52 protein-coding genes and 1 pseudogene (1 of these 53 only partly in view) are annotated in these 56,568 nt (G+C 72.8%); 23 read left to right on the top strand and 30 right to left on the bottom strand.

The annotated features are described in order from the left end of the window. Positions 1–453: the start of a type I glutamate--ammonia ligase gene (glnA, locus tag IE273_RS36235; protein ID WP_189819369.1), read on the bottom strand. 957 nt of this gene lie to the left of the window's left edge; the window shows 453 of its 1,410 coding nt (coding positions 1–453); it begins with the start codon at positions 451–453; the stop codon falls past the left edge of the window. Between the two features lie 210 nt (positions 454–663). Between glnA and IE273_RS36230 the strand changes: the two genes are divergently transcribed. Beyond that, positions 664–1,134, top strand: coding sequence for an RDD family protein (locus IE273_RS36230; RefSeq protein ID WP_058080281.1), 471 nt, complete (start codon positions 664–666; stop codon positions 1,132–1,134). 45 nt (positions 1,135–1,179) lie between these two features. On the opposite strand, the gene IE273_RS36225 is transcribed toward IE273_RS36230, so the two are convergent. Next, complete coding sequence (locus tag IE273_RS36225; RefSeq protein WP_189819368.1) at positions 1,180–2,838, bottom strand: FAD-dependent oxidoreductase; 1,659 nt, start codon at positions 2,836–2,838, stop codon at positions 1,180–1,182. A gap of 199 nt (positions 2,839–3,037) precedes the next feature. On the opposite strand from IE273_RS36225, the gene IE273_RS36220 reads away from it, so the two are divergent. The 7 genes from IE273_RS36220 to IE273_RS36190 are packed head-to-tail and all read left to right on the top strand — an operon-like array spanning position 3,038 to position 8,206. Beyond that, on the top strand, positions 3,038–4,120 hold the full coding sequence (locus IE273_RS36220) for a SchA/CurD-like domain-containing protein (protein WP_189819367.1): 1,083 nt from the start codon (positions 3,038–3,040) through the stop codon (positions 4,118–4,120). A gap of 34 nt (positions 4,121–4,154) precedes the next feature. Next, a complete protein-coding gene (locus tag IE273_RS36215; RefSeq protein WP_229887885.1) occupies positions 4,155–4,592 on the top strand; it encodes a cupin domain-containing protein in 438 nt (145 codons plus the stop codon). Continuing rightward, entirely contained in the window at positions 4,589–5,848 is a 1,260-nt protein-coding gene (locus IE273_RS36210) for a beta-ketoacyl-[acyl-carrier-protein] synthase family protein (protein WP_189819366.1), read from the top strand. The genes IE273_RS36215 and IE273_RS36210 overlap by 4 nt, the downstream gene beginning before the upstream one ends. Before the next feature lie 7 nt (positions 5,849–5,855). Next, positions 5,856–7,100 carry a beta-ketoacyl synthase N-terminal-like domain-containing protein gene (locus IE273_RS36205; RefSeq protein WP_189819365.1) on the top strand — a complete coding sequence of 415 codons (1,245 nt, stop codon included), beginning with the start codon at positions 5,856–5,858 and terminating at the stop codon, positions 7,098–7,100. A gap of 22 nt (positions 7,101–7,122) precedes the next feature. After that, the gene (locus tag IE273_RS36200; protein WP_014672284.1) at positions 7,123–7,377 is read left to right on the top strand and encodes an acyl carrier protein; all 255 of its coding nucleotides are present in this window, start codon (positions 7,123–7,125) and stop codon (positions 7,375–7,377) included. Between the two features lies 1 nt (position 7,378). Continuing rightward, on the top strand, positions 7,379–7,858 hold the full coding sequence (locus IE273_RS36195) for an SRPBCC family protein (RefSeq protein WP_014672283.1): 480 nt from the start codon (positions 7,379–7,381) through the stop codon (positions 7,856–7,858). An 18-nt stretch (positions 7,859–7,876) separates the two neighbouring features. Further along, positions 7,877–8,206: a TcmI family type II polyketide cyclase gene (locus IE273_RS36190; protein WP_189819364.1), complete on the top strand. Its 330-nt coding sequence runs from the start codon at positions 7,877–7,879 to the stop codon at positions 8,204–8,206. 62 nt (positions 8,207–8,268) lie between these two features. On the opposite strand, the gene IE273_RS36185 is transcribed toward IE273_RS36190, so the two are convergent. The 6 genes from IE273_RS36185 to lipB all read right to left on the bottom strand — a co-directional run bounded on the left by IE273_RS36185 (position 8,269) and on the right by lipB (position 13,628). Continuing rightward, positions 8,269–9,333, bottom strand: coding sequence for a methyltransferase (locus tag IE273_RS36185; protein WP_229887884.1), 1,065 nt, complete (start codon positions 9,331–9,333; stop codon positions 8,269–8,271). 43 nt (positions 9,334–9,376) lie between these two features. Beyond that, positions 9,377–10,465, bottom strand: a complete 1,089-nt coding sequence (locus tag IE273_RS36180) for a right-handed parallel beta-helix repeat-containing protein (protein ID WP_189819363.1) — start codon at positions 10,463–10,465, stop codon at positions 9,377–9,379. 77 nt (positions 10,466–10,542) lie between these two features. After that, positions 10,543–11,244 carry a DUF4191 domain-containing protein gene (locus IE273_RS36175; protein WP_103817970.1) on the bottom strand — a complete coding sequence of 234 codons (702 nt, stop codon included), beginning with the start codon at positions 11,242–11,244 and terminating at the stop codon, positions 10,543–10,545. A gap of 78 nt (positions 11,245–11,322) precedes the next feature. Next, entirely contained in the window at positions 11,323–11,520 is a 198-nt protein-coding gene (locus IE273_RS36170; protein ID WP_014672278.1) for an SCO2195 family GlnR-regulated protein, read from the bottom strand. Positions 11,521–11,749: 229 nt separating this feature from the next. Then, complete coding sequence (lipA, locus tag IE273_RS36165) at positions 11,750–12,715, bottom strand: lipoyl synthase (RefSeq protein ID WP_189819362.1); 966 nt, start codon at positions 12,713–12,715, stop codon at positions 11,750–11,752. A 115-nt stretch (positions 12,716–12,830) separates the two neighbouring features. Then, positions 12,831–13,628 (bottom strand): lipoyl(octanoyl) transferase LipB, encoded by a 798-nt coding sequence (gene lipB / locus IE273_RS36160; RefSeq protein ID WP_189819360.1) that lies wholly within the window; start codon positions 13,626–13,628, stop codon positions 12,831–12,833. A gap of 240 nt (positions 13,629–13,868) precedes the next feature. Between lipB and IE273_RS36155 the strand changes: the two genes are divergently transcribed. Continuing rightward, positions 13,869–15,335 (top strand): NsdA family TPR-like regulatory protein, encoded by a 1,467-nt coding sequence (locus tag IE273_RS36155; RefSeq protein WP_189819359.1) that lies wholly within the window; start codon positions 13,869–13,871, stop codon positions 15,333–15,335. Between the two features lie 82 nt (positions 15,336–15,417). Here the strand turns inward: IE273_RS36155 and IE273_RS36150 are convergent, their stop codons facing one another. Further along, on the bottom strand, positions 15,418–16,782 hold the full coding sequence (locus IE273_RS36150) for an NAD(P)/FAD-dependent oxidoreductase (RefSeq protein ID WP_189819358.1): 1,365 nt from the start codon (positions 16,780–16,782) through the stop codon (positions 15,418–15,420). Between the two features lie 220 nt (positions 16,783–17,002). Beyond that, positions 17,003–17,899: a TIGR01777 family oxidoreductase gene (locus tag IE273_RS36145; RefSeq protein WP_189819357.1), complete on the bottom strand. Its 897-nt coding sequence runs from the start codon at positions 17,897–17,899 to the stop codon at positions 17,003–17,005. Positions 17,900–17,972: 73 nt separating this feature from the next. Here IE273_RS36145 and IE273_RS36140 point away from each other — a divergent pair, with 73 nt between their 5' ends. After that, on the top strand, positions 17,973–18,461 hold the full coding sequence (locus IE273_RS36140; RefSeq protein ID WP_189819356.1) for a GNAT family N-acetyltransferase: 489 nt from the start codon (positions 17,973–17,975) through the stop codon (positions 18,459–18,461). 12 nt (positions 18,462–18,473) lie between these two features. On the opposite strand, the gene IE273_RS36135 is transcribed toward IE273_RS36140, so the two are convergent. Then, entirely contained in the window at positions 18,474–19,658 is a 1,185-nt protein-coding gene (locus IE273_RS36135) for a MarP family serine protease (protein ID WP_189819355.1), read from the bottom strand. A 304-nt stretch (positions 19,659–19,962) separates the two neighbouring features. Here IE273_RS36135 and IE273_RS44110 point away from each other — a divergent pair, with 304 nt between their 5' ends. Beyond that, positions 19,963–20,193: a hypothetical protein gene (locus IE273_RS44110; RefSeq protein ID WP_229887882.1), complete on the top strand. Its 231-nt coding sequence runs from the start codon at positions 19,963–19,965 to the stop codon at positions 20,191–20,193. A 21-nt stretch (positions 20,194–20,214) separates the two neighbouring features. On the opposite strand, the gene IE273_RS36125 is transcribed toward IE273_RS44110, so the two are convergent. The 8 genes from IE273_RS36125 to IE273_RS36090 form a co-directional block, all read right to left on the bottom strand. After that, positions 20,215–20,733 (bottom strand): DUF4240 domain-containing protein, encoded by a 519-nt coding sequence (locus tag IE273_RS36125; RefSeq protein WP_189819398.1) that lies wholly within the window; start codon positions 20,731–20,733, stop codon positions 20,215–20,217. Between the two features lie 79 nt (positions 20,734–20,812). Beyond that, on the bottom strand, positions 20,813–21,796 hold the full coding sequence (locus IE273_RS36120; protein WP_189819353.1) for a helix-turn-helix transcriptional regulator: 984 nt from the start codon (positions 21,794–21,796) through the stop codon (positions 20,813–20,815). Positions 21,797–21,857: 61 nt separating this feature from the next. After that, a complete protein-coding gene (aceE, locus tag IE273_RS36115) occupies positions 21,858–24,560 on the bottom strand; it encodes a pyruvate dehydrogenase (acetyl-transferring), homodimeric type (RefSeq protein WP_189819352.1) in 2,703 nt (900 codons plus the stop codon). A gap of 285 nt (positions 24,561–24,845) precedes the next feature. Then, positions 24,846–25,469, bottom strand: a complete 624-nt coding sequence (locus IE273_RS36110) for a GntR family transcriptional regulator (RefSeq protein WP_189819351.1) — start codon at positions 25,467–25,469, stop codon at positions 24,846–24,848. Positions 25,470–25,642: 173 nt separating this feature from the next. Then, on the bottom strand, positions 25,643–27,454 hold the full coding sequence (gene sucB / locus IE273_RS36105) for a 2-oxoglutarate dehydrogenase, E2 component, dihydrolipoamide succinyltransferase (protein ID WP_189819350.1): 1,812 nt from the start codon (positions 27,452–27,454) through the stop codon (positions 25,643–25,645). 61 nt (positions 27,455–27,515) lie between these two features. Further along, complete coding sequence (gene lpdA / locus IE273_RS36100; protein WP_189819349.1) at positions 27,516–28,904, bottom strand: dihydrolipoyl dehydrogenase; 1,389 nt, start codon at positions 28,902–28,904, stop codon at positions 27,516–27,518. 330 nt (positions 28,905–29,234) lie between these two features. Next, positions 29,235–30,797: a leucyl aminopeptidase gene (locus IE273_RS36095; RefSeq protein ID WP_189819348.1), complete on the bottom strand. Its 1,563-nt coding sequence runs from the start codon at positions 30,795–30,797 to the stop codon at positions 29,235–29,237. A 273-nt stretch (positions 30,798–31,070) separates the two neighbouring features. Next, complete coding sequence (locus tag IE273_RS36090) at positions 31,071–31,892, bottom strand: adenosylcobinamide-GDP ribazoletransferase (RefSeq protein ID WP_189819347.1); 822 nt, start codon at positions 31,890–31,892, stop codon at positions 31,071–31,073. A 501-nt stretch (positions 31,893–32,393) separates the two neighbouring features. Between IE273_RS36090 and IE273_RS36085 the strand changes: the two genes are divergently transcribed. Continuing rightward, positions 32,394–33,158 carry a hypothetical protein gene (locus IE273_RS36085; RefSeq protein WP_189819346.1) on the top strand — a complete coding sequence of 255 codons (765 nt, stop codon included), beginning with the start codon at positions 32,394–32,396 and terminating at the stop codon, positions 33,156–33,158. Here the strand turns inward: IE273_RS36085 and IE273_RS36080 are convergent. The 3 genes from IE273_RS36080 to cobT form a co-directional block, all read right to left on the bottom strand. Beyond that, positions 33,098–33,832 carry a hypothetical protein gene (locus tag IE273_RS36080; protein WP_189819397.1) on the bottom strand — a complete coding sequence of 245 codons (735 nt, stop codon included), beginning with the start codon at positions 33,830–33,832 and terminating at the stop codon, positions 33,098–33,100. The two genes, IE273_RS36085 and IE273_RS36080, sit on opposite strands and share 61 nt — an antisense overlap. 70 nt (positions 33,833–33,902) lie before the next feature. Continuing rightward, on the bottom strand, positions 33,903–35,699 hold the full coding sequence (locus IE273_RS36075) for a phosphatidylglycerol lysyltransferase domain-containing protein (protein WP_229887880.1): 1,797 nt from the start codon (positions 35,697–35,699) through the stop codon (positions 33,903–33,905). 65 nt (positions 35,700–35,764) lie between these two features. Then, positions 35,765–36,847 carry a nicotinate-nucleotide--dimethylbenzimidazole phosphoribosyltransferase gene (cobT, locus tag IE273_RS36070; protein WP_189819345.1) on the bottom strand — a complete coding sequence of 361 codons (1,083 nt, stop codon included), beginning with the start codon at positions 36,845–36,847 and terminating at the stop codon, positions 35,765–35,767. A gap of 134 nt (positions 36,848–36,981) precedes the next feature. Between cobT and IE273_RS36065 the strand changes: the two genes are divergently transcribed. Then, entirely contained in the window at positions 36,982–37,965 is a 984-nt protein-coding gene (locus IE273_RS36065; RefSeq protein WP_189819344.1) for a class I SAM-dependent methyltransferase, read from the top strand. Between the two features lie 44 nt (positions 37,966–38,009). Here the strand turns inward: IE273_RS36065 and IE273_RS36060 are convergent, their stop codons facing one another. Then, a complete protein-coding gene (locus tag IE273_RS36060) occupies positions 38,010–39,212 on the bottom strand; it encodes a bifunctional adenosylcobinamide kinase/adenosylcobinamide-phosphate guanylyltransferase (RefSeq protein WP_189819343.1) in 1,203 nt (400 codons plus the stop codon). A gap of 127 nt (positions 39,213–39,339) precedes the next feature. On the opposite strand from IE273_RS36060, the gene IE273_RS36055 reads away from it, so the two are divergent. Beyond that, positions 39,340–39,549 (top strand): hypothetical protein, encoded by a 210-nt coding sequence (locus tag IE273_RS36055; RefSeq protein ID WP_030658323.1) that lies wholly within the window; start codon positions 39,340–39,342, stop codon positions 39,547–39,549. A gap of 36 nt (positions 39,550–39,585) precedes the next feature. Here IE273_RS36055 and IE273_RS36050 read toward each other — a convergent pair whose 3' ends face one another. The 3 genes from IE273_RS36050 to IE273_RS36040 all read right to left on the bottom strand — a co-directional run bounded on the left by IE273_RS36050 (position 39,586) and on the right by IE273_RS36040 (position 42,169). After that, a complete protein-coding gene (locus IE273_RS36050; protein WP_189819342.1) occupies positions 39,586–40,662 on the bottom strand; it encodes a S1C family serine protease in 1,077 nt (358 codons plus the stop codon). Positions 40,663–40,718: 56 nt separating this feature from the next. Next, positions 40,719–41,456 (bottom strand): class I SAM-dependent methyltransferase, encoded by a 738-nt coding sequence (locus IE273_RS36045; RefSeq protein WP_189819341.1) that lies wholly within the window; start codon positions 41,454–41,456, stop codon positions 40,719–40,721. Positions 41,457–41,539: 83 nt separating this feature from the next. Next, entirely contained in the window at positions 41,540–42,169 is a 630-nt protein-coding gene (locus IE273_RS36040) for a DUF3043 domain-containing protein (RefSeq protein WP_189819340.1), read from the bottom strand. A 265-nt stretch (positions 42,170–42,434) separates the two neighbouring features. Here IE273_RS36040 and IE273_RS36035 point away from each other — a divergent pair, with 265 nt between their 5' ends. The 5 genes from IE273_RS36035 (at position 42,435) to IE273_RS36015 (ending at position 48,794) form a co-directional block, all read left to right on the top strand. Further along, on the top strand, positions 42,435–43,214 hold the full coding sequence (locus IE273_RS36035; RefSeq protein ID WP_078611732.1) for a PspA/IM30 family protein: 780 nt from the start codon (positions 42,435–42,437) through the stop codon (positions 43,212–43,214). A 33-nt stretch (positions 43,215–43,247) separates the two neighbouring features. Then, positions 43,248–43,526 carry a PspA-associated protein PspAA gene (gene pspAA, locus IE273_RS36030; RefSeq protein WP_189819339.1) on the top strand — a complete coding sequence of 93 codons (279 nt, stop codon included), beginning with the start codon at positions 43,248–43,250 and terminating at the stop codon, positions 43,524–43,526. A gap of 121 nt (positions 43,527–43,647) precedes the next feature. Then, positions 43,648–44,883: a sensor histidine kinase gene (locus IE273_RS36025; protein ID WP_189819338.1), complete on the top strand. Its 1,236-nt coding sequence runs from the start codon at positions 43,648–43,650 to the stop codon at positions 44,881–44,883. Beyond that, positions 44,880–45,560, top strand: a complete 681-nt coding sequence (locus IE273_RS36020) for a response regulator (protein WP_189819337.1) — start codon at positions 44,880–44,882, stop codon at positions 45,558–45,560. The genes IE273_RS36025 and IE273_RS36020 overlap by 4 nt, the downstream gene beginning before the upstream one ends. Before the next feature lie 132 nt (positions 45,561–45,692). Continuing rightward, complete coding sequence (locus IE273_RS36015; protein ID WP_189819336.1) at positions 45,693–48,794, top strand: efflux RND transporter permease subunit; 3,102 nt, start codon at positions 45,693–45,695, stop codon at positions 48,792–48,794. A 68-nt stretch (positions 48,795–48,862) separates the two neighbouring features. On the opposite strand, the gene nadA is transcribed toward IE273_RS36015, so the two are convergent. Further along, positions 48,863–50,062, bottom strand: coding sequence for a quinolinate synthase NadA (nadA, locus tag IE273_RS36010; protein ID WP_189819335.1), 1,200 nt, complete (start codon positions 50,060–50,062; stop codon positions 48,863–48,865). A gap of 264 nt (positions 50,063–50,326) precedes the next feature. Here nadA and IE273_RS36005 point away from each other — a divergent pair, with 264 nt between their 5' ends. Next, a complete protein-coding gene (locus tag IE273_RS36005) occupies positions 50,327–50,683 on the top strand; it encodes an iron-sulfur cluster assembly accessory protein (RefSeq protein ID WP_030340884.1) in 357 nt (118 codons plus the stop codon). An 89-nt stretch (positions 50,684–50,772) separates the two neighbouring features. On the opposite strand, the gene IE273_RS36000 is transcribed toward IE273_RS36005, so the two are convergent. Both IE273_RS36000 and IE273_RS35995 read right to left on the bottom strand, forming a co-directional pair. Next, positions 50,773–52,302, bottom strand: a complete 1,530-nt coding sequence (locus tag IE273_RS36000) for a hypothetical protein (protein ID WP_189819334.1) — start codon at positions 52,300–52,302, stop codon at positions 50,773–50,775. Between the two features lie 101 nt (positions 52,303–52,403). Further along, a complete protein-coding gene (locus IE273_RS35995; protein ID WP_189819333.1) occupies positions 52,404–52,613 on the bottom strand; it encodes a hypothetical protein in 210 nt (69 codons plus the stop codon). A gap of 129 nt (positions 52,614–52,742) precedes the next feature. Here IE273_RS35995 and IE273_RS35990 point away from each other — a divergent pair, with 129 nt between their 5' ends. Continuing rightward, positions 52,743–53,717, top strand: a complete 975-nt coding sequence (locus tag IE273_RS35990) for a carbohydrate kinase family protein (protein WP_189819332.1) — start codon at positions 52,743–52,745, stop codon at positions 53,715–53,717. A gap of 27 nt (positions 53,718–53,744) precedes the next feature. On the opposite strand, the gene IE273_RS35985 is transcribed toward IE273_RS35990, so the two are convergent. Further along, a complete protein-coding gene (locus IE273_RS35985; protein ID WP_189819331.1) occupies positions 53,745–55,121 on the bottom strand; it encodes a cysteine desulfurase/sulfurtransferase TusA family protein in 1,377 nt (458 codons plus the stop codon). 279 nt (positions 55,122–55,400) lie between these two features. Here IE273_RS35985 and ctaC point away from each other — a divergent pair, with 279 nt between their 5' ends. Both ctaC and IE273_RS35975 read left to right on the top strand, forming a co-directional pair. Continuing rightward, positions 55,401–56,360, top strand: coding sequence for an aa3-type cytochrome oxidase subunit II (gene ctaC / locus IE273_RS35980; RefSeq protein ID WP_189819330.1), 960 nt, complete (start codon positions 55,401–55,403; stop codon positions 56,358–56,360). Continuing rightward, a pseudogene (locus IE273_RS35975) lies at positions 56,357–56,568 on the top strand (aa3-type cytochrome oxidase subunit I); the annotation flags it as partial. The gene ctaC and the pseudogene IE273_RS35975, both read left to right, overlap by 4 nt.

Raw genomic sequence — 56,568 nt, 5'->3', positions numbered from 1 at the left:
GATGTGGTAGAAGGACTCGTTCGCGGAGGTGGCGAAACGGACGCTGTCGAAGACGTAGAACTCGGCCTCGGGACCGAAGTACGCGGTGTCCGCGATCCCGGTCGACGCCAGGTACGCCTCCGCCTTCTTCGCCACGTTGCGCGGGTCACGGGAGTACTGCTCGCCCGTGATCGGGTCGTGGATGAAGAAGTTGATGTTGAGGGTCTTGTCGCGGCGGAACGGGTCCACACGGGCCGTGGACAGGTCGGCACGCAGAGCCATGTCGGACTCGTGGATGGCCTGGAAACCACGGATCGACGATCCGTCGAAGGCCAGCTCCTCGTCCGGGTCGAACGCCTCAACGGGCACCGTGAAGTGCTGCATGACGCCCGGCAGGTCGCAGAAGCGGACGTCGACGAACTTGACGTCCTCGTCCGCGATGAACTTCTTGGCCTCGTCGGCGTTCTGGAACATCCAGCTCCTCCTACTCCCGACCGTCCTCGCCGGGGTGGTAGATCGTTCGTGCGGCCAGTGCGGTGGCACACGCTGGTCTCGACCCTAGGGACGGGTGATTTCTCGGGCGTGACCCGTTTGTTTCGCAGAAGTTAACCGGCCACGTGTCCACCGTAGCCCCGACACACCCCTGTGCGTAGTGCCCGAAACCGGGCACAGTACCGTGGAGGCGTGGACAACAGGCAGGCAATCGGATCGTGGCTCTCCGGACCGCGCGCGGCCATGGAAGAGGCGGGCGCCGACTTCGGGTACCGGGGCGAACAGCTCGGCCTCCCGGAGCACGGGCCGAACTCGATCGCACGGCCCGGACGGCGCCTCGGCGCACTCGCCGTGGACTGGGCGCTGTGCGTCCTGATCGCATACGGCCTGATCACGGACGGCTACCGGGCCCCCGCGACGAGCAACTGGGCGCTCGGTGTCTTCTTCGTCCTGAGCGTCCTGACCGTCGGCACGGTGGGCTTCACCCCCGGCAAGCGCCTCTTCGGCATCCGGGTCGTGGCCCTGCGGACGGGCACGGTCAACCCGGGGCGCGCCCTGCTGCGTACCGTCCTGCTCTGCCTCGCGATCCCCGCCCTGATCTGGGACCGCGACGGCCGCGGCCTGCACGACCGGCTCGCGAAGACGGTCGAGGTTCGGATCTGACCGAGCGATCCCGGTGACCGCCGGCCACCGGGATCACCCACCGGCTCACCCCCTCCGCAGCACCGCCCTCAGTACCGCCCGCAGCTCCCCCTCCGGGTCGGTCGCGGCGGATGTCGCGCGCCAGGCCACGAAGCCGTCCGGCCGCACCAGCACCGCCCCGTCCGCCGTCGTGCCGTGGAGCGCCGCCCAGTCGGTGCCGGCTGCGGGGCCGCCCCCGTCGTAGGCGAGGTCGGCGTTCGCGCCCGTACCGATCCGGTACGCCTCCAGCCGTACGCCGTCCGTGCGGGCGATCCGCCGGGCGGCGGAGTGCCAGGCCCCGCCCGCGGCCGACCCGGCGTCGCAGAGCAGCACCAGTGACCGCTCGTAGAGGTCGACCGTGGAGAGCCGGTCGCCCGCGCGGCGCAGCCACAGGTGCGGCGCCCGGCTGCCCGGGTCCGCGGTCAGCCGTACCTCGTCGGGTACGACCGGCTGGGCGGGGTCGGCGCCGATGACGGCCCCCTCCAGGTAGCGGTAGGCGAGGACGACGGGGAGGATGCCGCTGCGCGGGCCGCCGCCGACGCCGGGCGTGGGCGCGAAGCCCGGGTGGCTGTGCTCCACCGAGCGGGCGGAGGCGCGGGCGCTGGTCGCCAGCGCGACGGGCCGGCGCTCGGTGTCGTACGTCTCCAGCAGGTCGGGCCCGGCCCAGCCGTCGAGGACGGCGGACAGTTTCCAGGCCAGGTTGTGGGCGTCCTGGATGCCGGTGTTGGAGCCGAAGGCGCCGGTCGGGGACATCTCGTGGGCGGAGTCGCCGGCCAGCAGCACCCGGCCCGCCGTGTACCGCTCGGCGACGCGTTCGGCGGCGCGCCAGGACGCCTTGCCGGTGATCTCGACGTCCAGGTCGGGGACGCCGACGGCCAGCCGGATGTGCCGCTGGAGCCGCTCCTCGGTGAACTCCTCCAGCGTCTCGCCCTGCTCCGGGTGCCAGGGCGCGTGGAAGACCCAGTGCTCCTTGTTGTCGACCGGCAGCAGGGCGCCGTCGGCCTCCGGGTTGGTGAGGTAGCAGCAGATGAAGTGCCGGTCGCCGACCGTCTCGGCGAGCAGCTTGGACCGGAAGGTGACGCTCACGTTCGCGAAGAGGTCGCCGGGGCCGCTCTGCCCGATGCCGAGCCGGCGCCGGACGGGGCTGCGCGGGCCGTCGCACGCGACCAGGTAGTCCGCGCGGACCGTGTACAGCTCGTCGCTGTCCCGGTCCCGGACGAACGCCGTCACTCCTTCGGGGTCCTGTTCGAAGCCCTCCAACTCGTGGAAGTACCGCAGGTCCCCGCCGAGCGCGCGGGCCCCCTTCAGCAGCACAGGCTCCAGGTCGTTCTGGCTGCACAGGCACCAGGCCGTGGGGCTGAACCTCGCCAGTCCGCCGCCCGGGTCGATGTGCTTGAACAGCCATTCGCCGGCGTCGCCGACCAGGGTCGGGGTCTGGAGGATGCCGTGGTTGGCCGCGAGCAGCGAGGCCGCCGCCTTGATGTCCGGCTCGATGCCGGCCACCCGGTACAGCTCCATCGTCCGCAGGTTGTTGCCGCGGCCACGCGGGTGGATCGAGGTCCCGGAGTGCCGCTCGACGAGCATGTGGGGTACGCCGAGACGGCCCAGGAACAGGGAGAGGGACAGGCCCACCAGTGAACCGCCCACGACGAGGACGGGCACCTGGTGAGCGGCTTTGTGCTGCATCAAGGCTCCAGAGGCAGGGTCGGGATGTGAGGCGCGTTGCTGTTTCTGTGCCCTGTGGGACGGCTTTCGCGTGCTCAATCACCCACGTGGTTCACGCGAGTCGCGCGTTGTGCGGGAAGCGGCACAGGATCAAGAAGCGCTGATGTCGCGTCATCGGCGGCCGGCGTTCGCCTCTGCCCCCGTGAAGGAGATGCGCAGCATGACCACCTTGTCGGAAAAGATGTCGGACCAGTCGACGCGCCAGGTGTCGAAGAGGGTCTCCCAGTCCGTGTTCGACGGCTCCCGTCTCCGGGTCGTCCTGCTCGTGGACGTCAACGACGGCGCCCAGCAGCAGTTCCTGGAGGCCTACGAGCAGCTGTGCAACCAGGTGGCGCAGGTGCCCGGCCACGTCAGCGACCAGCTGTGCCAGTCGATCGAGAACCCCTCCCAATGGCTCATCACCAGCGAGTGGGAGAGTGCTCCGCCATTCCTCACCTGGGTGAACAGCGAGGAGCACGTGCACATGGTGGAACCGCTGCACAACTGCGTCCGGGACACCCGGTCGCTGCGGTTCCACATCGTCCGCGAGACCGGCGGCGAGCCGGCCGGGGCCGCGTCACGGCGCCGGCTCCAGGCGTCCCCGCGGATCGGGGACGGCGTGATCCGGCACGCGCTGACCTTCACGGTCAAGCCGGGCAGCGAGGAGAAGGTCGCGAGGATCCTCGCGGACTACGCCTCGCCCCAGGCGCGCGTCGACGAGACGACCCGGCTGTGCCGCACCTCCCTGTTCATGCACGGCAACCGGGTCGTGCGGGCCATCGAGGTGCGCGGCGACCTGCTCGCGGCGCTGCGGCACGTCGCCCGGCAGCCCCAGGTGCGGGCCGTCGAGGAGGCCATCAACCCCTACCTGGAGCAGGAGCGGGACCTGGGCGACCAGGAGTCCGCGCGGGTGTTCTTCACCCGGGCGGCGCTGCCGGCCGTGCACCACGTCACCGCGGACGAACTCGGCGAGGGCGAGCGGCAGGCGCTGTACTACCCGGCCCGGCCGGACTGCGGGATGCGGCTGGCGGAGCTGCTCGCCCAGCAGGACGAGGCGGCTGCGGGGGACCCGGACAGCCCGGTGCTGCGCAGCACGATCTTCCAGCGCGACGACGTCGTCGTCCGGCTGGTCGACGTACGTCCCGGCGCGGGCGCCCGCGCTCCGCTGCCGGAGCCCGGTCGTCAGGCCGCGCTGAGCACCCTGCTGGACGGCGAGCCCGTCGGCATGGACCTCGTCACCGACCGCCGCTCGCCGGACGCCTGAGCCCGGCAGGCCAGCACACCAACGGAGGAACGTCGTGATCAAATCCCTTCCGAAGATCGTGGACCTCAGCGAGATCGAGCCCAACACCCGGCGCGGCGGCGATCTGCGCGCCATGCTCACCCCGGCCACGGTGGGCTCCACCAGCGGCTTCATGGGCGTGGCCATCGTGCAGCCCGGCGACCGCATCGGTGAGCACTACCACCCCTACTCCGAAGAGTTCGTGTACGTCCTGTGCGGACAGCTGGAGGTGGACCTGGACGGTGAGCCGCACCCGCTGAAGCCCGAGCAGGGGCTGATGATCCCCATGAACATGCGGCACCGCTTCCGCAACGTCGGCAACGTGGAGGCGCGGATCGTCTTCCACCTGGGCCCGCTGGCCCCCCGGCCGGCCCTCGGCCACGTCGACACCGAGGAGACGGAGGCCGTCGCCGTCGCCGCCGATCCGGCCGACCGGGCACGGGTCCGCTCATGAACCGGCGCGTGGCGGTCACCGGCATAGGCGTCGTCGCCCCGGGAGGGATCGGCGCACCGGCGTTCTGGGATCTGCTCGCCGACGGCCGTACCGCGACGCGGGGCATCACGTTCTTCGACCCGACCGGGCTCAGGTCCCGGATCGCCGCCGAGTGCGACTTCGACCCCGCCGCGTACGGCCTGGACGCCGAGCAGGTCGAACGGGCGGACCGGTACATACAGTTCGCCCTGGTCGCCGGCGAGGAGGCGGTCCGGGACTCCGGTCTCGACCTCGGGCTTGAGAACCCCTGGCGGGTCGGCGTCTCCGTGGGCACCGCCGTCGGCGGCACCACCCGGCTGGAGCACGACTACGTCCTGGTCAGCCATCGCGGGCAGCGCTGGGAGGTCGACCACACCGAGGCGGAGCCGCAGCTGCACCGGGCGTTCTCGCCGAGCACCGCGGCCTCCGCGGTGGCGGAACGTTTCGGCGCCCAGGGTCCCGTGCAGACCGTGTCCACCGGCTGCACCTCGGGACTCGACGCGGTCGGGTACGCCTTCCACACCGTCCAGGAAGGCCGCGCCGACATATGCATCGCGGGAGCCTCGGACTCTCCGATCTCCCCGATCACCATGGCCTGCTTCGACGCGATCAAGGCCACCTCACCGAACAACGACGACCCCGCGCACGCCTCCCGGCCCTTCGACAACAACCGTGACGGCTTCGTCATGGGCGAGGGCGGCGCGGTGCTCGTCCTGGAGGAACTGGAGCACGCCCGGGCCCGCGGTGCCCACGTGTACTGCGAGTTCGGCGGCTACGCCACCTTCGGCAACGCCTACCACATGACCGGCCTGACCAAGGAGGGCCTGGAGATGGCGCGGGCCATTGACAAAGCCCTCGACCAGGCGCGTCTCGACCCCACGGCGATCGACTACGTCAACGCGCACGGTTCCGGCACCCGGCAGAACGACCGCCACGAGACGGCGGCCGTGAAGCGGGCGCTCGGCCACCACGCCTACGACACCCCGATGAGCTCCATCAAATCCATGGTGGGGCACTCCCTCGGGGCGATCGGCGCCATCGAACTCGTCGCCTGCGTCCTAGCCCTCGCCAAGCAGGTCGTCCCGCCGACCGCGAACTACGAGATCCCCGACCCCGAGTGCGACCTGGACTACGTCCCGCGCGTCGCCCGCGAACGGAAGCTGACCAGCGTGCTGTCCGTGGGCAGCGGGTTCGGCGGCTTCCAGTCCGCGGTGATCCTGACCCGGCCGAGGGAGTGAGGACACGATGAGCGAACCGCAGGACCGGCACGCGGCCATCACCGGCATCGGGGTGGTCGCGCCCAACGGCACCACCACCGGCACCTTCTGGAAGGCCACCCAGGAGGGCCTCAGCGTCCTCGACCGGGTCACCCGCGAGGGCTGTGAGCACCTTCCCCTCAAGGTGGCCGGTGAGGTCCGCGCCTTCGAACCGGCCGCCACGATCGAGGAGCGCTTCCTCGTCCAGACCGACCGGTTCACGCACTACGCCATGGCCGCGGCCGACTTCGCACTGGACGACGCCCGGCTCGCGCTGGCCGACATCCCCGACGCGCCGTACTCCATCGGCGTGGTGACCGCCGCCGGGTCCGGCGGCGGCGAGTTCGGCCAGCGTGAACTCCAGCGACTGTGGGGCAAGGGGAGCCGGTTCGTCGGGCCGTACCAGTCCATCGCCTGGTTCTACGCCGCGAGCACCGGCCAGGTGTCCATCCGCCGCGGCTTCAAGGGACCCTGCTCGGTCGTCGCCTCCGACGAGGCCGGCGGCCTGGACGCCCTCGCCCACGCGGCACGGGCCGTGCGGCGCGGCACCGACGTGATCGTGGCCGGCTCCACCGAGGCGCCGCTCGCGCCGTACTCGATGGTCTGCCAGCTCGGCTACGAGGAACTGAGCAGGGAGACGGACCCGTCCCGGGCCTACCGCCCGTTCACGGACGGGGCCTGCGGGTTCGTGCCCGCCGAGGGCGGCGGGATGCTCGTGGTCGAGGCGGCCGGAGCCGCCCGGGCCCGCGGCGCCGACATCAAGGCCGTCGTGGCCGGCCACGGGGCCACCTTCACCGGCGCCTCCCGTTGGGACCGGACCCGGGAGGGGCTCGCCCAGGCCGTCCGGCAGGCCCTGGCGGAGGCCGAGTGCGCCCCCGAGGAGGTCGACGTCGTCTTCGCCGACGCCCTCGGGGTACCGGAGGCCGACCGGGCCGAGGCGCTGGCGCTCGCCGACGCCCTCGGCGAGCACGGCACCCGGGTACCGGTCACCGCACCCAAGACCGGGATCGGCCGGGGGTACGGCGCGGCCCCCGTCCTGGACACCGCGGCGGCCGTGCTCGCGATGGAGCACGGCCTGATCCCGCCGACGCCGAACGTCTTCGACGTCTGCCACGACCTCGACCTCGTGACCGGCAGCGCCCGCGCCGCCGAACTGCGGACGGCGCTGATCCTCAGCCGCGGACTCATGGGGTCGAACTCGGCGCTGGTGCTGCGACGCGGCACCGCGCAGTGAGTACAGAGAAGGAGGAGAGCACATGCCCCAGATCACCGTGGAAGAACTCGCCGCACTGATGAAGAAGGCCGCCGGTGTGACCGTCAGCCCGCAGCAGCTCAAGGAGAAGCCGGACACCGGCTTCGACGTCCTCGGTGTCGACTCGCTCGGCCTGCTCGGCATCGTCGGCGAGCTGGAGAACACGCACGGCACCCCGATGCCGGTCGACGCCGAGCGCTGCAAGACACCCCAGCAGTTCCTCAACCTCGTCAACAGCACCCTGATGGCAGGAGCCTGACATGGCAGGACACACCCAGAACGAGATCACCATCGCCGCCCCGCTGGACCTGGTCTGGGACATGACCAACGACCTGGAGCGCTGGCCCCAGCTGTTCAGCGAGTACGCGTCGGTGGAGGTCCTCAAGAAGGAGGGCGACAAGACGACGTTCCGGCTCACCATGCACCCGGACGAGAACGGCACCGTCTGGAGCTGGGTCTCCGAGCGCGAGCCGGACCGTGCCACCCGCACCGTCAGGGCCCGCCGGGTGGAGACCGGGCCCTTCGCCCACATGGACATCCACTGGCGGTACGAGGAGGTCCCCGCCGGCACCCGGATGGTCTGGACCCAGGACTTCGCGATGAAGCCGGACGCGCCGGTCGACGACGACTGGATGACCGACAACATCAACAAGAACTCGAAGATCCAGCTGGACCTGATCCGGCAGAAGATCGAGAAGGCGGCGGCCGGCGAGCGGCCCGCCCCGGCCCTGGCCGACTGAGCCGGACAGGAGACGACCGTGCACCAGGCCCTGATCGTCGCCCGCATGGCCCCGGGCTCCGCCACCGACATCGCCAAGGTGTTCGCGGAGTCCGACCGGGGAGAGCTGCCGCACCTCGTCGGAGTCGTCCGGCGCAGCCTCTTCCAGTTCGGCGACGTGTACATGCACCTGATCGAGTCCGAGCGGGAGCCGGGACCGGCCATCGCCAAGGTCACCTCCCACCCCGATTTCAAGGAGGTCAGCGAGCGGCTGTCGGCGTACGTCAGCGCGTACGACCCGCAGACCTGGCGGTCCCCGAAGGACGCCATGGCAGAGCGCTTCTACCTCTGGGAGCGCGACGCCGGCTGAGCGCTCCGCCGGAACAGCGGTGAGGGCAGTTCCCCGCGCCCCTTCGGGGCGCGGGGAGCCGGTCATGCGGGGACGATGCAGTCGAACGCGTGCAGGTACGGGTTGACCGGCCGGATGTCGCGGACCGCCAGGCCCGCCGCCTCCAGCCGTCCGACCATGCTGTCGGTGGTGTGCTTGGCCCCGCCGACGTTCAGGAGCAGCAGCAGGTCCATGGCCGTGCTGAACCGCATCGACGGGCTGTCGTCGACGAGGTTCTCGATCACCACCACCCGGGTGCCGGGACCGCCCGCCTCGACCACGTTGCCCAGCAGCCGGGCCGTGGACTCGTCGTCCCACTCCAGGATGTTCTTGATGATGTAGACGTCGGCCTCGACCGGGACCGCCTCCCGGACGTCGCCGGGCACGATCCGCGCGCGGTCGGCGAGGTCGCCGCCCTCGCGCAGCCGCGGCAGGGCGTTCTCCACCACTCGGGGCAGGTCGAGCAGGCTGCCGCGCATCGCCGGGTACTTGTCCAGCAGGCACGCCACCACATGGCCCTGGCCGCCGCCGATGTCCGCGACCGAGCTGCTGCCGGACAGGTCCAGCAGGGCCGCCACCTCACGCGCCGACTGCTCGCTGGAGCGGGTCATCGCGCGGTTGAAGACGTCCGCGGACTCGGGGGCGTCCTCGTTGAGGTAGCTGAAGAACTCCTTGTCGTAGAGGTCCTCCACGACGTTCCGGCCGGTGCGCACGGCCCGGTCCAGCAGCGGCCAGGCGTCCCAGGTCCACGGCTCGGTGCACCACATGGCGATGGCCCGCAGGCTGTTCGGGTCGTCCTCGCGCAGCAGCCGGGACATCTCGGTGTGGGCGAACGTCCCGTCCGGCCGCTCGGTGAAGACGCCGTAGCAGGACAGGGCGCGCAGCAGCCGGCGCAGCGGCTTCGGCTCGGCGCGCACCTCGGCCGCCAGGGTCTCCACGGTCATGGGGGCGTCCCCGAGCGCGTCGGCGACGCCCAGCCGGGCGGCGGCGCGGACCGCGGCGGCGCAGGCCGCCCCGAACACGAGCTCGCGCAGCCGCATCGGCGGGGGAGGGGAGGGGGGTGCCCCCGGCTCGGGGGGAGCAGAGGGCGCGCGGGATGGTGCGGTCATGTGCCGCCTTCCTTCCTTGCGTGGATCGGGTACGGCCGTCCGGTCAGCACAGGCCCGCGGGCTTGGAGACCCGGCAGGAGTTGCCGGTGAAGGCGTTGCGGGTCTTCGCGGCTTCCTGGTTGACGAGGTCCGCCGGGGAGTTGTTCGCCAGCAGGTTGGCGGTGATCCGGTTCTGCTCGCTCGTGGCGCCCACGAAGCTCTTGAACAGGACGATGCCGCCCGACAGCGGGGACTTGCCCGTGTGACCGGTGACCCTGTTCCGCGTCACCAGGGCCTTCTCGGTGCCGGTCAGCACGATGCCCGAGCCCTTCAGATAGGGCAGCCGGGCGGTCTTCGGGCAGAACTTGTTGTTCCGGTCGACCAGGTTGTCGCTGACGGTGAGGGCGCCGGCCCGCGGCTTGTTCTCGTCGCCGACGACGAACACGCCCGCGCAGTTGCCGAGGACGTAGTTGCGGGTGACGGCGAGGTTGCGCAGCCGGCGGACGGTGATGCCGATCCGGTTGGCCTCCAGCCGGTTGTGGTCGATCACCGCGCCCTTGCTGTCCTTGGCCCCCTGCTCGGCCTTGACGTTGTTGGCGAGGAAGATCCCCGCGTCCCCGTTGCTCCGGGCGGTGTTGTTGCGGAACACACCGCGGGTGGAGTGCTCCTGGGCGATGCCCCACTGGCCGTTGTGCTCGGCGATCACACGCTTCACGGTCAGATGGTCGGTGCCCATGGTGAACACGCCGGACTTGGCGAAGCCGGTCACCTTGAGATCGGAGACGGTGACGTCCTTGACGGGCTTGTTCTTGCCCCCGACCACACAGATGCCGTTGCCGTCCGAGAGGCAGGTGACGGCGGCCTTCTTGCCGTGCGGCGCGGGCTTCGTCTTCTTCTTGGGGGGCTGGATCACGGTGCCGGGGCCCGCGCCCCGCAGGGTGAGGCCCGCCGTCTTCACCGTGACGCTCTCACGGTAGGTGCCGGCGAGCACGAACACGGTGTCGCCGGCCTTGGCGGAGTTGACCGCCTTCTGGATCGACTGACCCGGATGCACCACGAGGGTCTTGTGGGCAGCGGACGCCGGAGCGGCGCCGATGACCGTGCCGACGAGGGTCGTGGCGCATGCCAGGTACGCAATGTGTCGTTTTGTCACATTCCGAAGGCTAGGAGCGTATGAGCCGATTACCGGCCGGATACTCCGTTCGGCGGCGTGTCCACGGCGGGGGCGGGTCAGCGTCCCCGGGGTCCGCCCTTGGGCAGCTTCATGCCCTTCGGCATGGGCCCCTTCGGCAGCGGCATGTTGCTCATCAGGTCGCCCAGCGCCCGCAGCCGGTCGTTGGTGGCCGTCACCTGGGGACCGGTCAGCACGCGCGGGAGCTTCAGCATCGTCGTGCGGAGCTTCTTCAGCTCGACCTGGCCCTCGCCGTTGCCGACGATCAGATCGTGCACCGGCACGTCGGCGACGATGCGGTTCATCTTCTTCTTCTCGGCGGCCAGCAGGCTCTTCACCCGGTTCGGGTTGCCCTCGGCGACCAGCACGATGCCGGCCTTGCCGACGGCCCGGTGCACCACGTCCTGGCTGCGGTTCATCGCCACCGCCGGCGTCGTCGTCCAGCCCCGGCCGATGTTGTCCAGCACGGCCGCGGCGGCGCCCGGCTGGCCCTCCATCTGACCGAACGCGGCCCGCTCGGCGCGGCGGCCGAACACGATCGCGGTCGCCAGCAGGGCGATCAGCAGGCCGAAGATGCCCAGGTAGACCGGGTGCCCGATCAGGAAGCCGATCGCGAGGAAGACACCGAGGGTGCCGATGCCGACGGCCGCGAGTACAAGACCGATCTTCTTGTCGGCCTTGCGGGTCATCTTGTACGTGAGGGCGATCTGCTTCAGTCGCCCTGCGTTCGCGGCGTCCGCCGCGGTTTCCTTCCTCGCCATGCCACGAAGTCTACGTGCCCCCGGGAGCGCGGACGACGGCAGTGCCCGACGGGCGGCACGGGGCCGCCGGGGGCGGCGTCAGGACTGGCCGGCGGCCTGGTCCAGGAACCGCTGGGCCTCGACCCGGTCCTTGGCGCGGCGGCGGTCCTCCAGGACGGAGGTCCAGGCGTTGCGGCGGGCGGTGCGCTGACCGCCGCTCAGGAGCAGCGACTCCACGGCGCGCAGGGCGCCGGTGAAGGACGGGATGGCGGTGGCGCGTACGGGTGCGGCCTGCATGATCGAGGTCCCCCCTCTGAGCGATGGAGATGCGGGGCGTGATATGAGAGTCACTGATTGGTGTTACCAGGACGTGACCGACCGGTCAAACACGCATGAAGCCTTGGCGCGAGGGGCTGGAACGCCGACGCGGCCCCGACGGCGCCCTCATCAGCGAGGACGGTCGAGACCGCGTCGTCTCGGCCATTACTGACCGGTAGGAGCTTGTGCGCGAATTCACACGCGCGGCTCACACCGCCTGGGCGGCGACGTACGTGCCACGCTTCTCCACGGCCATCTGGTACAGCCGCCCGGCGCGGTAGGAGGAGCGCACCAGCGGGCCGGACATCACACCGGAGAAGCCGATCTGCTCGGCCTCCTCCTTCAGCTCGACGAACTCCTGCGGCTTCACCCAGCGCTCCACCGGGTGGTGGCGCACCGACGGGCGCAGGTACTGGGTGATGGTGACCAGCTCGCAGCCCGCGTCGTGCAGCTGCTTCAGCGCCTCGCTGACCTCCTCGCGGGTCTCGCCCATGCCGAGGATCAGGTTCGACTTGGTCACCAGGCCGTGGTCGCGGGCCTCGGTGATGACCTTCAGGGAGCGCTCGTAGCGGAAGCCGGGGCGGATCCGCTTGAAGATCCTCGGGACCGTCTCGACGTTGTGCGCGAAGACCTCGGGGCGGGAGGCGAACACCTCGGCGAGCTGCTCGGGGACCGCGTTGAAGTCCGGGGCCAGCAGCTCCACCTTCGTCCGGCCGCCCTCGCGGTCCGCCGTCTGCCGGTGGATCTGGCGCACGGTCTCCGCGTACAGCCAGGCGCCGCCGTCCTCCAGGTCGTCGCGGGCGACGCCGGTGATGGTGGCGTAGTTCAGGTCCATGGTGACCACGGACTCGCCCACGCGGCGCGGCTCGTCACGGTCCAGCGCCTCGGGCTTGCCCGTGTCGATCTGGCAGAAGTCACAGCGCCGGGTGCACTGGTCGCCGCCGATGAGGAAGGTCGCCTCGCGGTCCTCCCAGCACTCGTAGATGTTCGGACAGCCGGCTTCCTGGCACACCGTGTGCAGCCCCTCGCTCTTCACGAGGTTCTGCATCTTCGTGTATTCGGGGCCCATTTTCGCCCGGGTCTTGATCCACTCGGGCTTGCGCTCGATGGGGGTCTGGCTGTTGCGGACCTCCAGGCGCAGCAACTTGCGTCCGTCGGGTGCGACTGCGGACACGACCGGCTCCCTGTGACTTCGATTCTTCGGCGTACCCCAGGGTACGCCCGTACTGTGTGCGCCCTGCCGCTCGGGCCAACCCCGCTGTCGCAGGGCGCATTCCCCCGGCGGACGGTCAGGCGGACGCCTTCTCGATCACCCGCGGCTTCGGTTCCGCGTTCTCCAGGACGTCCCGCAGGTGCTTCTCGACCACCGGCAGGACCTCGTCGATGCCGATGTCCCGGCCCAGCTCGGCCGCGAGGGAGGCCACCCCCGCGTCCCGGATCCCGCACGGGATGATCCGGTCGAACGCCTTCATGTCCGGGTTCACGTTGAACGAGAAGCCGTGCATGGTGACGCCCTTGGCCACCCGGATGCCGATCTGCGCGATCTTGCGGTCCTCGCGCCGCTGGCCCGCGTTGGACGGGGCGTACTCGGGGCCGTTGAGCCGCGGGTCGAACTCCTCGTCGGTGAGCCGCGGGTCGAAGTCCAGGGACAGTCCGCCGAGCGCCGGCCGCTGCTCGACCGGGTCGCCGAGCACCCAGACGCCGCTGCGGCCCTCCACCCGGGTGGTCTCCAGGCCGAACTCGGCGCAGGCGCGGATGATCGCCTCCTCCAGCCGCCGCACGTGCGCGACCACGTCCACCGGGCGGGGCAGCTTCTGGATCGGGTAACCCACCAGCTGGCCCGGGCCGTGCCAGGTGATCTTGCCGCCGCGGTCCACGTCGATGACCGGGGTGCCGTCCAGCGGGCGCTCGCTGTCCTCCGTGCGCCGGCCGGCCGTGTACACCGGGGGGTGTTCCAGGAGGAGCACGGTGTCCGGGATCTCGTCGGCGAACCGGGCCGCGTGCACCCGGCGCTGCTCGTCCCAGGCCTCCTGGTAATCGACGGCATCCGCACCGAACCCCATGCGGACGAACCGCAACTCACTCACGGCAAGCGCCTCCCTCAGCGACCGGTGTGTCAGGCGCGTAACGCGCCCTCGCCACTGTACGTCCGACCGGAGTACGTCAGCTCTGAGGGCGTTCCTCACACGATCGGATGAATGCGCGGCGAAGTGTGCGATCGTCTGCTCACTCTCCGCTACATTCGCGCCGTTCGTGAGGCCATAAGGGCTGCTCAAAGGCAATCCGGGCACATCGACCGGCCCGGAAGGCAGGAGACCGCACCGCAGATGACGGACCGACCCGCGCAGCGCACCCCCAACCGCCAGCTCGCCGCGCTCATCGCAGAAGCGGGGTTCTCCAACGCGGGTCTGGCCCGTCGCGTCGACCAGCTCGGCCTGGAACACGGGCTGGACCTCAGATACGACAAGACCTCGGTCACCCGTTGGCTGCGCGGCCAGCAGCCACGCGGTACGACCCCCGCCCTGATCGCCGAGGTCTTCACGCGCCGGCTCGGGCGCCGGCTCACCGCCCAGGATCTCGGCCTGGACGCGTGTGCGCCGGTGTACGCCGGGCTGGAGTTCGCGGCCACCCCCGAGGAGGCCGTCGACATCGTCAGCGGGCTGTGGCGCAAGGACTCCGGCAGCCACGCCGAACTGCGCAAGATCGCCTTCACCCCGGCGGGGCTCGTGGTGCCCAGCCGGGACTGGCTGATCGGCAAGGCCGACGACCGGGTGGCCCGCGAGCCGGTACCCCGGGTGCCGCCGCAGGGCCGGCCCGGCGCGGCCAGGGCGCCGCAGCCGGGGCCGCTGGTCCCGCCGCGGCTGCGGACGCACGCCGAGCGCGCCCCCGGCCACAGGGTCACCGGCGGTGACATCGCCGCGCTGCACTCGGTGGGCGAGCTGTTCCGCACCCTCGACGACCGGTTCGGCGGCGGCCACGCCCGGCAGGCGCTGGTGCGCTACCTGGAGCACGAGTGCGAGCCGATGCTGCGCGGCAGCTACGACGAGCAGACCGGCCGCCGCCTGTTCGCCGCCGCCGCCGATCTGACCCGGCTCGCGGGCTGGACGTCGTACGACATCGCCGCGCACGGCCTCGCCCAGCGGTACTTCGTGCAGGCCCTGCGGCTCGCCCAGGCGGCCGGCGACCGGGCCTACGGCTCCTACGTCCTGGTCACCATGAGCCGCCAGGCCGTCTACCTCGGCCACGGCAGGGAGGCCGTGCAACTGGCCCGGGTCGCCCAGCAGGGGGTCGGCACGGGCGCCCCGCCGGTCGTCCAGGCGCTGCTGCACGCCTCCGAGGCGCGGGCGCACGGCGTACTGGGGGAGGTGCGGGCGTGCACCGCCGCGCTCGTGCGGGCCGAACGCGCCCTGGAGGCGGCCCGGCCCGGGGACGAGGTGCCGTACTGGGCCGCGTTCTTCGACGAGGCGCAGCTCGCCGACGAGTTCGGCCACTGCCACCGGGACCTCCAGCAGTTCCGGGCCGCCGCGCAGCACGCCGAGCGGTCCCTCCAGCTCCGGGCGCCCACCTATGCCCGCAGCCGCCTGTTCTGTCGGATCGTCCTCGCCACCGCCCGCCTCGGCCTCGGCGAACTGGACCAGGCGTGCGCGATCGCCGCGGAGGCGGCGGGGCAGGCCGCGGAGATGCGGTCGGCTCGCGCCGTGGAGTACGTGAAGGAGTTCGAGCGGCGGCTGGAGCCCTACCGGGACGCGGCGCCCGTGCGCGTGTACCGGGAGAAGGTGGCGGCGTTGGGGTAGCGCCGTCGCGGGTGGCGGTCGGCTGCCGGGTGCCGTGCCGTCGTGGTCGTTCGCGCAGTTCCCCGTGCCCCTTCCGGGGCGCCTACGCCGCCCTCGGCAGGGTGGGGACCGGGTCCGCGCTGTGCATCGGACCCGTGGCGCCCAGGTCCGCCAGGACGGCTGCCGCGGCGCGGTGGGCCGAGTGCAGGGCGCCCTGGACCGTGCTGGTGTCCCGGTGGTCGCCGCAGACGTAGAGGCCCGCGAGGAGGCGTACCGGGCGGCGCAGGTCGTGGGGTGGGCGCATCGCGGGGACCGCCTCCGGGGTGTGGTGCACGGCCAGCGTCTCCCAGCGGCGCGTGGAGGTGCCGTAGAGGCGGGAGAGGTGGATGCGGACGGCGGTGTCCACCCCTTCCGGTGGCGTGCCCAGCACCGTCGAGGAGATCAGGACGCGGCCGGCCGGTGCCCGGCTCGGGTCCACGTTGCTGAGGACCGCCGTGTGCGCCACCGGCCCGCCCCGGTCGGCGTCCAGCAGCAGCGAGGTGCCCGTCGCGAACGCCGCCGACGGCTCGTCCGTGGTGTGGTGGACGACCGTCACCGGGTGGAAGTCCGGCACCCTGAGCCCCGGCAGCAGTCCGGCCGCGGCGCGCGCGTCCGTGGCCAGCAGCACCGCCCGGCAGCGGATCTCCCCGTGCTCGGCGGTCGCCACCGAGGTGGTGGACACCGAGGTGACCCGCACCCCGGTGTGCACGGTGCCCGGCGGGAGCCCCCCGGCCAGCAGTTCCGGCAGCACCTCGGCGCCGCCCTCCGGCACGCACAGCCGTCCGCTCGCGAAGGCGCGCAGCGCCAGGTCGGCGCACCGGCTGGAGGTGGTCAGCTCCGGGTCGCACAGCAGCGTGGCGAGCAGCGGGCGCAGGAAGCCGTCGATGGTGCGCGCCGGGACCCCGCGCTGGGCCAGGGCGAGGGCGGCCGGCATCTCGGGGCGGGCCAGGACGCGGTCGACGGGGGTCGTGGCGATCCGGCCGAGCGCCGCGCCCAGCCGGGCCTGGTCCACCGCGCCGCCCACCGGCGCGCCGGGCGTGGCCGCCGTACCCCGGGGGGCGTTGGCGAGGGCACGCACCACATGGAGTGCGCCCCGTGCGCCCCGCGCGCTCCCGCCGCCCGCCGGCGCGCCCGCGCGATGGGTGCGGCCGTCCCGGTGCAGCAGCACGCCCGGGGCGAAACAGCGCAGAGTCAGGGCGTCCAGGCCCGGACTCAGGCGGAGTTCGGGGTAGGACGTGGACAGCAGCTGTCCGATGCGGTCGAGCCGGAAGCCGTCGACCTTCTCGGTCGACATGCGACCGCCGACGTACGGGGCGGCCTCCAGGACCGCGGTCGTGATTCCTGCGCTGGTCAGCCGATGAGCCGCCGAGAGACCGGCGATTCCGGCTCCCACGATGACGACGTCCACCTGGTACGCGGGCTCAAGCACGAGGCCCCTCCTGTGGTTGCGCGACCGGTGGAGACGTCATGCCCCCAACAGGCGCAAGGGATACCCGAGTTCGGGTCGAGGGTAGGGGTGTGATCGGTCAGAGACAGTCGCGCATCAACAGGGCACGGTCGCATAGAGGTCGCATATGGTCACTTTCGTTCGCCGGTGTTGCCAGCCGGCTCATCCCGCCGCGACCGTCCCACCCGCTCACGCCCTCCGCTCACCCCGCCGCGCGGATCGCCTCGTCGATGCCCGGGAACGCGAACCGGAACCCCGACTCCAGCAACCGCCTCGGCACCACCCGCTGACTGCCCAGCACATCCCCGGCCATCTCCCCGAGCGCCGCCCGCAGCACCGGGGCGGGCACCGCGAACACCGCCGGCCGGTGCAGCACGCGCGCCATCGCCTCCGTGATCTCACCGTTCGTCAGCGGCTGGGGCGCCGTCAGGTTGAACGGCCCGGACAGGCCGTCGCCGTCGATGAGATGCCGGATCGCGGCGACCTCGTCGTGCAGCGCGATGTACGACCAGTACTGCCGCCCGTCTCCCAGCCGCCCCCCGAGCCCCGCGCGGAACAGCGGGAACAGCCGCCCCCAGGCCCCGCCGCCCCGGGCCACCACGAGACCCGTGCGCAGGAACACCGTCCGCACCCCCGCCTCCGTCACGGGCGCCGCCGCCTCCTCCCACTCCACGCACAGCGCGGACAGGAAACCGTCGCCCGGCGGCGCGTCCTCGTCCACCACCCGGTCGCCGGTGTCGCCGTAGAAGCCGATCGCGCTGCCGTTCACGAACACCCGCGGCGGTCGCGGCAGCGAGGCCGCCGCCTCCGCCAGCGCGGCCGTGCCCCGCACCCTGCTGTCCCGCAGCAGCCGCTTGTACTCCGGTGTCCAGCGCCGCTCGCCCACCCCGGCCCCCGCCAGGTTGACCACCACGTCACACCCGGTCAGCCCGGCCGCGTCGACGTGACTCCGCTCGGGGTCCCAGCGGACCTCGTCCGCGCCCCGGGGCTCCCGGCGCACCAGCCGGACCACCTCATGCCCGTCCGCGGCCAGGGACCGCACCAGAGCGCTGCCGATGAGACCGGACGCGCCGGCCACCGCGATACGTGAACGTTCCATGGTCCCAGCATGACCGCCCCGCGGGCCGGAAACCCGTTGGGGCCGCCCGGACGCCCGCCGTAGGGTGATCAGCATGCCCGAGCCGTACATACGCAACGCCCGTGCCGCCGACGAGGAGCCGCTGGCCGTCCTCGACCGGGCCACCTGGTCCCCGCTGCACGCGGTGATGCCCCCGCCGCAGCCGCCGTACCCGCCCTTCTTCGACGAGCGGCACCCGCCGCAGGAGTACCTCGTCGCCGAGGCCGACGGGCGCGTCCTGGGCTACATCCGGCTCACCCACCCGACCCCGCTCGCCTCCAACGCGCACGTCCTGGCCATCCAGGGCTTCGCCGTCGCCGAGGAGGCACGCGGGCGGGGCGTCGGACGCGCGCTGGTCCGGGCCGCCGTCGAGGAGGCGCGGCGGCGCGGCGCACGGCGCCTCACCCTGCGCGTGCTCGGGCACAACACCCCGGCCCGGGCGCTGTACGAGTCCGAGGGCTTCGCCGTCGAGGGCGTGCTGCCCGGGGAGTTCCTCATCGACGGCGCGTACGTCGACGACGTCTGCATGGGCCTGGCGCTGTGAGCCCCGCGGTGCCTACGAACTGACCAGCTCGCCCGTGCCCACCGGCGCCGTCGCCGTGGCCGCGCGCCGGGCGTCGCCCGCCACCTCGGCCGCCGTCAGCGCGTACCCCGTCTCGGCGTCCGAGGTGGAACGGGCGAAGACCACCCCGAACACCCGGCCGTCCGTGGTCAGCAGCGGGCCGCCGGAGTTGCCCGGCCGGACCGTGGAGCGGATCGCGTAGATCTCCCGGGTGACCGTGCGGTCGTTGTAGATGTTCTGGCCGGTCGCCCGCACCCGGTTCCCGACCGTCGCCGCCTGGAGGTTCAGGCTCCCGTCCTGCGGATAGCCCGCCACCACCGCCGAGTCCCCGCGCACGGCACCCCCGTCGAACGGCAGCACCGGGGCGCGCAGATCCGGCACGTACAGCACCGCCACGTCCCGGTCCGGGTCGAACAGCACCACCCGGGCCGCGTACGACGGCCCGACCCCGCCGACCCGCACGCTCGGCCGGTCGATGCCGGCCACCACGTGCGCGTTGGTCATCACACGCCGGGGCGCGTACACGAACCCGCTGCCCTCGCGGCCCTCGGCGCCCGCGAGGCCCTCGATCTTCACCGTGCTCAGCCTGGCGGCGCTCGTCGCGGCAGGCGTGACGCTGTCACCGGTCGGCCGGGCCACCCGGGCCGTCGACTCGTTCTCGAACGGGTTGAACACCTGCGGGAAGCCCGCCTCGGTCAGCGCGGACGTGGCCCGCGAGAACCAGGCGGGTGTGGTCTGCGGCATCGCCTCCTGCACCGCGCCCAGCACCGTCGAGTTCCGTATCGCCGTCGTCAGGGTCTGCGACGGGGCCGCGCTCAGCACGCTCGCCGCCACCCAGGCCACGATCAGCACCGCGACCGAGTTCGCCGCCGCGCCCCCTATGCCGTCCGCCACCCGCAGCGGCCCCCGGTCCAGCTCCCCGCGCAGCCGCAGCGCCAGCCGGCCCGCCAGCTCGTGCCCCACCACCGCCGGTACCAGCACCGTCGGCACCGCGAGCACCGTCGCCGTCGCCGTGCCCCGCTCCACCTGGCCCGTCACCCACGGCAGCACCCAGACACCGACGGCCGCGCCGCCCACGAACCCGGCCAGCGAGACACATCCGGCCACCAGTCCGCGGCGATATCCGGACACCGCGTAGACGACGATCACCAGTACGAGCACCAGGTCGAGCAGGTCCACCGAGCCGCCTCTCTCTCAACCTCTCACCACGGATGGGACCGGTCCGCCGATCAGCCCCGCGCGCGCGAGACCGCCACCGGGCGGCGGAACCGGCCACGTACGCCTCTACCACCGGAAACGCCCCGGACCTGGACGATGGTTCCACCAGGTGGCACAGGGCACATCGCGGGCACGCCCAGCGGTCCGGGAGCGTCGCCTCCCCGGGGCACAGGGAGTCCACAGGCGGCACGCGGCCCGCACCGAGCCGCCCGCCCTACGGTCGTGCACGACGGAATCCGATCGCAGGCGGGAACAGGTGAGGTCCATGAGCGGCGTCCGTACCGACGGCCGTGGCGAGTGCGCGCGAGAACGGGCCGGACGGGCCCGGACCGCCCGCGGGCCCTGGGCGGTGGTCTGCGCGGTCGTGACCGTCGTCCTCGGCCCGGCCGCCGTCACCGCGTCCGCCCTCGACCAGGCCGACGCGGCCCCGCCGCACCACGCGGCCGAGGCCGGCCGGCCACGGGCCCTCGGGTCCGCGGGACGGACGGGAGGGTGACGACGGACCCCGGCACCGCCCTCACCCCCTGAACCGCTGCCACAGGCGGGGAAACCGCTGCGCGAGCACCCGGTCGTCCTCCAGGTCCAGGGGCGTGCCCTCCGGCTCGGCCGGCGCCTGGGCGATGCCCAGGTCCGGCGCGACGGTGCCGGTCAGCTGCTCGTACGCCTCGTCCGCCGCGTACCCCAGCTCCTCGCCGTCGCCGTCGATCTCCTCGTCGAAGTCGCCCAGCAACTCGGCCAGCGCGTCCGGCTCGTGCACGGCGCCCTCGAAGACCTCCCGGCCCTGGCCGATCAACCAGCACCGGAAGAAGTCGAACGCGTCGTCGCTGCACCCGTCCAGCAGCAGCCAGGCGGCGCCCCACAGGTCCCAGCGGTAGGCGCGGTTGTACCGGGCCTCGAAGTGACGGGCGAAGTCCAGGACGAGATCGGGCTCCAGCCGGAGCAGCCGCTCCACGAGCGCGTCGGCCTGCTCCTCGGGGTCGCCCCCGGCGGCCTCGCGGGTGGCGTCGATCAGCTCCCAGAACTCCGTCTCGTCCATCACGCCACCAGCATCGGGCCTCGGCCGGTGGGGCGCACGCGGAGCACGGCGGGTCGTCGTCAGCCGTCGTCAGCCGCCGTCAGCCGTCGTCACGGCGGTACAGCGCGGCGAGCCGGGCCGCGTCCGCCGCGCAGCGCTCCCGCAGGCTCCCCGGCGCCAGCACCTCCGCCTCCGGCCCCAGCGCGGTCAGCTGGCCGTGCGCGACCTCCTCCGACTCCACCGGCAGCGTCACCGTCACCCAGCCCTCGGCGTCCGGGGCGCCCGCGCCCGCCAGCGCCTCCCGCGCGCCCAGCGGATCGACGGCGTGCGGCAGCCGGCGCACGCCCTCCGGGGACAGCCGCACGACCACCTCCGCGCGCAGGATCGACCGGGCGAACCGCTCGGCCTGCTCCGCCCAGAAGCCGGGCAGGTCGAACCCGGGGTCGCGGTCGAACCGCTCGTCGAGCGCGGCCACCGCGGCGAACCGGTCGATCCGGTACGTCCGGAAGGCGCCGGCACCGGCCACCCGCGCGCACAGGTACCAGACGCCCGCCTTCAGCACGAGCCCGTACGGCTCCAGCCGCCGCTCGACGGTCCCGTCCCCGCGCCGGTAGCCGGCGTCGATCCGCCGGTCCTCCCACACCGCCTCCGCGATCGACGGCAGCCACGCGGGTGCCTCGGGCTCGCGGAACCAGGCCGGGGCGTCCAGGTGGAACCGCTGCGCGGCGGTGTCCGGCGCGTCCCGCAGCGAGGGGAGCAGCGCCGCCGACACCTTCAGCCGGGCCGCCGAGGCCGCGTCCTGAAGCCCCATCTCGCGCAGCGCCCCCGGCACCCCGCTCAGGAACAGCGCCTCCGCCTCGCTGCGGGCCAGCCCGGTCAGCCGCGTCCGGTACCCGCCGACCAGCCGGTACCCGCCGGCCCGGCCCCGGTCGGCGTACACCGGCACCCCCGCCTCCGACAGCGCCTGCGCGTCCCGTGTCACGGTCCGCTCCGACACCTCCAGCTCGCGCGCGAGCTCGGCGGCGGTCATGGCGGGCCGGGACTGGAGGAGGAGGACCATCTTGATCAGACGTGCGGCGCGCATGCCCACATCATGCAGGAGGCCCCCGCCGAAGCGGGGGCCTCCTCACCTGGTGCGCGGTCCCTTACAGCCCGTACTTCTCCCGGGCCTCCTTGACCGCCGTGGCCTTCACCTCGCCGCGCCGGGCGAGCTGGGCCAGCGCCGCGACGACGATCGACTGGGCGTCGACGCCGAAGTGGCGGCGGGCGGCCTCACGGGTGTCCGACAGACCGAAGCCGTCGGCGCCCAGCGAGGACCAGTCCTGCTCGACCCACTGCGCGATCTGGTCCGGGACCTGGCGCATGTAGTCGGAGACCGCCAGCACCGGACCCTCGGCGCCCTGGAGCGCCTGGCGGACGTACGGCACCCGCTCCTCGCCCCGCAGCAGCGCCGCGTCGGCCTCCATGGCGTCCCGGCGCAGCTCCGACCAGGAGGTCGCCGACCACACGTCCGCGGCCACCCCCCACTCCTCGGCCAGCAGCTTCTGCGCCTGGAGGGCCCAGTGGATCGCCGTACCCGAGCCCAGCAGCTGGATGCGCGGGGCGTTGGCGGGCACGGACACGCCCGCGGACTCGGCCGTGTTGAAGCGGTACAGGCCCTTGACGACGCCCTCGTCGATGCCGAGACCCTGCGGCTTGGCCGGCTGCGGCAGCGGCTCGTTGTAGACCGTCAGGTAGTAGAAGACGTTCTGGTCCTCGCCCGGCTTGGCCTCGCCGTACATCCGGCGCAGACCCTCACGGACGATCACCGCGATCTCGTAGGCGAACGCGGGGTCGTACGTCAGCGCGGCCGGATTGGTCGCGGCGATCACCGGGGAGTGGCCGTCGGCGTGCTGGAGGCCCTCACCGGTGAGGGTCGTACGGCCGGCCGTCGCGCCGACGAGGAAGCCGCGGCCGAGCTGGTCGCCGAGCTGCCACATCTGGTCGGCGGTGCGCTGCCAGCCGAACATCGAGTAGAAGATGTAGAACGGGATCATCGCCTCGCCGTGCGTCGCGTACGCGGTGGACGCGGCGATGAAGTCGGCCATCGAACCGGCCTCGGTGATCCCCTCGTTGAGGATCTGGCCGTTCTTGGCCTCCTTGTAGTACATCAGCTGGTCGCGGTCGACCGGCTCGTACGTCTGGCCCTTGGGGGAGTAGATGCCCAGGGACGGGAACAGGCTCTCCATGCCGAAGGTGCGCGCCTCGTCGGGGACGATCGGCACCCAGCGCTTGCCCGTCTCCTTGTCGCGGACCAGGTCCTTGACCAGGCGGACGAAGGCCATGGTGGTGGCCACGTTCTGGGAGCCGGAGCCCTTGTCGAAGGAGGCGAACGCCTTCTCGGCGGGGGCCGGCAGCGGGGCCAGCGCGTGCGTGCGGCGGGCCGGGGCCGGGCCGCCGAGGGCCGCGCGGCGCTCCTGGAGGTAGCGGACCTCGGGGGAGTCGGCGCCCGGGTGGCCGTAGGGCACCACGCCGTCGGTGAAGTCGCTGTCCTTGATCGGCAGGCCGAGCAGGTCGCGCATCGCCTTGAACTCGTCCACCGTCAGCTTCTTCATCTGGTGGTTGGCGTTCTTCGACGCGAAGCCCTCGCCGAGGGTGTGGCCCTTGACCGTCTGGGCCAGGATCACGGTCGGCGCGCCCTTGTGCTCGACGGCGGCCTTGTACGCGGCGTAGACCTTGCGCGGCTCGTGACCGCCGCGGGAGAAGTGGAAGCAGTCGAGGATCTTGTCGTCGCTCAGCAGCTTCGCCATCTCGGCGAGCGCCGGGTCCTTGCCGAAGAAGTCCTCGCGGATGTAGGCGGCGCCGCGGGTCTGGTACGTCTGGACCTGCGCGTCCGGTACCTCGCGCAGCCGGCGTACCAGCGCGCCCGTGGTGTCGAGCTGGAACAGCTCGTCCCAGGCCGAGCCCCACAGCGTCTTGACGACGTTCCAGCCGGCGCCGCGGAACTGGGCTTCCAGCTCCTGCACGATCTTGAAGTTGGCGCGGACCGGGCCGTCCAGGCGCTGGAGGTTGCAGTTGATGACGAAGGTGAGGTTGTCCAGCTGCTCACGCGCGGCCAGCGCGAGGGCCGCCGTCGACTCGGGCTCGTCCATCTCGCCGTCGCCGAGGAAGGCCCAGACGTGGGAGGCGGAGACGTCCTTGATGCCGCGGTTGGTGAGGTAGCGGTTGAAGCGCGCCTGGTAGATGGCGGAGAGCGGGCCGAGGCCCATCGACACCGTCGGGAACTCCCACAGCCAGGGCAGCCGGCGCGGGTGCGGGTACGACGGCAGGCCGTTGCCGCCGGCCTCCTGGCGGAAGTTGTCCAGGTGGTGCTCGCTGAGCCGGCCGTCGAGGAAGGCGCGGGCGTAGATGCCGGGGGAGGCGTGGCCCTGGATGTAGAGCTGGTCGCCGGAGCCGTCACCCTCCTTGCCCTTGAAGAAGTGGTTGAAGCCGGTCTCGTACAGCCAGGCCGCGGAGGCGAAGGTGGCGATGTGGCCGCCGACGCCGTGCTTCGCGCCGCGGGTCACCATGGCGGCCGCGTTCCAGCGGTTCCACGCGGTGATCCGGGCCTCCATCTCCGGGTCGCCGGGCAGCGCCGGTTCCGCGGAGGTGGGGATGGTGTTGACGTAGTCCGTTTCGAGGAGCTTCGGCAGCGCGATGCCGCCCGCCTCGGCGCGCTCCAGCGTGCGGCGCATCAGGTACGCGGCGCGGTGCGGTCCGGCCTCCCTGGCGACGGCGTCGAGGGAGGCCTGCCACTCGGCGGTCTCCTCCGGGTCGCGGTCCGGGAGCTGGTCGAGCGCGCTCGGCTGGATGGCGTTGGGGTCGGTCATGTCGCCGCCTTCCTCAGTCGAAGGGGGTTCCCTCACAGGTAAGGGTTCGGGGGTGCCCTTGGTCTTTGGCAGGACAGGGCGGGCGGACCTCGGTGGCGGTGTCGTTGTGCGACTCCGTCGCGCGTCCGTCGGTGACTGTAACTCCCTGATCGATGATCGATCAAAGGGTTGAGGGCCAAAACCTCTTGATTTGGAGAAAGTCGGCACGCGGTGCCTTGAGCGATGGCACCCGGTGACGTGGAAATGTCGAGTTTTCGCAGGTGAGCGTGGGGGTGCTCGACTGGGTCAGGCGCGCGGGGCGCAGCCCAGTACGTGGGCCTTCACCAGCTCGGGAATCCGGGGGTCCCGGCGCTTGAACGCCTGGACCAGCTCCTCGTGCTCCTCCGCGTACGACTGCTGCACGGTGCCCAGCCAGCGGATGGACAGCGCCGTGAACACCTCGATGCCGAGGCCCTCCCAGGTGTGCAGCAGCACCGAGTTGCGGGCCGCGCGGACCAGCTCCCGGTGGAAGCCGACCGTGTGCCGTACCTGTGCCGTGCCGTCCGCCTCCCGGTCGGCCTCGTACAGCGCCAGGACGTGCGGCTCCAGCGCCGAACAGTCCTCCGCGAGGCGGTCGGCCGCCAGCTCGGCCGCGATGGCCTCCAGACCGGCCCGGACCGGATAGCTCTCCTCCAGGTCCGCCGCCGTCAGGTTCCGTACCCGGACGCCCTTGTTGGGGGCCGACTCGATCAGGCGCAGGGACTCCAGCTCGCGCAGGGCCTCGCGGACCGGGGTCTGGCTGACCTCCAGCTCGGTGGCGATCCGGCGCTCCACGATGCGCTCGCCCGGCTGCCAGCGCCCGCTGACGATCCCCTCCACGATGTGCTCGCGGATCTGCTCGCGCAGCGAGTGGACGACGGGCGCGGTCATGAGGGCTCCTTAGGGAGGGCTGACGTTTAGACAATACGGCCGGTTCGCTCCGCGGGTAGGCGCGTCGGGGTGCTGTGGTGCAGGTGAGACGAGGCTTACACGCTGCGTATGCCGACAAACACGAACACCCCGCCCGGAGAAGTTCCGGACGGGGCGTTCGGGCAGGACAAGCCTTACAGGCCGAGCTCGACCTCGAACTCGCCCGCCTCCAGGATCGCCTTGACCGCCGTCAGGTAACGGGCCGCGTCGGCGCCGTCGACCAGGCGGTGGTCGTAGGAGAGGGTCAGGTAGGTCATGTCGCGGACGCCGATGACCGTGCCCTCCTCGGTCTCGATGACGGCCGGACGCTTGACCGTGGCACCGATGCCGAGGATCGCGACCTGGCCCGGCGGCACGATGATCGTGTCGAACAGCGCGCCGCGCGAACCGGTGTTGGAGATGGTGAAGGTCGCGCCGGACAGCTCGTCCGGGGTGATCTTGCTGGCCCGGACCTTGCCCGCCAGCTCGGCCGTGGCCTTGGCGATGCCCGCGATGTTGAGGTCGCCGGCGTGCTTGATGACCGGGGTCATCAGGCCCTTCTCGGAGTCCACCGCGATACCGATGTTCTCGGTGTCGAAGTAGGTGATGGTCCCCTCGGCCTCGTTGATCTTGGCGTTGATGACCGGGTGGGCCTTCAGCGCCTGCGCGGCGGCCTTGACGAAGAACGGCATCGGGGAGAGCTTGACGCCCTCGCGGGCCGCGAAGGAGTCCTTCGCCTTGGCGCGCAGCTTCATCAGGCGGGTGACGTCGACCTCGACGACCGACGACAGCTGGGCCTGCTCGTGCAGCGCCTTGACCATGTTGTCGCCGATGACCTTGCGGATGCGCGGCATCTTGACGGTCTGGCCGCGCAGCGGGGAGACCTCCAGCGCCGGGGCCTTCCTCGCGGCGGCCGGGGCGGCGGCAGCGGCCGGAGCCGGGGCAGCGGCGGCGGCCTTCGCGGCCTCGGCGGCGGCGATGACGTCCTGCTTGCGGATACGGCCGCCGACGCCGGTGCCCTTGACGGTGGCCAGGTCGACGCCGTTCTCGGCGGCGAGCTTGCGCACCAGCGGGGTGACGTACGCGCCCTCGTCCGTCGCCTGGGTGGCGGTCGGGGAGGTCGGCGCGGTGGCCGGGGTGACCGGAGCCGGGGCGGGCGCCGGTGCGGGGGCCGGGGCAGCGGCGACGGGCGCCGGGGCCGGGGCGGGCGCCGGGGCCGCAGCGGCGGGGGCCGGAGCCGGAGCCGGGGCGGGCGCGGGCGCCGGGGCGGCGGCGGCGGGGGCCGGAGCCGGGGCGGCGGCGGGGGCCGGGGCGGCAGGCGCCGGAGCGGCGGCCGGGGCTGCGCCCGGGGCGCCGATGACGGCGAGCTTGGCGCCGACCTCGGCGGTCTCGTCCTCGCCGACCACGATCTCCAGCAGCACGCCGGAGGTGGGCGCCGGGATCTCGGTGTCGACCTTGTCCGTGGAGACTTCGAGCAGCGGCTCGTCGGCCTCGACGCTGTCGCCGACCGACTTCAGCCAGCGGGTGACGGTGCCCTCGGTGACGGACTCACCGAGCGCGGGCAGGACCACGTCCGTGCCCTCGGCGCCACCGGCGGGGGCGGCCTCGGCGGCGGGGGCGGGAGCCGGGGCGGCCGGGGCCTCGGCGACCGGGGCCGGGGTCGGCTCGGCGGCCGGAGCCGGGGCGGGGGCCTCGGCGGCGGGGGCCGGGGCGGCGGCCGGGGCACCCGTGCCGTCGTCGATCAGGGCCAGCTCGGCGCCGACCTCGACCGTCTCGTCCTCGGCGACCTTGATGGAGGCCAGCACGCCGGAGGCGGGGGCCGGGATCTCGGTGTCGACCTTGTCGGTCGAGACTTCGAGCAGCGGCTCGTCGGCCTCGACGCGTTCGCCCTCGGCCTTCAGCCAGCGGGTGACAGTGCCCTCGGTGACGCTCTCACCGAGCGCCGGAAGGGTTACGGAAACCGCCATGGTTTCGGTTGCTCCTAACGAATTGCGGAAGTCTGTGTCGTCGCGCCCGTTGACCGAAGGCTCAGTCGTGGGAGTGCAGCGGCTTGCCGGCCAGGGCCAGGTGGGCCTCGCCGAGCGCCTCGTTCTGCGTCGGGTGGGCGTGGATGAGCTGGGCGACCTCGGCCGGCAGCGCCTCCCAGTTGTAGATCAGCTGGGCCTCGCCGACCTGCTCGCCCATGCGGTCGCCGACCATGTGGACGCCGACGACGGCACCGTCCTTGACCTGGACGAGCTTGATCTCGCCCGCGGTCTTCAGGATCTTGCTCTTTCCGTTGCCCGCCAGGTTGTACTTCAGAGCGACGACCTTGTCCGCGCCGTAGATCTCCTTGGCCTTGGCCTCGGTGATACCGACGGAGGCGACCTCCGGCTGGCAGTACGTCACGCGGGGAACACCGTCGTAGTCGACCGGGACGACCTTCAGACCGGCCAGGCGCTCCGCCACCAGGATGCCCTCGGCGAAGCCGACGTGCGCGAGCTGGAGCGTCGGGACGAGGTCACCGACGGCGGAGATGGTCGGGACGTTGGTGCGCATGTACTCGTCGACCAGGACGTAGCCGCGGTCCATGGCGACCCCGGCCTCCTCGTAGCCCAGGCCCTGCGAGACCGGGCCGCGGCCGACGGCCACCAGCAGGACCTCGGCCTCGAACTCCTTGCCGTCGGCCAGGGTGACCTTCACACCGTCCTGGGTGTACTCGGCCTTCTGGAAGAAGGTGCCCAGGTTGAACTTGATGCCGCGCTTGCGGAACGCGCGCTCAAGAAGCTTCGAGCTGTTCTCGTCCTCGACCGGGACGAGGTGCTTCAGGCCCTCGATGATCGTGACGTCGGCACCGAAGGACTTCCACGCCGAGGCGAACTCGACGCCGATGACACCGCCGCCCAGGATGATCGCGGACTTCGGCACGCGGTCCAGGACGAGGGCGTGGTCGGAGGAGATGACGCGGTTGCCGTCGATCTCCAGGCCCGGCAGCGACTTCGGCACGGAGCCGGTCGCCAGCAGGACGTGACGGCCCTGGATGCGCTGGCCGTTGACATCGACGGAGGTCGGGGAGGACAGGTAGCCCTCACCCTCGATGTAGGTCACCTTGCGGGAGGCGATGAGCCCCTGAAGACCCTTGTACAGACCCGAGACGACGTCGTCCTTGTACTTGTGGACGGCCGGGACGTCGATGCCCTCGAAGGTGGCCTTCACACCGAACTGCTCGCTCTCGCGGGCCTGGTCGGCGACCTCGCCCGCGTGCAGCAGGGCCTTGGTGGGGATGCAACCCCGGTGCAGGCAGGTGCCGCCGACCTTGTCCTTCTCGATCAGGGCGACGTCCAGGCCCAGCTGCGCCCCGCGCAGGGCCGCGGCGTAACCACCGCTACCACCGCCGAGGATCACTAGGTCGAAAACGGTGCTGGCGTCGTTCGCCACGTCACGTCCTCCATGCATGTGCGCCGTACGCCGGTCTCCGATGACCGGCTGGCGGCTGGTGTCCGGCCGCTTGATGCTTCGGCCCTTCGGTGGGGGCCCTGTCCTGCCGGGCTCCATCTTCGCACTTGTCGGAGGCGATCGAGACGCCGGGCCGGTGTGTGAGACGTCCCACGTTCGCCGGGGAACGTGGGTGCGCCGGGGCAGGGGGCCCGTGGCGACCGGCCCGAGGGGCGCGGGGCTGGGTCGACGTGCGGCTCCGCCGCGGGCGCGACCAGCACCCACGCCCCGCACCCGCCGTACTGCGGACGGGACCGGGCCGGTGGGCGACCGCTAGCCCAGGTCACCCGCGGCGGTCAGCTCCGCGAGACGGACCAGCGTGCGCACCGCCGACCCCGTGCCGCCCTTCGGCGTGTACCCGAAGGGGCCGCCCTCGTTGAACGCCGGACCGGCGATGTCGAGGTGCGCCCACGTGATCCCCTCGCCGACGAACTCGCGCAGGAAGAGCCCGGCGACGAGGCCGCCGCCCATCCGCTCGCCCATGTTCGCGATGTCGGCCACGGACGACTCCATGCCCTTGCGCAGGTGCTCCGGCAGCGGCATCGGCCAGGCCGGCTCGCCGACCTCCTCCGCCGCCTCGTGCACCGCGGAGCGGAAGGCGTCGTCGTTGGCCATCACACCGAACGTCCGGCTGCCCAGCGCCAGCATCATCGCGCCGGTCAGCGTGGCCACGTCCACGATCGCGTCCGGGTTCTCCTGCGAGGCCGCCCACAGCGCGTCGCCGAGCACCAGCCGGCCCTCGGCGTCGGTGTTGAGCACCTCGACCGTCTTGCCGCTGTACATGCGCAGCACGTCACCCGGGCGCACGGCGGAGCCGGACGGCATGTTCTCGGCCAGCGCCAGCCAGCCGGTGACATTGACCTGGAGGCCGAGGCGCGCGGCGGCGACGACCGCGGCGAACACGGCGGCGGCACCGCTCATGTCGCACTTCATCGTCTCGTTGTGCCCGGCCGGCTTCAGCGAGATGCCGCCCGAGTCGTAGGTGATGCCCTTGCCGACGAAGGCCAGGTGCTTCTCCGCCTTCGGGTGCGTGTACGACAGCTTCACCAGGCGGGGGGTGGCCGCGGAGCCGCCGCCGACGCCGAGGATGCCGCCGTAGCCGCCCTTGACGAGGGCCTTGTCGTCGAGCACCTGCACCTTGATGCCGTGCTCCTTGGCCGCGGCCTGCGCGATGCCGGCGAAGGAGGCGGGGGTGAGGTCGTTCGGCGGGGTGTTGATCAGGTCGCGGGCGCGGTTCAGCTCCTCGCAGACCGCGACCGCGCGGGCGACCGCGCCCTTGTGGGCGGCGTCGCGCGGCTTGCCGCCGAGCAGCGCGGCCTCGGCCAGCGGCGCCTTGCCGTTCCTGGCCTTGCCGTTGCCGGCGTTCTGGGCGTCGCCCTTGTACGTGTCGAAGGAGTAGGCGCCGAGCAGGATGCCCTCGCCGATCGCGCCGATCGCGCCGGGGCTGTCGACGGGCAGCGCGAACGCGGCCTTCTTCGATCCGGCGAGCGCGCGGGCGGCCACGCCGGCGGCCTTGCGCAGCGCCTCGGCGTCGTAGCCGGGGCCGCCGTCCTCGCCGTCCTCGCCGTCCTTGTCGGCGGGCTGCGCGCCGAGGCCCACCGCCACCACGAGCGGGGCCTTGAAGCCGGCCGGCGCGGGCAGCTTCGTCAGCTCGCCCTCGGCACCCGAGGCGCCGAGGGTCTCCAGGACGCCGGCCAGCTTGCCGTCGTACGCCTTGTCCACGGCCTCGGCGCCCGGCGCGACGACGGGCCCCTGGGCGCCCTTGGCGACACCGATCACGATCGCGTCGGCCCGCAGGCCGGGCGCCGCGGCGGTGCTGAGAGTCAGAGCAGTCACGGTGGTGAAATCTCGCTTCCGATGTGAAGTTCGCTGTGGCCGAAATGGGGTGGGTCGACCGGGCCCGGGAGCCGACCCTAGGCCCAGGGCTGGGCACTGGTGACAACCGGGGCCTTCACCCTGTCGGCGAACACCCGTGACGAGACTACGCCCGTTGCCGACGCGCCCCGAAGGGGCGCGAGGCCGTGGTCGGTGCGGGGCACCGCCGCGGGCACGGCCGGCCACGACGGACCGGAGGCCGCCGCGGGACGTACGGCCCCGGGCCCGAAGGCGCTAACGGCCGAGGGCCAGCACCACGAGCGCCGTGACCGCGGCCGTCTCCGCGACCGCGCCGAACACATCGCCGGTGACCCCGCCGAACCTGCGGACGCACCTGCGCAGCAGCAGGTCGGCGACGGCGACGGCGGCGGCCACGGCGAGGGCGGTGCGCACGCCGTCGTACCCGCCGAGGCCGGCGCCCGCCGCCCCGGCCGCCGCCACGACGGCGAACGCCACGGCCAGCGCCGTGCCTTTCGGGACCACCCCGGCCACCGCCGCCCCCAGCCCCTCCGGGCGGGCCGCCGGCACCCCGGCGCGGGCGGCCAGGGTGAGCGCCAGCCGGGCCGCGACCGCCGACACCACGGACGCCACGGCACCCCGGGCCCAGGAGTCGCCGTAGAGCTGTGCCAGTACGGCGACCTGGGCGAGCAGCACCAGGACGAGGGTGAGCACCCCGAACGGTCCGATGTCCGACTGCTTCATGATCCGCAGCGCGTCCTCGGCGGGCTTGCCGCTGCCCAGCCCGTCGGCGGTGTCGGCGAGCCCGTCGAGATGCAGCCCGCGGGTCAGTGCGGCCGGTACGGCGGCCGAGGCGACGGCGGCGAGCAGCGGGCCGGCGCCGAGGAGGAGCAGCAGCAGGCCGAGCCCGGCCGCGCACCCGCCGACGACCAGCCCGGCCACCGGCGCGCACACCATGCCCCCGCGCGCGGCCCCCCGGTCCCAGCGGTGCACGCGGACGGGCAGCACGGTGAGCGTGCCGAAGGCGAACCGGAGGCCGTCCCGGAGGGAGGACGGAGAGGACGCGGGGGACGGCGAGGAGGGCGAGGACGTGAACACCGGCGCAGGCTATCCGTCGCCTGCCCCGCTCCCCACCACGCGCCCGCCCACCCGGCGCCCGGCCCCCCGGGTCACGCCCGGCGCCCGGCCCCCCGGGTCACGCCCGGCGCCCGGCCCCCCGGGTCACGCCCGACGCCCGGCCCTGGCAGGCTCGCCCGGCGCCCGGACCTCCCCCGGCTGCCAACCGCTTCCCGGGGCCCTACCCCGGCCGCCCCGGGTTGTGTCCGGCGGCCGTCCCCCGGGGCCCCGTCCGGCGCCCGGCCCTCGCAGGCTCGTCCGGCGCCCGGCCCTGCCAGGCTCGTCCGGCGTCCGGCCCTGCCAGGCTCGCCCGGCGCCCGGCCCTGCCAGGCTCGCCCGGCGTCCGCCCTGGCAGGCTCGTCCGGTGGCCGGACCTCCCGGGCCTCACCCCGGCCACCAGCGGCCTCCCGAGCTCCACCCGGCCGTCGGCCCCCGGCCCCGCGCGCGTCCCTTCCCCGGGCCCCGGAGGGATAAAGTGCGCACATGGGGCACTGGTGGGTGCGGAACATCGTCGAGCCGGGCAAGCTCCCGCTGTTGCTGGCCCTCACCTCCTTCGTACTGACCTTCGTCGTGACCCGGGTCATCACGCGGCTGATCCGGGCGGGCAGGGGCCCGTTCGGCAACGTCAAGGCGGGCGGGCTGCACATCCACCACGTCGTCCCCGGGGTCGTCCTCACCGTCGTCGGCGGCTTCGGCGCGGTGGCCAGCGACCGCCACGGCGCCGGCGGGGTCGTCTCGGCCGTGCTGTTCGGCATGGGCGCGGGCCTGGTCCTGGACGAGTTCGCGCTGATCCTGCACCTGGACGACGTCTACTGGACCGAGGAGGGCCGCAAAAGCGTCGAGGTCGTCGTGCTCACCGCCGCCCTGGTCGGCCTGCTGCTCGCCGGATTCGTCCCGTTCGGCGTCAACGACCTCTCCCGGCAGGAACTGGCCGACCGCGGCACGGTCATCTCCAACATCGTCGCGAACTTCCTCCTCTCCCTCGTCGCCCTGCACAAGGGCAAGGCCCGCACCGCGCTCTTCGGGGTGATCGTGCCGCTGGTCGCGCTCGTCGGCGCGGTCCGGCTCGCCCGCCCCGGCTCCCCGTGGGCCCGCCGCTTCTACGGCCGCCGCCCCCGCGCCCGTGCCAGGGCCGCCCTGCGCGCCTACCGGCACGACCGCCGCTGGGTGCGGCCGAGCCGTGCCGTTCAGGACTGGATCGGCGGCAAGCCCGACCCCCGCCCGGCGCGCCTGCCCGGCCACCGCTGACCGCGGGCGCGACCGGCCAGGGGTGTCCCGCGGTGCCGCGCCGCCGCCAGCAGACACAGCAGCCCCACGGCCATCAGCGCGGCCAGGTGCTCCTTGCCCGCCAGGTTCTCCTTGAGCAGCACCTCGACGACCATCGCCAGCGTCACCGCGCCCGCCGTCGCGTAGGCGCCGTACCGCCAGCTCACGAACACCGCGAGCCCCACCACGGCCGCCGAGGGGCCGGTGTCCACCACCTGCCCGTCGGTCCACGGCAGCCCGAACGGGGCGTGCGCGCCCAGGGTGATGCCGACGCGCGCGTACAGGGTTCCGGCGAGCGTGGCGACGTAGGCGATGGTCAGCGTCCGCCACCAGCCCAGGCACAGCTCGGCGATCCCGAACACCAGCAGGACCTGTGCCAGCGCCCCCCACACCGGCAGGTCCAGCGCGGGCACGAACAGCGACAGGGGGGTGCGCAGCAGGGCGAGCCACAGCGGGTCGTCGGCCCGTACGGCACCCAGGTCCTGCACCAGCCGGTACCCCCACGGCTGGTTCTGCACGTACTGGAGGAACGCCGTCAGGCCCACCGCCGCGACCGTCAACGGGGCCGCCGCCGGGCCCCGCCGCCGCAGGGGCCCGCGCACGGCGGCGTACAGCGGCCCCCACTCGGCACGGGCCCAGCGGGCCGGCGTCCTCACCGGACGCCCCTCCTCGAACGTTCCCCCGCCGAGCGTCGTGGCCATCGAGCGTTCCCCCGTCGTGCGTGTCTCATCGATGCGTGTCCAGGTGCCTGCGATGCAGCCACTTGGGCAGCCCCGGTGCCTCCAGGAACCCCTCCGCCCGCGCCGACGCGAGGCCGATGCGCGGCAGGTCCGCGCTCTTCTCGAAGAGCAGGAACCGCGGCTCCCAGATGGGCCGGTACTTGGCGTTGGCGCGGTACAGCGACTCGATCTGCCACCAGCGCGAGAAGAAGCTGAGCAGCGACCGCCACAGCCTCAGCACCGGTCCGGCACCGAGGCGCGCGCCACGTTCGAAGACCGATCTGAACATCGCGAAGTTGAGTGACACCTGCGTGATCCCGGTCTCGTCGGCCCGCCGCAGCAACTCGATGACCATGAACTCCATCAGCCCGTTGTCGGAGTCCCGGTCCCGCCGCATCAGGTCCAGGGACAGCCCGTGCGGCCCCCACGGCACGAAGGACAGCAGCGCCCGCAGCCGCCCGTCGGCGTCCGTGCACTCCAGCATCACGCACCGGCCGTCCCCGGGGTCACCGAGCCGGCCGAGCGCCATGCTGAAGCCGCGCTCGGTGGCGCCGTCCCGCCAGTCGTCGGCACGCTCCACGAGCTGCGCCATCTCGTGGGCCGGGACGTCCTCGTGCCGGCGGATGCGCACCCGGTACCCGGCCCGCTTCACCCGGTTGTGGGCCTGCCGGACGGTGCGCATCGCCCGGCCCTCCAGCGTGAACTCGGCGACCTCCACGACCGCCTCGTCCCCGAGCTCCAGGGCGTCCAGACCGTGCCGGGAGTAGACCGTCCCGGCCTCCTCGCCCGCCCCCATGACCGCCGGGATCCAGCCGTGCGCCCGCGCCTGGGCGAGCCACGGGGCGATCGCCCCCGGCCAGGCCTCGGGGTCCCCGATCGGGTCCCCGGACGCGAGGCTCACCCCGCCGACCACCCGGTAGGCGACGGCGGCCTTCCCGGTCGGCGACCACACCACGCTCTTCTCCCGGCGCAGCGCGAAGTAGCCGAGCGAGTCGCGGTCGCCGTGCCGCTCCAGCAGCTCGCGCAGCCGCTTCTCGTCGTCCTCGGTGAGCGGGTCGACGGCCCGCCGGGACCGGAAGGCGGCGTAGAACACGGCCAGCACGAGGGCCGTACTGAGCACGTTGATCGCCACGTTGGCCCAGTTGGGCGGGTCGATCCCGGGGAAGTGGGACTCCTCCGCCGCCACCGAGACCAGGCGCAGGGCGCCGTAGTGCCAGCGCTCCGGGAACGTGGACCGGGCCGCGTCCGGCGCCTGGTTCGTGACCGTCACCAGCAGCCCGGCCAGCAGGCTCGCCACCAGCCCGCCGCCGACGGCCACCGTGGCCGCGAGCCGGGGGTTGGACCGGTCGCCCTTGGCGTAGAACTCCCGGCGGCCTGCGAGCAGCGCGCCGACGAAGGCGGCGGTCAGGGCGAGGGAGACCCAGTTCTGCGGGTACCGCCGGATCTCCGGGAACGCCATGGCGAACGCGAACAGCGCCAGGAACAGCCCGCTCATCACCAGGTTGAGGATCCACGCGGCCCGCTTGCGGCGCCGCATGGTGATCGCGAGGAAGGCGGTGAACACACCGGAGGCGAAGCCGGCCGTCAGCAGGTACGGCGTGAAGAAGTCGTCCTGGTTGTGCCGGCGCACGTCCTGGCCCAGCGAGACCCACACCGCGCTGAGGAAGTTGACGAAGGCGACGGTCCGCAGGTACCAGACGGCGAACGCGGCGGCCCGCCGGGAAGCCCCGGTGGACCGCCGCGCCCGCCCTCCCGTCCGCGCCGCCTCGGCTCGCTGCTCCACGGCAATTCGGACATCTCCCATGGTGCAGGATCATATGGGTGTGGCTCCGGCGAACCACACTTTTCAGCCCGTCGACGGCATCGGCCTCACACGCCCTGCTCTTCCTCCGGCTCCTTCTCGGCCGCCGGCCGCTCGGGAAGCTCCGCCGCCAGCGCGGCGGCGCTCAGCACCAGCGGCAGCGCCAGCAGCGCCCCGACGCCCTCGCCGACCCTCACCCCCTGCTCCAGCAGCGGCTCCAGGGCCATCCGGTCCAGCGCCTTGGCCTGGCCCGGCTCCCCGCTGTCGTGCCCGGCCAGCCACCAGTCCGGCGCCCGGAAGGCGACCCGCTGCGCGACCAGGGCGCACGCGGCGGCCACGACCCCGTCGAGGACCACCGGCAGCTTCCGCACCGCGCACTGCAACAGGAACCCGGTCATCGCCGCCAGGTCCGCCCCGCCCACGGTCGCCAGCAACTGCAACTGGTCCCCGAGCACCGGCCGGGCCCGCCGCAGCGCGTCCCGGATCGCCGCGCACTTGCGCATCCACGCCAGGTCGTCGATCGCCTCCCCGCCGCGCCCGGTCACCACGGACGCGTCGGTCCCGCACAGCGCCGCGACCAGCACCGCCGCCGCCGTGGTCCCGCCCACGCTGACATCGCCGAGCACCACCAGATCGGTCCCGGAGTCGGCCTCCTCGTCGGCGACCGCGACACCCGCCCGCAGCGCGGCCTCGGCCTCCTCCGGGGTGAGCGCGTCCTCGACGTCGATACGGCCGCTGCCCCGCCGCACCCGGTGCCGCACCACGTCCTCGGGGAAGGCGTCCGGGTCGCAGTCCAGGGCCATGTCCACGACCCGTACGGGCACCTCCAGCCGGCGCGCGAGCACGGCCACCGGGCTCGCGCCCTCCAGCACCGCCCGCACCAGGCGCTCCGCACCGCCCGCGGGCCGCGCCGACACGCCCAGCTCCGCGACGCCGTGGTCGCCGGCGAACAGCACCACCCGGGGCCGCTCGACCGGCCGCACCGGCACGGTGCCGCGCGCGGCGGCCAGCCACTCGCCCAGCTCGTCCAGGCGGCCCAGCGCTCCCGGCGGCACGATCTGGCGCTCCCGCCGGGTCTCGGCGTCACGGCGTACGCCCCCGTCCGGGCGCTCGATCAGATCGGTGAAGTCGTCCAGATTAAGGCTGCTCATTCGGCGAACAGTACCGCCAGCGGACGAACACGCCCGCGCCACATCGCCACCACACCCCCATGACGTCTTTGCACCTCAGAGCGTGATCCCATACGTTCCGGTTTGCCGCGGAATGTCGCACAGGGAGCACGCCCATGCCGACCTCGCCCCTCACCCCGCAGATCATCACCCCCCACGACCCCTTCCAGGAGCCCCGCCGTGAGGACTGCCCCTGGTGCGGCTCCCCCCGCCTGCGCACCCGGCTGCGCGCGCCCGACCCGCTGCGCCACCGGTCGGGCAGGTTCGTCCTCGACGCGTGCCGGGACTGCGGCCACGCCTTCCAGAACCCCCGGCTCAGCGCGGAGGGGCTCGCCTTCTTCCACCGCGACTTCTACGAAAGACGCCTGGAGGAGTTCGCCGCGCAGATCCTCCCCGCCCGCGCCGTGCGCCGCCGGCACCGCGCCACCGCCTGGCGGCTGTCCGCGCTGCGGGAACCGGAGAGCTGGCTGGACGTCGGCACCGGCCACGCCCGCTTCCCCGAGGCGGCGAAGGAGTTCTTCCCCTACACCAGCTTCGACGGGCTGGACCCGACGGCCCGGGTGGAGCAGGCGCTGCTGGAGGGCCGTGTGGAGGAGGCGCACCGCGGTTACCTCACGACCCCCGGCATGGCGGCCCGGCTGCGCGCCCGCTACGACGTCGTCACCCTGTTCCACCACCTTCAGCACGCGCCCGACCCGCGTGCCGAACTGCGCGCCGCGCTGACCGTGCTGCGGCGCGGCGGCCACCTGGTCGTCGAAGTCCCCGACCCGCGCTGCCTGTTCGCCCCGCTGCTGGGCAGGTGGTGGCTGCCGTACGGCCAGCCGCGCCATCTGCACCTGGTGCCGCTCGCCAACCTCCGCGCCGAACTGCGGTCCCTGGGCTGCACCATCCTGGTCACGGACCGCACGAGCCCGCACGTGCCGTACGACCTCTCGGCGGCCGTCGCCCTCGCCGTGGCCCAGGCCCACCCGGCCGCCCAACTCGCCGCGATCCCCGTCCAGACCCTGGCCTCGGCCCTGGACCACGGGTGCGCTCCGCTGCTGCGGCGCACGCGCTTCTCCAACGCGTACCGGGTGGTGGCGCGGAAGGACGGGGGGTGACCGTGGACGCGGCCCCGCGCCCCTGCGGACGCCGGGGCACCCCGTCAGCCCCGGAGCACCAGTGCCTGGCCCGCCACGACCAGCAGGACCTGTTCGCACTCGTTCGCGAACGCCGCGTTCAGGCGGCCCAGTTCGTCCCGGTAGCGGCGGCCGGAAGCCGTCGCGGGGACGATGCCGGAGCCGACCTCGTTGGAGACCGCCACCACGGTCCGCCGAGTGCCCCGCACCGCGGCCGTCAGCTCCCGCACCCGCTCCCGCAACGCCTTCTCACCCCCGCCCGCCCACTCCGCGTCGTCCCACGCCCCCACGGAATCCATCACGTCCGTCAGCCACAGCGACAGACAGTCGATCAGCACCGGCGGCCCGTCCTGCGCGAGCACCGGCACCAGGTCCGTCGTCTCCGCCGTACGCCACGACCCCGGCCGCCGCTCCCGGTGCACGGCCACCCGGGCCGCCCACTCGGTGTCCCCGCCCCGCGTGCCGCCCGTCGCCACGTACAGCACCTCCGGGAACGTCTCCAGCCGCCGCTCCGCCTCCACCGACTTGCCCGAGCGCGCCCCGCCCAGCACCAGCGTCCGCCGCGGCACGTCCGGCACCTCCTCGTACGCCCCCACCACCAGCGTCGTACCGTCCGGCACCGCCCGCGCCCCGGCCGCCGCGAGCCGGCGCCGCAACTCCGGGCCGGGCGGCACATCGTGGTCCAGGTGGACGGCGAGCACATCCGTGGTGGGGCCGACCGAGCCGACCGCGCGGAGCCGGGCGAGCGCGTCGGGACGCCCCACGACGTCCGCGAGGAGCATGTCGTACGACTCCGCCGTCGCCCCCTCCAGACCGGCGGGCGCCCCGCCCGGCGGCAGGTACAGCAGCCGCTGCCCGTCCGGCCCGGTCACCGCGTACCCGGTGCCGCCCGCGTCCATCGCCACCGCCCGCACCCGGTGCCCCGTCAGCAGCGCCAACTCCCGCCCGTCCGGTACCCGGCCGGGCTGCGGCAGCCCGGCCGGGACCTCCACCGCCGGTCCGTCGTGCGGGTGCGACAGCAGCACCTGCCGTACCCCGCCCAGTGACTGCCCGGCACGGGCCGCCGCGAACGCCGCGCCCGGCGTCAGGTCCAGCAGCAGCGTCCCGTCCACGAGCGCCGCGGTCGCGGCCCGCGCGTCCGGCCCGAGCGCGGTCGCGCACACGGCACAGGAACAGTCGGGGCGGGGCAGTCCCGCCGGGGCGCCGGTACCGAGCAGAGTTACTTCCACGGACCGATTTTCGCCTGCCCCCCGAGGTCTCGCGCGACCGGCCACCCGGATGATCCACCGCCTCTAACGGCCGACCCGGCGGAGCGCATACGCTGCGGGGGCAGGTGTTGGATCAAAGGAGGCCCAGATGACGGCATGGACGTGGCGGTTCGAGAAGGCCGACGGGACGGAGGTCCAGCCGGCGGTGCAGCCCGAGGAGTTCACCACGCAGGGGGATGCCGAGTCCTGGATCGGGGAGCACTGGAAGGCGCTGCTGGAGGGCGGGGCCGACCAGGTGCGGCTGTTCGAGGAGACGGCCGAGATCTACGGGCCGATGAGCCTGCACGCCGACGCGTGACCCGGCCGTGAACGGGGTGAGGAGGGGTCACCCTCCTCACTGCTCGCCCAGTGTCACCTCGACCGTCTTCTCGGTGCCGTCCCGCTGGTAGGTGACCGTGGTGCGCCGGCCCGGCTTGTCGCCCGCCAGCGCCTCGGCGAGTGAGGTGATGGTGGTGACGGGCCGGCCGCCCACCGCGGTGATGATGTCGCCGGCGCGCAGGCCCGCCCGGTCGGCCGCGCCGCCGGCGCGGACGGTGACCACCGCGACCCCGCTCGGCTGGTAGCGGTCGTTCACGACCGTCCGCGCGGTGATGTCGAGGGCCGCCCGCCCGGACTCGACGACCTTGCCCGTCCGGACGATCTGGTCGGCGATCGTCCGCACCATCGACGACGGGATCGCGAACCCGATGCCGGGCGCCGCGCTGTTCCCGAAGGTCGGGTCGGCCGCCGCGAGGGTCGGGATGCCGATCACCTGCCCCTGGAGGCCGGCCAGGGCGCCGCCGCTGTTGCCGGGATTGATCGCCGCCGAGGTCTGCACCATGTTCGCGATCGTCGCGCCCGTGCCGCCGCCCGAGTCACCCTCGCTGACGGTCCGTCCGGTCGCCGAGACGATGCCCTCGGTCACGCTGGACGACAGCCCGAGCGGCGACCCCATGGCCAGCACGATCTGGCCGACCTGCACCTTCTCGGAGTCCCCGAACACCGCCGGCTTCAGCCCGTCCGGCACCCTGTCCAGCCGGACCACGGCGAGATCCTGCTCGGGGTAGGAGTAGACCAGGCTCGCGGTGAGCGGTTCCTCGTTGTTGGCCGTGGTCACCTGGAAGGTCTTCTCCGACCCGACCACGTGCGCGTTGGTGACGATGTGCCCCTTGTCGTCGTACACCACCCCGGACCCCAGGTCCCGGCTCGCCTGGATCTGCACGACCGACGGCAGGACCTCCCGGATCACCTTCTGGTACTGGCTCTGCAAGTCGTTCGCGGCCATCGGCAGGGCCGCCCGGGTGGCCGCGGTGTCCCGCCCGGCCTGGGCGGCGGGGGCGGTGCAGCCGGCGGCGAGAGCCGCGCAGCACACCAGCGCGGCGGCCGGGACGGCTCTTCCAAGGGCACGCGCGCGGGTACGGGAAGCGTCCATGTCCCGAGTCTCACCGTGTGGTGATCACCCGTCCCGCGCTGTTCCCCCGAACGTGCTCAGCCCCGTACCCCGCACAGGTGCAGCAGTGCCGCCACCCCGCGGTAGGGGTCCGTGCGCCCGGCCCGCTCCTCGACCGCCAGCAGGGTCTCCAGGTCGTCCGGGAGCGCCGCGTCGTCCGCCGCCGTGTCCGTGAAGACCCGGACGCCGTACCAGGCGTGCAGCGGGGCGGCGATGCCGTCGAGCGTGGCGGTGAGGGCCGCCAGCCGGTCGGCCCGCACGTCCGGGCCGAGGCGGAGGGGGGTCCCCCCGTCCGAGTCCGTTCGAGGATGGGGGAGGTGGGAGGTGGCGTCGAAGGCGGCCAGGGCGCCGGACCAGTCCCCGGACAGGCCCGGACGCATGGCGAGCGCGTCGCCGTTGCGCACCAGGAGGGAGAGGAGACCGCCGGGCGCCAGCACCCGGGCCAGCCCCGCCACCAGCGGGTCCGGTTCCTCCACGTACATCAGCACGCCGTGGCACAGCACCACGTCGAAGCTGCCCGGCAGGAAGTGCACACCGGTGTCCCGCCCGTCGCCCTGCACCAGCCGCACCCGCTCCCGGATGCCCTCCGGCTCCCGGGCCACGGCGTCCCGCGCGGCGGCGATCATCGTCGCGTCCTGCTCGACCCCGGTCACATGGTGGCCGAGCCGGGCCAGCCGCAGCGCCTGCGTGCCCTGGCCCATCCCCACGTCGAGCACCCGCAGCCGCTGCCCGACCGGGAACCGCCCGGCTATCTGCTCGTCGAGCTGCCGGGCCACCAGCTCCTGGCACACGACATCCCGCAGGCCGCCCAGCCCGTCCAGCCAGGCATCGGCCGCGCCCCCGGTGAAAGCGTCAGCGCTCAGGGCCGCTCTCCGCGCTTGACCTGCGGCTTCGGCAGCCGGAGCCGGCGGATCTGCAAGGACCGCATCAGGGCGTAGGCGACCGCGCCACGCGTGTTCTCGTCCGGGAAGCGCTCCTGGAGCCGCTTCCTCAGCCGGAAGCCGCTGACCGCACCGTCCAGCACGATCAGCACGATCACGATCAGCCACAGCAGCAGCGCGATGCTCTGGATCGCGGGCACCCGCACCACGCTCAGCACCAGGATGACCACCGCGAGCGGCAGGAAGAACTCCGCCACGTTGAACCGCGAGTCCACCCAGTTCCGGGCGAACTTGCGGACCGGGCCCTTGTCCCGGGCCGGCAGGTAGCGCTCGTCGCCGCTGGCCAGCGCCTGGCGCTGCCGCTCCAGGGCCTGGCGCCGCTCCTCGCGCTGGCGCTTCGCGGCCTCCTTGCGGTTCGTCGGAGTACGGGCGACGCTGCGGCGCTGGGACTGGGCCTCACTGCGCTTGGGAGTGGGCCTGCCCTTCGGGGCCTGCGGGTCGCGGGGCTGCTTGGAGAGGGTCACCGGCGCCTTGTCGGCGGTCGGGGCCTTCTCTTCCTTGGCACGGCTACGGAACACAAAACCCAAGGGTAAGGGCTGCACCGGCATGGACCCCAGCCCGGTGGGGAACGATCCGGCAACACCGGACGTCTCTAGGGGGACAGAGGGGACACACAGAGGCTTCCGGCGGCATCGGGGTGGATCACCTACTCCCTGCGCCGGAGCGGAACGGTCCGCAGTCGTCCTCGGGGATGAGCGCATCACCCCGCGAACAGTGCGGTAATGGAAGCAGGGCCCGTACTGTGGGTCCTGTCGCAGGATCTGTGAGCTGGAGTCCGTCAGAAGGGGGCGCGCGAAGCCCATGAGCGGTGTCATGAAGCGTATGGGGATGATCTTCCGCGCGAAGGCGAACAAGGCCCTTGACCGGGCCGAGGACCCGCGCGAGACCCTCGATTACTCGTACCAGAAGCAGCTGGAGCTGCTCCAGAAGGTCCGCCGTGGCGTCGCCGACGTGGCCACGTCCCGCAAGCGCCTGGAACTCCAGCTCAACCAGTTGCAGCAGCAGTCCTCCAAGCTGGAGGACCAGGGCCGCAAGGCGCTCGCGCTCGGCCGCGAGGACCTGGCCCGCGAGGCGCTGTCCCGCCGCGCCGCCCTCCAGCAGCAGGTCACGGACCTCGAAACCCAGCACGCGACCCTCCAGGGCGAGGAGGAGAAGCTCACCCTGGCGGCCCAGCGCCTCCAGGCCAAGGTGGACGCCTTCCGTACGAAGAAGGAGACCATCAAGGCCACCTACACCGCCGCCCAGGCCCAGACCCGCATCGGCGAGGCCTTCTCCGGCATCTCCGAGGAGATGGGCGACGTCGGCCTCGCCATCCAGCGCGCCGAGGACAAGACCGCCCAGCTCCAGGCCCGGGCCGGCGCCATCGATGAACTGCTCGCCTCCGGCGCCCTCGACGACCAGTCCGGCATGCACAAGGACGACATCCAGGCCGAGCTGGACCGGCTCTCCGGTGGTACGGATGTAGAGCTGGAACTGCAGCGCATGAAGGCCGAGCTGGCCGGGGGCTCCCCGCAGCAGGCCATCGAGGGCGGCACCGGTCAGGGGCAGTCCCAGCAGCAGCCGCAGGACACCCCGCGCTTCGACAAGCAGTAGCCCGGCGCCGGGGCCCGAGCCGAGGAGGCCGACGTGATCGTACGGATCATGGGGGAGGGCCAGGTGACGCTGGACGACTCCCACGTCGTCGAGCTGAACAAGCTGGACGACGAACTGCTGGAAGAGGTGGAGAGCGGCGACGAGGAGGGCTTCCGCCGCACGCTCGGCGCCCTCCTCGACTCCGTCCGCCGGCTCGGCACCCCCCTCCCGGACGACGCGCTGGAACCCTCCGAGCTGATCCTCCCGGCGCCGGACGCGTCGCTGGACGAGGTCCGGGAGATGCTCAGCGACGACGGGCTGATCCCGGGCTGAGACCCCCCGGCCGGTCCACGCGGATCGCGGGGGAGGGGACGTCTGCCCGGCCCCGCCCCCGGCCGGCCCCCGCACCGGGCGCCCTGCCGTCGGCCGGTGCCGGGACCGTACTGTGCACACCGTGAGCACTCTCGAACGCGCCCGGTGCGGCCTTAGGGCGCACCCCCTGGCGGCGGACGCGGCGCTCGCCGCCGGCGTGCTGGCCTGCATGGCCGCCGGTTCCTTCGCCGCGCCCCAGGGCCACCACGGGCTGACCTGGAGTATCCGCACCCCGGCCGTCCTCAGCCTCGTCCTCATGCTGGCCGGCGCGGCAGCGCTCGTCTTCCGGCGCCGGGCGCCCAGGACGGTCCTCGCCGTCACCGGCACCGTCTCCCTGGTCGAGTGCGTCACCGGTGACCCCCGCGCCCCGGTCGCGATGTCCGCCGTCATCGCCCTGTTCACCGTCGCCGCGACCACCGACCGCTCCACCACCTGGCGCCTCGGCCTGCTCAGCATGACCGTGCTGACGGCCGCCGCCATGCTCGCCGGCCCGCTGCCCTGGTACGCCCAGGAGAACCTCGGCGTCCTCGCCTGGACGGGCATCGGCGCCACCGCCGGCGACGCCGTACGCAGCCGTCGCGCGGTCGTCCAGGCCATCCGGGACCGCGCCGAGCGCGCCGAACGCACCCGGGAGGAGGAGGCCCGCCGCCGGGTCGCCGAGGAGCGGCTGCGCATCGCCCGCGATCTGCACGACGTCGTCGCCCACCACATCGCCCTGGTGAACGTGCAGGCCGGGGTCGCCGCGCACGTCATGGACAAGCGGCCCGACCAGGCCAAGGAGGCGCTCGCGCACGTCCGTGAGGCCAGCCGCAGCGCGCTCGACGAGCTGCGCGCCACCGTCGGCCTGCTCCGCCAGAGCGGTGACCCCGAGGCCCCCACCGAACCCGCTCCGGGCCTGAGCCGCCTGGAGGAGCTGGCCGACACCTTCCGCAGCGCGGGCCTGCCGGTGTCCGTGGCCCGCGCCGACCAGGGCACCGAACTGCCCGCCGCCGTCGACCTGGCCGCCTACCGGATCGTCCAGGAGGCCCTGACCAATGTGCGCAAGCACGCGGGCCCCGAGGCCGGGGCCGAGGTGAGCGTCGTACGCGTCGGGCCGAACGTCGAGGTCACCGTCCTGGACGACGGACCGGGCAAGCCCGGCGGCCCCGAGGCCGGCCGCGCCTCCGAGGACGGCGGCGGGCACGGACTGCTCGGCATGCGCGAGCGGGTCACCGCCCTGGGCGGCACCCTGACCACCGGACCCCGCTACGGCGGCGGGTTCCGCGTCCATGCGATCCTGCCCGTCAAGACGACGACGGCCCAGGGGGAGCCCGTATGACCATCCGCGTCCTGCTCGCCGACGACCAGGCACTCCTGCGCAGCGCGTTCCGGGTGCTGGTCGACTCCGAGCCCGACATGGAGGTGGTCGGGGAGGCCTCGGACGGTGGGGAAGCGGTCCGGCTGGCGAAGGAGTACGTCCCCGACGTCGTCCTCATGGACATCCGGATGCCCGGCACCGACGGCCTGGCCGCCACCCGGCAGATCGGCGCCGACCCGTCCCTCGCGCAGGTCCGTGTGGTCATCCTGACCACCTTCGAGGTCGACGACTACGTCGTGCGGGCGCTGCGCGCCGGTGCCTCCGGCTTCCTCGGCAAGGGCAGCGAGCCGGACGAGCTGCTGAACGCCATCCGGGTCGCGGCCGGTGGCGAGGCCCTGCTGTCCCCCGCCGCCACCAAGGGCCTGATCGCCCGTTTCCTCGCCGGGGGCGACGACGGCGACGGCCCCGACCCCGCCCGCTCCGAGCGGCTCGGCACCCTCACCGGCCGGGAGCGGGAGGTCCTCGTCCTGGTCGCCGGCGGCCACTCCAACGACGAGATCGCCGAGCGGCTGGCGGTCAGCCCGCTGACGGTGAAGACGCACGTCAACCGGGCCATGGCCAAGCTGGGCGCGCGGGACCGGGCGCAGCTCGTCGTCATCGCGTACGAGTCGGGGCTGGTACGTCCGAGGACGGACTGATCTCCACCCACGTCTACTGCGCGCGGAGTAGGGGGCGGCGGAGGAACGGGACCTGGGGCCTACGGAAGGGCCCTCCGGGATGGCTCAGGGTGGTGGAGACTCCTGCCGCTCACGGATGAGAGACCCTGACCCATGTCCTGGCTGTCCAGATTCAGCCTCGCCCAGCGCGCCCTCGTCGGGCTCGTGTCCCTCATCGCGCTCGCCTTCGGGCTGATCGCGATACCCCAGATCAAACAGCAGCTGCTGCCCACCATCGAACTGCCCATGGTGTCGGTGATCGCGCCGTACCAGGGCGCCTCGCCCGACGTGGTCGAGAAGCAGGTCGTCGAACCCATCGAGGACAACCTGCAAGGCGTCGACGGCGTCACCGGTGTCACCTCCACCGCCAGTGAGGGCAACGCCGTGATCATGGCGTCCTTCGACTACGGCAACGACACCAAGCGGATCGTCTCCGACGTCCAGCAGGCGGTGAACCGGGCCCGCAACCAGCTCCCGGACGACGTCGACCCGCAGGTCGTCTCCGGCTCCACGGACGACATGCCGACCGTGGTCCTCGCCGTCACCTCCGACAAGGACCAGCAGGCACTCGCCGACCAGCTCGACACGACGGTCGTGCCGGCCCTGAAGGACATCGACGGCGTCGGCCGCGTCCAGGTCACCGGCGTGCGCGACCTCCAGGTCACCGTCACCCCCGACGACGCGAAGCTGGCGCGGGCCGGCCTCACCCCGGCCGCGCTCGGCCAGGCCCTCCAGGCGGGCGGCGCGACCGTACCGGCCGGCTCCTTCGACGAGGACGGCGCCAACCGCACCGTCCAGGTCGGCGGCGGCTTCACCTCGCTGAAGCAGATCGAGGACCTGATGGTCACCGGCGAGGGCGTGAAGCGGCCGGTGCGCCTCGGCGCCGTGGCCACCGTCGAGGAGCGGCCCGCCCCGGCCGACTCCCTCACCCGCACCGACGGCCGGCCCAGCCTCGCCGTCAACGTCACGATGGACCACGACGGCAGCGCGGTCTCCATCTCGAACGCGGTCCAGGACAAGCTGCCCGGCCTGCGCGAGGACCTCGGCGCGGACGCGCGGCTCACGGTCGTCAGCGACCAGGGCCCGGCCGTGTCCAAGTCCATCAAGGGCCTGACCACGGAGGGCGCGCTCGGCCTGGTCTTCGCGGTCCTGGTGATCCTGGTCTTCCTCGCGTCGGTCCGCTCGACGCTGGTGACGGCGGTCTCCATCCCGCTGTCGGTGGTGCTGGCCCTGATCGTGCTGTGGACGCGCGGCCTGTCCCTGAACATGCTCACGCTCGGCGCGCTGACCATCGCCATCGGCCGGGTCGTCGACGACTCGATCGTGGTCCTGGAGAACATCAAGCGGCACCTCGGCTACGGCGAGGAGCGCAAGGAGGCGATCCTCACGGCGGTGCGCGAGGTAGCCGGCGCGGTCACCTCCTCCACCCTCACCACGGTCGCCGTGTTCCTGCCGATCGGCCTGGTCGGCGGCATGGTGGGCGCCCTGTTCGGCTCGTTCAGCCTCACGGTGACGGCGGCCCTGCTGGCCTCCCTGCTCGTGTCGCTGACGGTCGTGCCGGTCCTGTCGTACTGGTTCCTGCGCGCCCCGAAGGGCACCCCCGAGGACGCGGCGCAGGCCCGCCGCGAGGCCGAGGAGAAGGAGGCCGGCAGCCGCCTCCAGCGGGCGTACGTGCCCGTCCTGCGGTTCGCGACGCGCCGCCGGCTCACCAGCGTGCTCATCGCGCTCGTCGTCCTGGTCGTCACGTTCGGCATGTCCGGCCTGCTGAAGACGAACTTCTTCGACCAGGGCGACCAGGAAGTCCTCACCGTCAAGCAGGAGCTGAAGCCCGGCACCAGCCTCGCCGCCACGAACGCGCAGGCCGAGCGGGTGGAGAAGCTGCTCGCCGCCACCGAGGGCGTGAAGGACTACCAGGTCACCGTCGGCTCGTCCGGCTTCATGGCGGCCTTCGGCGGCGGCACCGACACCAACCAGGCGTCGTACCAGGTGATGCTGAAGGACTCCGCGTCCTACGACGACGTGCAGAAGCAGCTTGAGGACGGCCTGAAGAAGCTCAAGGGCATCGGTACGACCACCGTGTCGGCCGGCGACGGCTTCGGCTCCCAGGACCTCAGCGTGGTCGTCAAGGCGTCCGACGCCGAGGCGCTGCGGACGGCGGCGGAGCAGGTCCGCTCCACGGTCGCCGGCCTCGACCACGTCACGGACGTCGCCAGCGACCTCGCGCAGAGCGTGCCGCGGATCTCGGTCAGGGCGAAGGCCGGGGCGGCGGCGGCCGGGTTCGACGACCAGAAGCTGGGCGCCGCGGTGGCGCAGGCCGTGCGCGGTACGACGGTGGCCCAGGCGGTCCTCGACGACACCGAGCGGGACGTCGTCGTGAGGTCGGCGAAGCCCGCGACCACGCTCGCCCAGCTCAAGGCGCTGCGCCTCGGTCCGGTGGAGCTCGGTGACATCGCCACGGTGAAGCTGGTGGACGGGCCGGTGTCCATGACCCGCATCGACGGGCAGCGCGCCGCCACGATCACGGCCAGGCCGACGGGTGACAACACGGGTGCGATCAGCACCAAGCTCCAGTCGAAGATCAAGGACCTGAAGCTGCCGGCGGGTGCCACGGCCGAGATCGGCGGGGTCTCCTCCGACCAGGACGACGCGTTCAAGAACCTGGGACTGGCCATGCTGGCCGCCATCGCGATCGTCTTCATGGTCCTGGTCGCGACGTTCCGCTCGCTCGCCCAGCCGCTGATCCTGCTGGTCTCCATCCCGTTCGCGGCGACGGGCGCGATCGGTCTGCTGCTCGCCACCGGCACCCCGATGGGCGTGCCCGCGATGATCGGCATGCTGATGCTCATCGGCATCGTGGTGACCAACGCGATCGTGCTGATCGACCTGATCAACCAGTACCGGGCGCAGGGTCACGGCGTGGTGGAAGCCGTGATCGAGGGCGGCCGGCACCGGCTCCGCCCCATCCTCATGACGGCGCTGGCGACGATCTTCGCCCTGCTCCCCATGGCGCTGGGCGTCACCGGCGAGGGCGGCTTCATCGCCCAGCCCCTCGCCGTGGTCGTCATCGGCGGCCTGATCACGTCGACCCTGCTGACGCTCCTGCTGGTCCCGACGCTCTACGCGATGCTGGAGCTCCGCAAGGAGCGCCGGGCCGGGAAGCGGGCGGCGAAGAAGCAGCCGGTACCGGAGAACGCGCCGGAGCCGGCCGGAGTGTGACGGCATGACGAAGGGCCGGGTCTCGGCGGAGACCCGGCCCTTCCTGTCGTGCTGGGGAAGCGCGAGTCCTACTGGGGAAGCGCGAGCATCCGCTCCAGCGCCAGCTTGGCGAACGCCTCCGTCTCCTTGTCGACCTCGATGCGGTTGACCAGGTTGCCGTCGGCCAGGGACTCCAGCGCCCAGACCAGGTGGGGGAGGTCGATGCGGTTCATCGTCGAGCAGAAGCAGACCGTCTTGTCGAGGAAGACGATCTCCTTGCCCTCCGGGGCGAAACGGTTCGCCAGCCGGCGCACCAGGTTCAGTTCCGTACCGATCGCCCACTTGGAACCGGCCGGGGCCGCCTCCAGGGCCTTGATGATGTACTCGGTCGAGCCGACGTAGTCCGCCGCCGCCACGACCTCGTGCTTGCACTCGGGGTGGACCAGCACGTTCACGTCGGGGATGCGCGCGCGCACGTCGTTGACCGAGTCCAGGCTGAAGCGGCCGTGGACCGAGCAGTGCCCCCGCCACAGGATCATCTTCGCGGCCCGCAGCTCCTCGGCCGTCAGCCCGCCGTTCGGCTTGTGCGGGTTGTAGACCACGCAGTCGTCCAGGGACATCCCCATGTCGCGGACGGCGGTGTTGCGGCCCAGGTGCTGGTCCGGCAGGAAGAGGACCTTTGTCGCCGAGGGCTCCCCCTGCCCGAAGGCCCAGTCCAGGGCGCGCTTGGCGTTGGAGGAGGTGCAGATCGTGCCGCCGTGCTTGCCGGTGAACGCCTTGATGTCGGCGGAGGAGTTCATGTACGACACCGGGACCACCTGCTCGGCGATGCCCGCCTCGGTCAGCACGTCCCAGCACTCCGCGACCTGCTCGGCCGTCGCCATGTCGGCCATGGAGCAGCCGGCGGCGAGGTCGGGCAGCACGACCTTCTGGTCGTCGGAGGTCAGGATGTCCGCCGACTCGGCCATGAAGTGCACACCGCAGAAGACGATGTACTCGGCCTCCGGGCGCGCGGCAGCGTCCCGGGCCAGCTTGAAGGAGTCGCCCGTGACGTCCGCGAACTGGATGACCTCGTCGCGCTGGTAGTGGTGGCCGAGGACGAAGACCTTGTCGCCGAGCCGGGCCTTGGCGGCGCGGGCGCGCTCGACCAGGTCGGGGTCCGAGGGCGACGGGAGGTCTCCGGGACACTCGACGCCCCGCTCGCTCTTCGGGTCGGCCTCGCGGCCGAGCAGCAGCAGGGCGAGCGGAGTCGGCTGCACGTCGAGCTCCGGGGTCTGGGCGGTGGTCACGACACGCACCCTTTCTACTTTTCGTCTAACTGACGCTATCTATCATAACCGGTTCACGTCACTTTGACGATGGCCATAGCGTCCATGTGACGTGAATCCCGCTCCGGTCCCTCCGCGGGCCGCTGTCGGCGCCCGGGACCATGTGCGAGCATGAAGCCGGAAGCAGAAACGCGACAACGCGAATGCCCGGCCCGGAATGAATCCGCGGAAGCGCCGGTTGCACTCGTCGGCAAGCAGTCTCCGTACAACCCGGGAGAGATGTAGATGTCCGTATCGGACGAGACCACCACCGTCACCGACGGCATCATCCTGACCGACGCCGCCGCGGCCAAGGTCAAGGCCCTGCTCGACCAGGAAGGCCGCGACGACCTCGCGCTGCGCGTCGCCGTCCAGCCCGGCGGCTGCTCCGGCCTGCGCTACCAGCTCTTCTTCGACGAGCGCTCGCTCGACGGCGACGTCGTGAAGGACTTCGGCGGGGTCAAGGTCGTCACGGACCGGATGAGCGCCCCGTACCTCGGCGGTGCCACCGTCGACTTCGTCGACACGATCGAGAAGCAGGGCTTCACGATCGACAACCCGAACGCGACCGGCTCCTGCGCCTGCGGCGACTCCTTCAGCTGAGCCGACGGCCGGCAGAGCCGCACGGTCTGACGGCCGGGAAAGGCGGCGGTCCCCCTCCGGGGGCCGCCGCCTTCACCTTTCCCGCCCGGTCAGCGCGGCTGCGCCGACGCGTCCGGCCGCAGCGAGCCCGGCTTCGCCCTCGGGACCGCCTTGCCGTCCGTGCCGACCACCGTCCGCCCGTCCAGCGGCGCGTCCAGGGTCACCGTCTTCACGTACTCCTTGGCGATCAGGACGCACACCCGGCCCGGCCAGGGCCGCTCGGTGACCGTCACCGTCACCCGGCCGCCGCTCTCCCGCGCCGACGTCCGGTAGTCGGCGCACACCCCGCCGTAGAAGCTCAGGTTCAGCGTCCGCCCGTCGGCCGTATAGGCGTTCACCTGCACGCTCCGGCTCTCCCCGGGCGCCTGGGAGGGCTCCGGCGCCGGGGACGCGGACGCGGACGCCGAGGTCAGGTACGCCGTGTCGACCGCCGGATACGTCACCGTGAACGCGCCGCCCGCCGTGGACCCCCGCACCTGGAACAGCCAGGACGGCACCAGCGTCTGCCGCCCGCCGACGGAGTGCGCGGCCAGCCCGAACACCGCCTTCTCGACCGTCACCGTGTCCCCGGCCGCCTTCGGCGCCCCCGTGGACGCGCCGCACGGCTGCTCCAGCCGGTCCTTCAGCGGCTCCGGGCTCGCGCACCCCCCGATCCCCATCCGGTGGCCGTCCCCCGCCGCCCCGTTCAGCAGCTCCAGCGTCTTCGCCGCGCCCACCACGGGGTACGTGTCCCCCTTCACCGGTGTCGCCAGCAGCCCGTGCCCGCCGACCAGTTCGCCGTTCCGGTCGACGGTCAGGCCGGTCGTCCAGCCGTACGTGGGCAGCCCGCCGACCACCGGCTCCGCGTCGACCACCCGCCGGGCACCCATGACCCGGCTCGCGTCGGTCCTCGCGCCGCCCAGCCCCGCCGCCCTCAGCACCGGTGCCGCCGTCCTCTCCGCCTCGGCCGCGCTCACCGGGTCGCCGGCCGGAGCGCCCGGGTCCTGCGCGCAGACGGTCACCTTCCGGCAGTTGTCGGTCCCGGGCGCGTACCGGTCGAAGCTCCAGCCGCCCGGCGCGTCCCGGTCCACCGTCAGCCTCGGCCCGGAGCCGTCCTGCCCGCCGACCCGCCAGATCCGCCCCTCGGCCACCGGCGCCCCGTCGACCCCGAGCGCCTTCGCCAGCCGGACCACCCGCTCCCGGCCGACCTCGGCCCCCGGCTCGTACACCGGCGCCGAGCCGGGCCCGTCGGGCAGCTCGCCCCGCGCCACGTACCGGGCGCCGTACGGGTCCGGTTCACCGGGTGCGATTCCGCCGGTGCCGGAGTGCGCCCAGCCGTCCAGGGTGAGCGGCGGGGGAGTGCCGTGGGCTCCGCCGGGGGCGGCCGGACCACCCGTACGGCCGTCCGGGCCGTTGCCCGCGGCGAGGTAGGCGCCACCGCCGCCGACCAGCAGGACGGCCGCGGTGGCGACGGCGACGATGACGGCGGTGGGGCGCCGGCCACCCGTCCGCCCCGGTTCCGCCGTCGTCGACTGCGGGGCCGCGGGGGACCGGTCGCGCCCCTCGGGGGCGCCGGAGTTCTCAGACCGCTCGGTGTTCACCGCATCGCTCCTCGCTGCGTCGTGTCCCGCGTCCCCTGCGCGGGGGACGGCGATGGGACGCGGGAGGGGAGCGCGCGGTTCCCGCTGCTCGCGCCCCGCGGTCAGTCGCCGTAGTCCGACATCGCGTCCAGCAGCCGCGCGGACCGCGCGGGCACGCGCACCCCGTGGATGAGGGACGGCGGCACCGGCCGGGACTCGGAGTGCTGCGGGACCGCCCAGTGCGGCGCCATCCGGGCGCAGTCGCCACGCAGCGCGGCGAGGTCGCCGTCGGGGTCGGCCGGGGCGGTAGGGGTGACCTTGAGGTTCGTCATGCCCGCACCGTAGGCACGGCCCGGCCTGCGGCAAAAGGGCTACTATCGGGTAGTTTCGTCTGCTTCAGTGGCGGCTCCGGACCGGGTAGCGTGAACTGTCAACGCAGCCTCCCGCAGGAGAACACCGTCGTGCGTATCGCAGTCACCGGCTCCATCGCCACCGACCATCTCATGACCTTCCCCGGCCGCTTCGCCGACCAGTTCGTCGCGGACCAGCTGCACACTGTTTCGCTCTCCTTCCTGGTCGACAACCTCGACGTACGCCGCGGCGGCGTCGGCGCCAACATCGCCTTCGGCATGGGCCAGCTCGGCACCGGGCCCCTCCTGGTCGGCGCCGCCGGCTTCGACTTCGAGGAGTACCGGGACTGGCTCGACCGGCACGGCGTCGACACCGAATCGGTCCGCATCTCCGAGACCCTGCACACCGCCCGCTTCGTGTGCACCACCGACTCCGACCACAACCAGATCGGCTCCTTCTACACCGGCGCGATGAGCGAGGCCCGGCTGATCGAGCTGAAGACGGTCGCCGACCGCGTCGGCGGTCTCGACCTGGTCCTCATCGGCGCCGACGACCCCGAGGCGATGCTCCGCCACACCGAGGAGTGCCGGTCCCGGAACATCCCGTTCGCCGCCGACTTCTCCCAGCAGATCGCCCGGATGGAGGGCGAGGAGATCCGGATCCTGCTGGACGGGGCGACCTACCTCTTCTCCAACGAGTACGAGAAGGGGCTCATCGAGTCCAAGACCGGCTGGAGCGAGGCGGAGATCCTGGGCAAGGTCGGCCACCGGGTCACCACGCTCGGTTCCCGGGGCGTGCGCATCGAGCGGGCCGGCGAGGACCCGATCGTCGTCGGCTGCCCGGAGGAGGAGCGCAAGGCCGACCCCACGGGTGTCGGCGACGCCTTCCGCGCGGGGTTCCTGTCGGGACTGGCCTGGGGCGTCTCCCTGGAGCGCGCCGCCCAGGTGGGGTGCATGCTGGCCACGCTGGTCATCGAGACCGTGGGGACGCAGGAGTACCAGCTGCGCCGGGGGCACTTCATGGAGCGGTTCGTGAAGGCGTACGGCGACGAGGCCGGCCAGGAAGTGCGGGCCCACCTCAGCTGACACGGCCCCGGGACCCTTCGGGACCGGTCAGCTCACCCGGCGTACCAGGTACGCCGTTCCCGTGGCCGCCGGCTCCTCCCCGACGTACTGCTGCCCCCGCATCTCGCACCACGCCGGGATGTCCAGGCGGGCCGCCTCGTCGTCGGAGAGGACCCGGACGGTCCCGCCCACCGGCACCCGGCCGAACACCTTCGCCAGTTCGATGACCGGGACCGGGCAGCGCTTGCCGAGGGAGTCGACGAGCAGTTCCTCCGCACCGCCCTCGGTGACCGGGGCGGGCGCCCCCAGCTTCTCCCGGACGCCCGCCACCGTCTCCGGCAGCACCTCCAGGAACCGCTCCACGTCCGCCTCCGCCGTGCCGGGCGGCAGGGACACCCGTACGTTCCCCTCGCTCAGCACCCCCATCGCCTTCAGTACATGGCTGGGAGTCAGCGTGCTGCTCGTGCAGGAGGAGCCGGAGGACACCGAGAAGCCGGCCCGGTCCAGCTCGTGCAGCAGCGCCTCGCCGTCGACGTAGAGGCAGGAGAACGTGACGATCCCGGGCAGCCGGCGCACGGCGTCGCCGACCACCTCCACGTCCGCCACCAGCTCCGGCACCCGCGCCCGGATCCGCTCCGTCAGCCCCCGCAGCCGTACCGCCTCCTGGGCCGCCTCGGCCCGGACCGCGCGCAGCGAGGCCACGGCCGCCACGATCGCCGGGATGTTCTCGAACCCGGGCGCCCGCCCCGACTCCCGCTCGTCCACCGGCCCTTGGGCGGCGAACCGCACGCCCTTGCGTACGACGAGCAGTCCGACCCCCGACGGCCCGCCCCACTTGTGCGCGCTGGCCGCGAGCAGCGACCAGTCGCCCTCGACCGGCCCCCAGCCCAGCGACTGCGCCGCGTCCACCAGCAAGGGCACCCCGGCCGCCCGGCACACCTGCGCCACCTCGGCCACCGGCTGCACGGTCCCCACCTCGTGGTTGGCCGACTGGAGGCACGCCAGCGCGGTGTCCGCCCGGAGCGCGGACGCGTACCCCGCCGGGTCGACGGCTCCCGCCCGGTCGACGGCCACCCGGGTGACGGCCCCGCCGTCCGCCTCGAACACCTCCGCCGAATGGAGGACGGAGGAGTGTTCGACGGACGACACGATCAGGTGGCGTCCCACCCGCCGCCGCCCGGCCAAGGCCCCCGCGACCCCCGTGTGCAGGGCCCGGGTGCCGGACGACGTGAACACCACCTCGTCCGCACGGCAGCCGACGGCCTCGGCAGCCGCCTCCCGCGAGGCGTCCAGCAGCATCCGGGCCTTGCGTCCCTCCCGGTAGAGCCGGGCGGGATCGGCCCATCCCTCATCCAAAGAGGCCAACAGGGCCTGACGGGCAACGGGATGGAGAGGAACGGCGGAGGAAGCGTCGAAGTAGGCCATACGGCAACGTTAAGACCCTGGTGGAGGCGGCCGGCCCGGGGCGCGAGGCCGTGACATCAGGGGCTCCGCCGCGGGGCGCGACCAGCCACAACGCACCCGCAGCCGCCAATCAAGCGAACCACCCGGGTTAGTAGGCACCCCTCCCCGCGAACCCTCGGAGAGGGTGGGCTAGGGTTTGGTCCGCATAAACATCCAAACCCCTGCCCGACGCAGGGCGGCGACCGACCAGCGAGAAGGCCGCAGCCGACCGCGCGGGCGAGACTCTCGGGAAGGCGCTACGTGAGTCCCAACGGCTCCGACCGCTCGCCGCGGCGCCCGATGCGGCGGAAGCTGCTGCAGGCACTGACCGCGGGCCTGGTCCTGGCGACCGCAACCGGTTGCACATACAAGGACTTCCCCCGCCTTGGCATGCCCACCCCGACCACGGAAGAGGCTCCGCGGATCCTCTCCCTGTGGCAGGGCTCCTGGGCTGCCGCGCTCGCCGTCGGCGTGCTGGTGTGGGGCCTGATCCTGTGGAGCGCCATGTTCCACCGGCGCAGCCGCACCAAGGTCGAGGTTCCTCCGCAGACTCGGTACAACATGCCGATCGAGGCCCTGTACACGGTGGTCCCGATCATCATCATCTCGGTGCTCTTCTACTTCACGGCCCGGGACGAGTCGAAGCTCCTGGACACCTCGAAGAAGCCCGACGTCACGGTCAACGTGGTCGGCTTCCAGTGGAGCTGGGGCTTCAACTACATCGAGAACGTCCCTGGTTCCTCCGGCGACGCCAAGACCGACAAGAACCTGGACGCCATTCCGGACCCGCTGCGGAACCAGTTCCCGGCCAACGCCGGCGGTGTCTACGACGTCGGCACGCCCGGCACGCGGAACCCGCAGACGAACAACCCCGGCCCGACGCTGTGGCTGCCCAAGGGCAAGACGGTCCGCTTCGTCCTGACCTCGCGTGATGTCATCCACTCCTTCTGGGTGGTGCCGTTCCTGATGAAGCAGGACGTCATCCCCGGTCACACCAACGCCTTCCAGGTGACCCCGAACAAGGAGGGCACCTTCCTCGGCAAGTGCGCCGAGCTCTGCGGCGTGGACCACTCCCGGATGCTGTTCAACGTGAAGGTCGTCTCCCCGGAGCGCTACGCGCAGCACCTCAAGGAGCTCGCGCAGAAGGGGCAGACCGGTTACATTCCGGCCGGCATCGCGCAGACGAGCCACGAGAAGAACCAGAGGACGAACAACCTGTGAGCATCCTCAACGAACCCCAGGGTGCCGCGGCAGCTGAAGGCTCGCACGCCGACGAGCTGCCGGTCCGGCGCAAGCAGCCCGGCAATGTCGTGGTGAAGTGGCTGACGACCACCGACCACAAGACGATCGGCACGCTGTATCTGGCGACGTCGTTCGCGTTCTTCCTGATCGGCGGCGTGATGGCGCTGATCATGCGCGCCGAGCTGGC

Source organism: Streptomyces olivaceoviridis (assembly GCF_014650115.1).
GTDB classification, from domain to species: Bacteria; Actinomycetota; Actinomycetes; order Streptomycetales; family Streptomycetaceae; genus Streptomyces; species Streptomyces olivaceoviridis.
Note: the sequence above shows the minus strand (reverse complement) of the source record. Positions and strands in the feature narration are given on the sequence as shown.

Excerpts from the sequence above, each read along its gene's own strand:
- IE273_RS36225 (WP_189819368.1), bottom strand. The coding sequence starts at position 2,838 with ATGCAGCACAAAGCCGCTCACCAGGTGCCCGTCCTCGTCGTGGGCGGT.
- IE273_RS36220 (WP_189819367.1), top strand. The coding sequence starts at position 3,038 with ATGACCACCTTGTCGGAAAAGATGTCGGACCAGTCGACGCGCCAGGTG.
- IE273_RS36210 (WP_189819366.1), top strand. The coding sequence starts at position 4,589 with ATGAACCGGCGCGTGGCGGTCACCGGCATAGGCGTCGTCGCCCCGGGA.
- IE273_RS36205 (WP_189819365.1), top strand. The coding sequence starts at position 5,856 with ATGAGCGAACCGCAGGACCGGCACGCGGCCATCACCGGCATCGGGGTG.
- IE273_RS36200 (WP_014672284.1), top strand. The coding sequence starts at position 7,123 with ATGCCCCAGATCACCGTGGAAGAACTCGCCGCACTGATGAAGAAGGCC.
- IE273_RS36195 (WP_014672283.1), top strand. The coding sequence starts at position 7,379 with ATGGCAGGACACACCCAGAACGAGATCACCATCGCCGCCCCGCTGGAC.
- IE273_RS36185 (WP_229887884.1), bottom strand. The coding sequence starts at position 9,333 with ATGACCGCACCATCCCGCGCGCCCTCTGCTCCCCCCGAGCCGGGGGCA.
- IE273_RS36175 (WP_103817970.1), bottom strand. The coding sequence starts at position 11,244 with ATGGCGAGGAAGGAAACCGCGGCGGACGCCGCGAACGCAGGGCGACTG.
- IE273_RS36170 (WP_014672278.1), bottom strand. The coding sequence starts at position 11,520 with ATGCAGGCCGCACCCGTACGCGCCACCGCCATCCCGTCCTTCACCGGC.
- IE273_RS36155 (WP_189819359.1), top strand. The coding sequence starts at position 13,869 with ATGACGGACCGACCCGCGCAGCGCACCCCCAACCGCCAGCTCGCCGCG.
- IE273_RS36145 (WP_189819357.1), bottom strand. The coding sequence starts at position 17,899 with ATGGAACGTTCACGTATCGCGGTGGCCGGCGCGTCCGGTCTCATCGGC.
- IE273_RS36140 (WP_189819356.1), top strand. The coding sequence starts at position 17,973 with ATGCCCGAGCCGTACATACGCAACGCCCGTGCCGCCGACGAGGAGCCG.
- IE273_RS44110 (WP_229887882.1), top strand. The coding sequence starts at position 19,963 with ATGAGCGGCGTCCGTACCGACGGCCGTGGCGAGTGCGCGCGAGAACGG.
- IE273_RS36125 (WP_189819398.1), bottom strand. The coding sequence starts at position 20,733 with ATGGACGAGACGGAGTTCTGGGAGCTGATCGACGCCACCCGCGAGGCC.
- IE273_RS36120 (WP_189819353.1), bottom strand. The coding sequence starts at position 21,796 with ATGCGCGCCGCACGTCTGATCAAGATGGTCCTCCTCCTCCAGTCCCGG.
- aceE (WP_189819352.1), bottom strand. The coding sequence starts at position 24,560 with ATGACCGACCCCAACGCCATCCAGCCGAGCGCGCTCGACCAGCTCCCG.
- IE273_RS36110 (WP_189819351.1), bottom strand. The coding sequence starts at position 25,469 with ATGACCGCGCCCGTCGTCCACTCGCTGCGCGAGCAGATCCGCGAGCAC.
- sucB (WP_189819350.1), bottom strand. The coding sequence starts at position 27,454 with ATGGCGGTTTCCGTAACCCTTCCGGCGCTCGGTGAGAGCGTCACCGAG.
- IE273_RS36085 (WP_189819346.1), top strand. The coding sequence starts at position 32,394 with ATGGGGCACTGGTGGGTGCGGAACATCGTCGAGCCGGGCAAGCTCCCG.
- IE273_RS36075 (WP_229887880.1), bottom strand. The coding sequence starts at position 35,699 with ATGGGAGATGTCCGAATTGCCGTGGAGCAGCGAGCCGAGGCGGCGCGG.
- cobT (WP_189819345.1), bottom strand. The coding sequence starts at position 36,847 with ATGAGCAGCCTTAATCTGGACGACTTCACCGATCTGATCGAGCGCCCG.
- IE273_RS36065 (WP_189819344.1), top strand. The coding sequence starts at position 36,982 with ATGCCGACCTCGCCCCTCACCCCGCAGATCATCACCCCCCACGACCCC.
- IE273_RS36055 (WP_030658323.1), top strand. The coding sequence starts at position 39,340 with ATGACGGCATGGACGTGGCGGTTCGAGAAGGCCGACGGGACGGAGGTC.
- IE273_RS36050 (WP_189819342.1), bottom strand. The coding sequence starts at position 40,662 with ATGGACGCTTCCCGTACCCGCGCGCGTGCCCTTGGAAGAGCCGTCCCG.
- IE273_RS36040 (WP_189819340.1), bottom strand. The coding sequence starts at position 42,169 with ATGCCGGTGCAGCCCTTACCCTTGGGTTTTGTGTTCCGTAGCCGTGCC.
- IE273_RS36035 (WP_078611732.1), top strand. The coding sequence starts at position 42,435 with ATGAAGCGTATGGGGATGATCTTCCGCGCGAAGGCGAACAAGGCCCTT.
- IE273_RS36020 (WP_189819337.1), top strand. The coding sequence starts at position 44,880 with ATGACCATCCGCGTCCTGCTCGCCGACGACCAGGCACTCCTGCGCAGC.
- IE273_RS36015 (WP_189819336.1), top strand. The coding sequence starts at position 45,693 with ATGTCCTGGCTGTCCAGATTCAGCCTCGCCCAGCGCGCCCTCGTCGGG.
- IE273_RS36005 (WP_030340884.1), top strand. The coding sequence starts at position 50,327 with ATGTCCGTATCGGACGAGACCACCACCGTCACCGACGGCATCATCCTG.
- IE273_RS35995 (WP_189819333.1), bottom strand. The coding sequence starts at position 52,613 with ATGACGAACCTCAAGGTCACCCCTACCGCCCCGGCCGACCCCGACGGC.
- IE273_RS35985 (WP_189819331.1), bottom strand. The coding sequence starts at position 55,121 with ATGGCCTACTTCGACGCTTCCTCCGCCGTTCCTCTCCATCCCGTTGCC.